Annotated in this window: 23 protein-coding genes and 4 pseudogenes; 9 read left to right on the top strand and 18 right to left on the bottom strand. The window is 72.1% G+C overall.

Annotated elements, in window-relative coordinates; translation table 11 throughout:
* Both ACZ52R_RS38605 and ACZ52R_RS38600 read left to right on the top strand, forming a co-directional pair.
* Positions 1-169, top strand: a pseudogene (locus ACZ52R_RS38605) (NF041680 family putative transposase); the annotation flags it as partial.
* A gap of 143 nt (positions 170-312) precedes the next feature.
* Positions 313-1,074 carry a Ku protein gene (locus tag ACZ52R_RS38600; RefSeq protein ID WP_465626325.1) on the top strand — a complete coding sequence of 254 codons (762 nt, stop codon included), beginning with the start codon at positions 313-315 and terminating at the stop codon, positions 1,072-1,074.
* A gap of 47 nt (positions 1,075-1,121) precedes the next feature.
* Here the strand turns inward: ACZ52R_RS38600 and ACZ52R_RS38595 are convergent, their stop codons facing one another.
* Positions 1,122-1,316 (bottom strand): MiAMP1 family antimicrobial peptide, encoded by a 195-nt coding sequence (locus tag ACZ52R_RS38595; protein ID WP_465665750.1) that lies wholly within the window; start codon positions 1,314-1,316, stop codon positions 1,122-1,124.
* A gap of 726 nt (positions 1,317-2,042) precedes the next feature.
* A pseudogene (locus ACZ52R_RS38590) lies at positions 2,043-2,989 on the bottom strand (SDR family NAD(P)-dependent oxidoreductase).
* Between the two features lie 108 nt (positions 2,990-3,097).
* On the opposite strand from ACZ52R_RS38590, the gene ACZ52R_RS38585 reads away from it, so the two are divergent.
* Positions 3,098-3,763 (top strand): TetR/AcrR family transcriptional regulator, encoded by a 666-nt coding sequence (locus tag ACZ52R_RS38585; RefSeq protein WP_465626327.1) that lies wholly within the window; start codon positions 3,098-3,100, stop codon positions 3,761-3,763.
* Positions 3,764-3,840: 77 nt separating this feature from the next.
* Here ACZ52R_RS38585 and ACZ52R_RS38580 read toward each other — a convergent pair whose 3' ends face one another.
* The 8 genes and pseudogenes from ACZ52R_RS38580 to ACZ52R_RS38545 form a co-directional block, all read right to left on the bottom strand.
* Entirely contained in the window at positions 3,841-4,239 is a 399-nt protein-coding gene (locus ACZ52R_RS38580; RefSeq protein WP_465665752.1) for a hypothetical protein, read from the bottom strand.
* A gap of 74 nt (positions 4,240-4,313) precedes the next feature.
* Positions 4,314-4,622, bottom strand: coding sequence for a hypothetical protein (locus ACZ52R_RS38575; RefSeq protein WP_465665754.1), 309 nt, complete (start codon positions 4,620-4,622; stop codon positions 4,314-4,316).
* A 441-nt stretch (positions 4,623-5,063) separates the two neighbouring features.
* Positions 5,064-6,629, bottom strand: coding sequence for a M48 family metallopeptidase (locus ACZ52R_RS38570; protein ID WP_465665756.1), 1,566 nt, complete (start codon positions 6,627-6,629; stop codon positions 5,064-5,066).
* Between the two features lie 1,760 nt (positions 6,630-8,389).
* Positions 8,390-9,319: a hypothetical protein gene (locus ACZ52R_RS38565; protein ID WP_465665758.1), complete on the bottom strand. Its 930-nt coding sequence runs from the start codon at positions 9,317-9,319 to the stop codon at positions 8,390-8,392.
* Complete coding sequence (locus ACZ52R_RS38560) at positions 9,316-9,666, bottom strand: PadR family transcriptional regulator (RefSeq protein WP_360510349.1); 351 nt, start codon at positions 9,664-9,666, stop codon at positions 9,316-9,318. Before ACZ52R_RS38560 ends, ACZ52R_RS38565 begins: the two co-directional genes overlap by 4 nt.
* Positions 9,667-10,031: 365 nt before the next feature.
* A complete protein-coding gene (locus ACZ52R_RS38555) occupies positions 10,032-11,060 on the bottom strand; it encodes a phosphotransferase (RefSeq protein ID WP_465665759.1) in 1,029 nt (342 codons plus the stop codon).
* A 228-nt stretch (positions 11,061-11,288) separates the two neighbouring features.
* A pseudogene (locus ACZ52R_RS38550) lies at positions 11,289-11,660 on the bottom strand (transposase); the annotation flags it as partial.
* Positions 11,661-12,610: 950 nt separating this feature from the next.
* Complete coding sequence (locus ACZ52R_RS38545; RefSeq protein ID WP_360509920.1) at positions 12,611-13,057, bottom strand: hypothetical protein; 447 nt, start codon at positions 13,055-13,057, stop codon at positions 12,611-12,613.
* Between the two features lie 641 nt (positions 13,058-13,698).
* Between ACZ52R_RS38545 and ACZ52R_RS38540 the strand changes: the two genes are divergently transcribed.
* A complete protein-coding gene (locus tag ACZ52R_RS38540; RefSeq protein ID WP_360509921.1) occupies positions 13,699-14,130 on the top strand; it encodes an ester cyclase in 432 nt (143 codons plus the stop codon).
* A gap of 10 nt (positions 14,131-14,140) precedes the next feature.
* Positions 14,141-15,211: a helix-turn-helix transcriptional regulator gene (locus ACZ52R_RS38535; protein ID WP_465755066.1), complete on the top strand. Its 1,071-nt coding sequence runs from the start codon at positions 14,141-14,143 to the stop codon at positions 15,209-15,211.
* 350 nt (positions 15,212-15,561) lie between these two features.
* Here ACZ52R_RS38535 and ACZ52R_RS38530 read toward each other — a convergent pair whose 3' ends face one another.
* Positions 15,562-15,858 carry a hypothetical protein gene (locus tag ACZ52R_RS38530; RefSeq protein WP_465626313.1) on the bottom strand — a complete coding sequence of 99 codons (297 nt, stop codon included), beginning with the start codon at positions 15,856-15,858 and terminating at the stop codon, positions 15,562-15,564.
* Between the two features lie 1,094 nt (positions 15,859-16,952).
* Between ACZ52R_RS38530 and ACZ52R_RS38525 the strand changes: the two genes are divergently transcribed.
* Entirely contained in the window at positions 16,953-17,825 is an 873-nt protein-coding gene (locus tag ACZ52R_RS38525; RefSeq protein WP_465755065.1) for a peptidoglycan-binding domain-containing protein, read from the top strand.
* Positions 17,826-18,554: 729 nt separating this feature from the next.
* On the opposite strand, the gene ACZ52R_RS38520 is transcribed toward ACZ52R_RS38525, so the two are convergent.
* The 5 genes from ACZ52R_RS38520 to ACZ52R_RS38500 all read right to left on the bottom strand — a co-directional run bounded on the left by ACZ52R_RS38520 (position 18,555) and on the right by ACZ52R_RS38500 (position 47,343).
* Entirely contained in the window at positions 18,555-19,337 is a 783-nt protein-coding gene (locus ACZ52R_RS38520; RefSeq protein WP_465755064.1) for a type IV toxin-antitoxin system AbiEi family antitoxin domain-containing protein, read from the bottom strand.
* A gap of 181 nt (positions 19,338-19,518) precedes the next feature.
* Positions 19,519-20,037 carry a DUF7919 family protein gene (locus ACZ52R_RS38515; RefSeq protein WP_465626319.1) on the bottom strand — a complete coding sequence of 173 codons (519 nt, stop codon included), beginning with the start codon at positions 20,035-20,037 and terminating at the stop codon, positions 19,519-19,521.
* 347 nt (positions 20,038-20,384) lie between these two features.
* Positions 20,385-21,548 carry a macrolide family glycosyltransferase gene (locus ACZ52R_RS38510; RefSeq protein ID WP_465755063.1) on the bottom strand — a complete coding sequence of 388 codons (1,164 nt, stop codon included), beginning with the start codon at positions 21,546-21,548 and terminating at the stop codon, positions 20,385-20,387.
* Positions 21,548-23,800 (bottom strand): cytochrome P450, encoded by a 2,253-nt coding sequence (locus ACZ52R_RS38505; protein WP_465665603.1) that lies wholly within the window; start codon positions 23,798-23,800, stop codon positions 21,548-21,550. Before ACZ52R_RS38505 ends, ACZ52R_RS38510 begins: the two co-directional genes overlap by 1 nt.
* Positions 23,797-47,343, bottom strand: coding sequence for an SDR family NAD(P)-dependent oxidoreductase (locus ACZ52R_RS38500; protein ID WP_465755062.1), 23,547 nt, complete (start codon positions 47,341-47,343; stop codon positions 23,797-23,799). Before ACZ52R_RS38500 ends, ACZ52R_RS38505 begins: the two co-directional genes overlap by 4 nt.
* 838 nt (positions 47,344-48,181) lie before the next feature.
* Here ACZ52R_RS38500 and ACZ52R_RS38495 point away from each other — a divergent pair.
* Both ACZ52R_RS38495 and ACZ52R_RS38490 read left to right on the top strand, forming a co-directional pair.
* Positions 48,182-49,351, top strand: coding sequence for a cytochrome P450 (locus tag ACZ52R_RS38495; protein ID WP_465755061.1), 1,170 nt, complete (start codon positions 48,182-48,184; stop codon positions 49,349-49,351).
* Positions 49,352-49,655: 304 nt separating this feature from the next.
* A pseudogene (locus tag ACZ52R_RS38490) lies at positions 49,656-50,099 on the top strand (transposase); the annotation flags it as partial.
* Positions 50,100-50,258: 159 nt separating this feature from the next.
* On the opposite strand, the gene ACZ52R_RS38485 reads toward ACZ52R_RS38490, so the two are convergent.
* Entirely contained in the window at positions 50,259-50,768 is a 510-nt protein-coding gene (locus ACZ52R_RS38485) for a hypothetical protein (RefSeq protein ID WP_465755060.1), read from the bottom strand.
* A gap of 938 nt (positions 50,769-51,706) precedes the next feature.
* Between ACZ52R_RS38485 and ACZ52R_RS38480 the strand changes: the two genes are divergently transcribed.
* Positions 51,707-55,612: a wHTH domain-containing protein gene (locus ACZ52R_RS38480; protein WP_465755059.1), complete on the top strand. Its 3,906-nt coding sequence runs from the start codon at positions 51,707-51,709 to the stop codon at positions 55,610-55,612.
* A gap of 466 nt (positions 55,613-56,078) precedes the next feature.
* Here the strand turns inward: ACZ52R_RS38480 and ACZ52R_RS38475 are convergent, their stop codons facing one another.
* A complete protein-coding gene (locus ACZ52R_RS38475) occupies positions 56,079-56,624 on the bottom strand; it encodes an NUDIX hydrolase (protein WP_465626581.1) in 546 nt (181 codons plus the stop codon).
* Positions 56,625-56,924 lie beyond the last annotated feature (300 nt).

Genomic DNA, 56,924 nt, shown 5'->3' with positions numbered 1-56,924 from the left:
CACCCCCGCCCGGGTCCGGCGCGGGTTCCGCAACATCCGCACGACCCTGCCCTGCCCAGCCGCTGTTGCGAGACCCTCCCGACCCGGACCCGGGCCCCCACCCGGGCAAACCAACCGCCACCGAGCACCCGACCACAACATCGGACTCGCCCTGGTCACCAACCAGTAGCGAACAGGCAAGCGAGGATCCGAACGCGACAGAAGAACATCACCGGAGGTAAAACAACAAGCTAAGGTCATCGACACCTGCGCTGAGCTGCATAAAGTCGGCCCGACTGGCCTCGCGCCACACTTCTCCCCCAGAGAACGAAGATCTACGCGCTCCTCCAGCGCGCCCTCGAACGCTCCAACCGCGCCGGCCTCGCCCTGTTCTCCATGCGCGGCAAGGAGTATCTGACCGCGATCAAGGCCGAGCGCGGAATCCTGACCGCCCACACCATGCACTTCGCCGACGAGGTCCGCGACCCCCGCCGCGAGGTCGGCAACCTCCCCGACGAGGACCTCCCGCTCCCGGAGCGGGAGCTGTCCACGGCCGAGCAGCTCATCGAGATGCTGGCGATCGACTGGGACCCGGCCCAGTGGCACGACACCTACAGCGAGAAGGTCCGCGACCTCGTCCAGGCCAAGGCCGAGGGCCGCCAGATCGCGGTCAGCCAAGGCCCGCCCGCCGAAGCCACCAACGTCGTCGACCTCATGGCGATCCTCGAACGCAGCCTGGAACAGGCCCGCCACCCCGCGGGCGAGCCCGCCGACGCCAAGCCGGAGAGCCGGCAGCGCAGGAGCACCGCGAGCAGCCGAGGCCCGGCTGCCACCGCGCCCAGGACGCCGAAGGCCGCCAGCGGCACGAAGAGCACCTCCGCCCGCCGACAGGGCGCCACTGCCCCGGCCGCCCGCAAGAGCGCCAGCAAGACGCGGACCGCGAAGGAAGACCTGGACGCGCTCACCAAGGCGCAGCTGTACCAGCGCGCGGCCGACCTCGACATCCCGCACCGCTCCACGATGACCCGTGACCAGCTCCAGGACGCCCTCGAACACGCCCCCGTCAAGCGGGGCCGGCAGCTGCGAAGCGCCTGACGAAAGCCGCGCGTCACAAGCGCCGAGCCGGGCTGAGTGCCAGGTGCTCAGCAGACGATGTACATGCTCTGCCAGCCGAAGGGCGTGGACTGCTCTGCGTCCCGGTTGCTGCGAAGCACGGTGTGGACCGGGTTCCGGCCGTCAGCCGCGTTGTGCATCCGGCCGTCCTGCCCGCGCGGGATCCACCTGTAGGAGCCGTGGAAGGGGATCTGGTGGGATCCGCAGCCGTTGGTCCAGATCAACGACGAGGCATGGGAGTGGGTACGCGGGAAACACCATCTGCGGGCCCAACCGATGCGTTCGAGCTGCACTTCATGGTGCCGACAGGGACCCCTCGCCAGCTTCTCCGCGCCCGTCAGCGTCCAGCTCGGCGCGCTGGGCGCCCAGGCGCTCGCACAGTTCGATCTCCTGCTGGTGAGCGGTTCGCCGGGACGGCGGATGCGTAGTCGGTGTGCCTCTGAGACATATCGCAGTCTGGAGAACGACGGGGTCCGTGCGGCCGCGTGGCGTGGGGACGGTGATGTCCAGCTCTGGTCGCGGCGGGGCAACCCGCTGTCCGACCGCTACCCAGAGCTGCTTCCCGCGCTGCGGGCCGCCCTGAAGCCGGGCTGCGGGCCTTCTTCTTCTGGGAACGCCGGTTCTGCGGCATCGCAAATCCTTCGACACTGCCGCCCCTGACGATCCCCTCGAAGGCCTCGGCTACATGGCGTGGACGTGTTCTACGCGCTCAGCATGTCTCATGAGACATGCCGGTTAGGCCGCTTCTCACCGATCATCCGATGCAGATGTTCTTTGAGCAGGTTCCCGAGGGCCAGGCCGCCACGTACTGCCCACTTGGACGTATGCGCCGCAAGCGGCCTGCACGGCGACGAGCGGATGGTCGCCCTCGACGCGGAGTGCGTGCGCCCCGTCGGTCTTGGCGTCATCCGCTCGCGCCGCGACGGGTCGGCGCTTGCTACCAGCGCGGGCTACATGGTGGTGGCCGATCCGGAGGGAAACGGGCTCTGCTTGGACTCAGCGATGGGGAACTGCACCCCGGTGAGGACTTCGGAGACGGCCCACAGCCGCTGCTGGACCACTGCCTCGTACGACTGCGGGCTGGAGGTGACCAGTCGGGGGTGACCCTTGACCTCGTTGCGTCCGCCGGGGCCGTAGTACTGGCCGCCGAGCGCGGCGGGGTCGGTGGCGGCGCGCAGGGTCGGCAGCGCGCCCATCGCCGGCGTCTGGGTGATCAGCGGCGCGAGCCAGGTGAGCGGAAGCCGGAGGGTCGCGGGGCTGTTACGGGCGAGCTCGGTGCTGGACAGGCCGGGGTGTGCGGCCACCGCGACGGTGGTGCCGTGCGTGGCGAGCCGGCGCTGCAGCTCGTAGGTGAACATGAGGTTGGCCAGTTTGGACTGACCATAGGCGGCTGCCCGGCTGTACGACCGCTCCCATTGCAGGTCGTCGAAGTGGATCGCGGCTCGGATGCGGTGGCCGGTGCTGCTGACCGTCACCACGCGCGATCCGGGCACCGGCAGCATCAGGTCCAGCAGCAGCCCAGTGAGCGCGAAGTGGCCGAGGTGGTTGGTGCCGAACTGCATCTCGAAGCCGTCCCGGGTGGTCTGCTTCGGGGTGTACATCACGCCGGCGTTGTTGATCAGCAGGTCGAGCCGGTCGAGCCGGGACCGCAGCGCCGCCGCCGCGGTCCGGACGGAGTCGAGCGAGGTCAGGTCCAGCGCTTGTACGGTCACGTCGCCGTCATGCGGGCCGCGGCCTGCTCGCCCTTCTCGACGTTGCGCACGGCGAGCACGACGGAGGCCCCGCGCTCGGCGAGCGCCTTGGCGGTCTCGTACCCCAGGCCGGTATTGGCCCCGGTCACCACGGCCACCCGCCCGCGCTGGTCCGGAATATTTGCCGTCGTCCACTTCTCACTCATGCCGGACTCCCACCTAGTTACGTACCGAAGGTATCTTGCGTCTGCGACGATAAAGTACTCCCGGTACATTGTCAACGTACCGCAGGTACCTAAGCTAGGCTGGTGATCGTGACTTTCCAGCGGGCGCGAACCGAAGAGCAGCGGGAGATCCGCCGACGGGCGATCCTCGACATGGCGTCGGCGATGCTCGATGAGATGCCCGTGGCCGCGGTCACCCTGAACGAGCTCAGCCGCCGGGTAGGGCTGGCGAAGCCGAACGTGCTGCGCTACTTCGAGTCTCGCGAGGCGGTGCTGCTGGAACTGCTGGACCGCTTCCTGCAGGAGTGGCTGACGGAACTGGCAGGCGAGTTGGCCGCCGGCATCGACGAGAATCTGCCCATGGCCGAGCGAGCGGCAGCCGTGGCCGAGATTCTCAGCCGCTCGCTCTCCGGCCGAGTGGTGTTGTGCGACCTCTTCGGTGCACAGAGCAGCGTCCTGGAACACAACGTCTCCGTCGAGGTCGTCGCACGCTACAAGCGCGCCTCCCTGGACCGCCTGACAACCATGACCGCCCTGCTCCTGAAGTACCTGCCGGAGCTGGGCGAGAACGCGACGCTGTTCAGCCTGCAAACCATGCTCATGGCCGGCGCGCTGCCGGCGTACAGCACACCCCCACCCAGCCTGCAGGCGGCCTACCAGGCCGAGCCCGACCTCGCCCGCTTCCACTTGGAGCTGAAGGACTACTTGAAGCTGGCCCTGACCGCAACCCTCCTGGGCGCGCTACCCCGCCGCTGACCTGCGTCGCACTGGAACAGGCAAAAATCCTCTGCTCTTCTCGCACGCTCGGAGGGTGGAGGCCGGGGTGCCCGAACTCAGCGAGCCGTGCATGTGACCTGTTGCTTATAGCGGGGGCCGCGAGGGCGGAAAGGCGTGACGGTGGTTGTGGCGTCTTTGGCGAGTTGCTGCCGTAGGGCCTCGTTGTCATGGAAGAGGGCGGCGATCGCCGTCTGGGCGGCCTTCGGCTTCTTCTCCCGGAGCGTGCACTCCTGGGCCTTCGCGGTCAGGCGCTTCTTGAGGTCGGCGATGGCGGCATCGCGTTTCGCCTCACCGGGGGTGGCCTTGCCATGGGCCGCAATGTGGGCGTCCCACTCGGCTAGAACGGCCCGAGCCCGGCTCATGGTCGCGCGGCTGACCTGGGCTTCTTCGTAGAGATTCTCCTTGGTGAGGCGACCATCGGTCCGCTGCGGCCGTCCCTCGAAGAGGCGAGTCATCGCGGCTCGCAGGGCCGCGGCGGTCTTGGGCTGACCGTGTCCTCTGGAGCGTCGGTGGGTCGGGTCACCGGGGATCACCGGCCATCTTGACGACGTTGCAGGTCATGTCGAGTTCGCGTTCGGCGAGGTCGCGGCGGCAGGCGGGTGTGGAGGGGGTGTTGATGAGCTCGAGTTGGCGTGGTCTCGTCGAGCAGCGCCGTCGACAGGTACTTGCCGTACTCACACAGCGGTGGCACCGGCATCTGCGTCTCCTCGTCGAGGAACATCGGCGTCCCGTCAAGCAAGCCGCGCCGCTTCAGTAGTGCAGCGACCTCCGCGGCTGAGATGACGTCAGCCTCCAGGAACTGCTCCAGCAGCCCGGACCGCACAAAGGCAAGATCCACTCTCGTCCCTCCCTGCAGGCAGACAGGGCGCTCCCGTCAGCTCACCCGCCCCACCACCACAACGGAGCGAAACTGAACCACAGATCTCATGAGACAGAACTGAACAGCAGAAAGAAGACCTGGTGCATCTCCTCCAAACCCGATGCCCCGCCCGCCACCGTACAGGCTGCCCAGGTGCGGGCCCTGTCTGATGCGTAAGGCCTCGACGCCGCCCCCCGCTCCCGCCTGGTCCAAGCCGTCCTCGACCGCCAGCTGCGCAACGCCCGTGGTGGCGAAGCCACCTCGCGCTCCCGTCCCGGCGCGTCGCCGATGATGAGACTCCCTGGATTTCCCCACCTCACGCTCGGGTGTTCCTCAGACCTGCTCGCGCGATTCCCCACCCTGTGGTCCGTTGACTTGCGGACGGATGCCGTTCGGGAGAGGCCGCCGTATCCGCTGAAGTCACCGGCACCGTCGTACGGAGGGCACGGGGGCGTGCGAGGCGAGCAGGACTCGCAGGGGTGTGGTGTCGGGCGTGTCGGCGGTGGCGGCGTCGAGGGCGTCGTCCATGCCTTCCTCCCACGCGTCGGGCAGCGCGAGCCCGGGCCGCCCCGCCCACGCGATGTCCGCCGTGGCCTGCCCGACGGCGACCAGACGGAGGTGGACCAGGCCCGCGAGCGCGTCGAAGACCCTGGGCCGGACGAAGTTGCGGGCCGACCGCCCGGTCAGCCGCGCCGCCTGGGGCGGCTTCGGCATCCGGTCGGCGACCTCCGGCCACAGCAGACCACGGTCGAAGGCGTCGAGTATCTCCTCCAGCCCGGGCAGTTCTCCGTCCGGCTCCGAGGAGCGCAGCGTCCTGGCCACCGCGAGGCGCAGGGGGCGGGACCATCCGTCGGCATCGACGACCGCTCGGGCCAGGACCAGTTCGTCCCAGCTCATCCGCCGCATCGCCGAAGCCTCCGGTGGCAGAGCGCGCGCCTCCAGCACCGCGAACAGATGGTCCGGCTCGCGCAGCAAGCTCAGCGCGTCCGGCCCGTCCTGCCGGTCGCCACCGCCAGGTGGCAGCGCCTCGATCAGGGCGATCCGCTCCGCGGTCGGCGGGTGGGAGTCGTACGGGTGCGGGCGCGGTGGGCGGCTGCCGGTGGCGAGCTGGGCGAGTTGCTCTGCCGTCCGGGCGGCGAGCAGCCGGCGGAAGCCGCCGCCCACCTCGCCCACCGGCGGAAGCGCCGCCAGCGGCTCACCCAGGGCGGCGTACGTCGCCAGGTAGTGGCGGTATGCGGCCTCGAGCACCCAGGTGGCGTGCAGCGCGGCGGCCACCGCCTCGCGGCCGGCGTGCCGGGCGGCCACCTGGTCAGCCACGAGCTCCTGCTGACGGGCGACCGACTGCGAAGTCCTTAGGAACATCCGGGCGTACGCAGCGTAGAGGCGGCCCACCGGGTGGTGCAGCCAGGTGCCGCCGGCCTCGAACGCCCGGACGGTGTGCACGACCGCCGCCCGGCCGCGCATCGTGAGGCCGCCGAGCCGGGTGTCCCCGTGGCCGAAGTGGCCGAACTCGTGCGCGAGGACGGCGCGCAGTTGCGGGACGGTCAGCCCGGCCAGCAGCGGCAGTCCCAGGGACATCCGGCGCCATCCGGGCAACAGCCCCAGCAGATGGCTCTGTTCGGCGACGCCCGCGTTGACCTCTCCGATCAGGAACAGCTCCTCCGGCGGACGTTCCCCCGCCGCCCGGGCGGCGGCGCGGACCTCCTCCCACAGCTCCGGCTGCTCCTGCGGCGTGACCGCCACGGCCCCCGGCACCGGGCCGAGCCGTCCGGCGCGCAGCGAGGCGACCGTGCCCCGGATGATCGCCACCGCCAGGAACACGGTGACGGCCAGCACGGTTCCCTCGAACCAGGCCGCCCGCTCGGTGAGCAGGTGCGTCACCAGCAGCCAGTCGAGTACGGCCATCGCCGCCAGCAGGCCCGCACCCATCAGGTGGAAGCCGACCAGCAGCACCACCGCCCGGAGGGCACGCAATCGGAACGTCATCGGAGAACCCCCGCACAGCTCGGCCGGCCCGCGCGGGCCGACGATGATCGCGCGGAGCCTACCGCCCAGCTCAGAGGCCCTCACCAGCAGCCCCTACCCACCTCGCGGCGGGCCGCTGCGATCCGCGCCGACTACAGCCCGGGCGGGACACGGCATCGAGAAGGAACCAGGGGCCAGAACCTCGGCGCTCACTGAGACTCCCCACTCAGTTGAACACCGGAATGAGTGGGGAAGCGTGAGTAGTCCTGGCCGTTTTCCGAGATCCTCATCAGGGAGAGCGGCACCCCCATGCCACAGGCCCCACAGACACACAGGACACCAGGGACGGGCCTACGGCCCGAGACCGCCGGCCGACAAGGGCACGGCTGTCACACCCCGCCTGTCGCGCCCCGCCACACACAGGGATTCCCGGGTCCCCGCCCACGTCACACCACACGACAGGCCACGCGACAGCCCAGCGCGACACCCCAGCGCGACAGCCGGGACGGCCGCCCGGCGGCCAGGACGGCGGCGGCCCAGCCGCGGGGATGGCAGCCCGGCGACGGCCAGGACGAGGACCGAGCGGCGGGCCTCAGGCCGACACCGGCTAGGACGGCGGCGACCCGGCACGCCGACGACGGGGCGGGCGGTGGACCGCGGCGACACGGGGACCCCGTCGGTCGGCGCACCCGGTGATCGCCCGGCAAACGGCCCCGGCCGAACACGACCCGGACCATCCCGGGCCCGGCACCGCGGCCCGGGCACCGGGCCTGCGGCACCGGCTTGGCGGGTGGGGCAGTGCTGACGAGCCGTCCTCCAGGCCCTTGTTCCCCGGACGCCGGTTAGGCCGTAACCACCCCCGTGCAGACCGGGAGGTCTGCCGTTTTGTCTCCAGTGCTGGACACTCCGACACCGGCCCCACCCACGACTGCACCATAGAAGCCCCCACCGACACACCCGTGCGCAGCAGACGGCCCCGGCAGCAGACAGCCCCGAACCAGAGCCCGCAGACCGACCAGGACCGGCAACCCGCACAGGAACCCAAGGCGCAGCGGGGAGGCAGCGGCCGAAAGCTCGATCACTTGCCGAGCCGCGTGCAGGCCACTCGGCTACGGAAGGGCTTGCGTGATGAGGCCGTTCAGATGGCACTCCAACGCGGCGAGGTTGAAACACGTGGTGATCGGCAGGGTGGGGTGCCGTCTGCAGCTGGCCCTGAGGGAGTCGGACAGGCCGTCGAAGGTGAGGACTCTTTCATGAGCGACCCGGTAGAGCACGTACTCGGAGCCGTCGATCTCCTCGATGGGAAGGTCGCCCTCCCAGGCGTCCTCGTACCACCTGCGGAGACACGGCTGATGAAGAGGAGCGCGCGTTGGCCCACGGCGAGTGACCGCTGGCCCCAGTGAGTCGGTTTGCCAACGAAGCGGATCTCCGATCCCACCTTGCCCGCGAAGACCCGTGCCAAGTACACCTCTTCGACGATCGCGGTGAACTGCTGCGGGGCAGGCGAACCAGTGATCACTGCCCTGATCAGATCGTTCCGCTCCACCTTCTCCTGCAGAAAGCTCATGGGCCGATTGTCCTCCTTGCCAATGGCCGGCGAAAGACCAGCCAAGGCCGGCGGACCGGCCCAGGCCGGTGCAACACGCCCGCCCCGGCTGGGACAGCCCTACCAGGCAACCCCGAGGCCCTGCGTTCCTGCCGTGACCGCCGCTGGATCCGGAAGCGGCGCGCCGCCACTGGTGAGGGGGGTGGTTGAGGGGCCGGTCGTGGGGGGCGTGCGGTCAGTGGTGCAGGTGGTCGGGCCGTTTGGCGATCCGGGCCGTGATCCGCACCACGGGGAAGGCGATCGTGTACCCGGCGGTGAACAGCACCACCGGCAGCAGGATGAGTGCGCGGTGGTTGAGTCCCATGTCCAGGAGCAGGGGGGAGAGCAGTGGCGGGCCGGCCAGGACGGCTGTGGTCAGGGCGGCGTGCCCGACGGAGCGTGCCGTGCAGGCGACGGCGATGCCGGTGACCACCGGGGCGACGAAGTAGAACCCCATGCCGGTCGCCCGTGCCCCGAAATGGCTCCCGGCCAGGGGCAGGGCGACCTCCCCGGCCGTGATCGAGAGGGCAACCGTCCACGGGATGACGCGGCTCAGGTTCGAGACGGGGTCCGGTGGGGCGACCAGCAGGACGAGAGCGTTGAACGCGAGCAGTACGACCTGGTAGTCGCACAGGATCGGGCGAAAGAGCGCGTGGAGCAGGGGCGTGGCCAGGACGGTCACCAGGGCCATGGTCCTTGCCGCCGTTCGGTGTCCGGCCAGTACCGCCGCCGCCATCAGTACGGCCGGGGCGAGCATCAGCACGGTGACGGTGCCGACGCGGGTGCCGGAGAACGCGTACGTGTCGAACCCGGAGGCGCGGGCGATCTGGACGAGGAACCACAGGTGCCAGGCCGCGAACGTGCCGGCGAGCATCGCGGCGAGCGGAGCGGCGGTGGCCAGCGCCCGGCCCGCCGGCCGGTGGGAGAGCAGGCCCAGCCGTACCCGGGTGCCGTGCCCGGCCACGTCGGCGACCTCCCGTAGCCCGGCGAGCCGGCCGGCCCCGGCGATGTGGTGTTCGGCGTGGTCGGCGATCTCGGCCCGTGCGCCGGCTCCGTAGGAGGCCGGGTAGAGCGCGAGTGCCCACCGGAGCAGCCGGGCGTTCGTCGAGGGCCGGTCCGTGGTCATGCCGCACCTCCCGCGAGCCGGGGCCGGGAGACGGCCAGGCGCCGGTCGGCCTCACGCAGGGCTGCGCGCATCCGCTCGCTCTCCTCCGTGAGTGCCGTGGTGCCGGCCGAGGTGAGGGCGAATACGCGGCGGGGGCGCCCGTCGACCGTCTCCTCCCGTTCGACCCGGATCAGCCCTTCCGCCAGCAGCCGGTCCAGGGTGCCGTAGAGGGAGCCGGCTCCGAGCCGCACCCGGCCGTCGGAGATCGCGGCCACCTCGTCACCGAGCGCGTAGCCGTGCCGGGGCCGGTCCGCGAGGGCTGTCAGCAGGAGGAAGGTGGGCTCCTGCATGGAGCGTTTCTTCGTCATGCCCACCACCATAGTACGGTCACCGTAATGTCTGGCAAGAGCGAAGCGATCGGCAGTCATCTCGGTTGCTAGTGCTGTGAGCGCATACGTTCGCCGGATTGGTGGGTGTTCAGGCCGCTGGCGCGGTGCGGCTGGTGGAGGCGGAGATCGCCGGGCAGCTGAACCTTCGCGGTGCAAAGCTGTCAGGCATGGACACTGACAGGCGCTCGCTGTCAGGCGAAGAGCTGAAGTCCGGATCTGCTCTGCTCGATGTGGGCTTCACGGCGGTCGGCACTGCGGTGCTCGACCGGGCTCATATGAGGAATTGTCAAGACCTGTGGTTCGGGGGTTCGTGCCGTTGGCCGGGGTGCCGGGCGGAGTGTCTTTTATGGCCGTTGCGAGGGCAGCGGCTGAAGCTCGGGCCAGCGGGTGAGCATGCTCTCGCGCATGGCCGCGGCGAGCCGTCCGAAATCCTTCAGCTCGCTGCACCCGGTGGCCATCTGGCTGACGGCCCGGAGACGGTGTGCCAGCCGCTGGCGGGCGGTCGCGGTGCCCCACTTCCAGTCGCGATTCGGGACTTTGCCCAGGTGGTCGATGGTCCCGCGCTGGGCCCGCTGGACCAATGCGTCGCCCCGTAGCAGCCAGCCGGCGCATGCGTCTGTGAGATCGTCTTGGACCTCGCTGCCGGTCGCGCTGCGCCATGCCGTCCGGTAGGCGGTCTCTGCCACGTCGAGCAGTACCCGAGGCGGAGCGGTGGCACACCAGCAGGTCGGGAAGCCGATGCGTAGGTAGGCGAGTTCCACGAGCCCGTTGCCCAGTGAGGCCTGTTCGAAGTCGATGAACCTCACGCCGCTGGCGGTGTGCATGTCGTTGCCGGGACAGGGATCACCGTGCAGCAGGGCATGGCCCGTCATCCAGGTCAGGCGGTTCACCAGGCCGTCCAGCTCGGTTCGCGCGCCGGACGGCACCACCACGCCGAGCGTCTGGGCAAGCCTGAGGAAGGAGTCGGCGTCATCCTGAGTCGGGCCCGACCAGGTCGGAAGACTGTCCGTAGCGTCGGCGCGGGTGGCCGCATGGAGCCGGGCCAGCGCTGACGCGTAGTCCACGATCCAGTCCTCGCGCGGCTCCTGGTGGTCCAAATGTTCCAGGACCAGCACCCGTTCGCCCGGATCGGTGGCGAGGAGCATTGGCACCACGGGCGGGTCGACCTTGGACGCGAGTTGCAGGGCCGTGACCTCGCGGGCATACCTCTCTGCTGCTTCCGGGCCGTCGATGAGCTGCTTGACTACCACGGGTGTGCCCGACAGCTCGGCCCGCCATACCCGCGATCGCGGGCTGCTGCCCAGCCTGCGGGCCCGTTGGGGCGAACCCAGCTCAGCCCTGAGCTTCTCCCCGAAGGGCAGTCGTGACCACATGCCCTCATCCTTCCACACGTGAATACAGTTGCCGGCAGAGCGAGTTGGAGGATCGGCCAGTTCACCCTGCAGCTGGGGCAGGCGCTCGGTAGATCTTGTTCATGCGGCGGTGAGGGCTTCGGGGCGCTCGATGAGCCGGCCACGTTCGAAGCGGGCTCCGGCACGGACGAGTGGAACGAAGTGGGCGCCGTTGACCGAGCGCCACCGGGCCTGGGCGGACTCGACGAGCTTGAAGACCGGGACGAAGTCTCCCGAGGAGAGGCCGTGCAGGTAGAGCAGTGGCAGCACCTCGGCGATCTTCGGGGACTTGCGGCACCAGGGCGGCAGGATCGCCGAGGAGAACCGCTTGCGCTCGCCGGTGGCGTCGTCGACGCGCTTGTCGTTCACCCGCGGGGCCTTGACCTCGATCACACCCGCGGCGGTGGTGACCTTCCTCGGCTGGTGGTAGCCGTTGCGGACAACCAGGCGGCGCCCGCTCTCGTCCTTCTCGTGGGCCAACTCGGCGATGTAGGCGTTGACCTCGGCTTCCAGTGCGGCGGCCAGCATCCGCCTGGCGCCCTCGCGGACGATCTCGTCCAGCGGGCCTCGGTAAAGGGCGATCTCGAAGGCGTCGACGGCCCGCTAGGTCAAGCGGCATGGTGCAGCTCAGCGCCTGTGCCGCTGAGGCTAGTCCGTGCAACACGTGTGGCGCTATCGCTGGATCGAGTGACCCCGGCTCCACCTCGACCCCGCAGAGCTATGCCGATAGTCCTGAGGGAAATACCGGCACCCGAAGAAGCAGCTACCAGTGGTGGTCCCTGAACGACAGCTCGACGCCACTGAGGCCTTGACAGGTGCAGCCGTGACGGGATTCCGGAGGAAAGCCGACCGCCAAATCATCCCGGGCCGCGTTCGGAGGCGCACCGATATCCTCAAATTCCAATAAGATGAGCGCGCTTGGGATTTGGAATCCTGGGGTGGGCCCACCATCGCCTAAAGTATCGGCGGGGCGCAGCCGGGCGCCGGATTCGCTCGCACGTGCGATTCCCTGGCGTGGGCAGAGCGCAGAAGACCTTCGAGTACACCGATGACCTGATCGCGGCGCAGCGGGCGCTGGTGGCCGTGCAGGCCGAGCGCCGCGCGTTCGACCCGGGGCGGCGACCTGGAGGCCGTCCGGCAGGGGCGGAGCGAGGAGCAGCTGGCCGAGTCCGCCCGCCTGGAGGAAGCGGAGCGGCGAGCCTCCCATGCGGTGTGGGCTGACGAGTACTGGGCCGCTCTGTCCGGCGAGGACCGGGTCACCGCCCGCAGCCGGCTCCAGCACATCGACAACGAGCCGACCGCGGCAGCGGCAGCGTAGCGAAGGCCCGCGCCGCTCTGCGGCCGGGGGCTAACCGCAGACGGAGGTTGACGTTCGCGTCCACGCTGTGGCCGACGGGTCGGGGGCGGCGCATCAGGCAGGGGCGGCCACGGGCGCTCGGAGGCTTGCCATCGCGGGTGCGGCAGACGAGTAGTGGTGCCCGGCCTTCGTCGGCCGGGCACCACCGTAGCGGGCCGCTCTACGGCCTTCGGCCCTATTCCGCGTCGATCGGGCGGATGTACTCCAGAGTCCAGGTCTGCTGGAATTCAGGCTTGGGTTCGGTGAGTTCGATCTGCTGACCGCGGTAGCCGGCGGCGCAGGCGAGGCCGCGCTCGGAGATGATCTTGACTCCGCCCAGGACGCTCTCGAAGGTGAACTTCGTCCACTCGCCGCGAGGAACGCTGTTGACCCAGAGCTTGTCCTCGGGGGTCACGATCCCGGCATTCTCCTGGAGGGCCAGGTGGATCACATAGGGCGCCCCCGGCATCGGCTCGATGGGCTCGATGGCCCACTCCTGCTCGATCGGCAGCGGGTTGGCGCGGTCAGCGATGACGGGCGCGCCGTACTTGACTGCGTGCTCGGTCGCGGTCAGCTGGGTGCCCGGGCCGATGATGTGAGCGTGGACCCTGTAGATACCGGGCTTGACTGGGATGGGAGGCATGGAACCCTCTTTCGCTGCCTTGGATGTGACTTGAGGTGGCCATGTGGCACCTCAACTCCACCATGAGCATGGCGCCGAATACGTGAGGCCCGCCAAATCGACTATGGCCTGGGAAATATTCGACTTCATCTGCGATCCCAATGTCCCGCTTGAATGATGCAGATGTTCGATTGTGCTTTGATATTTCGATGTTCTGCTGGTGGTCCCGTTCAGCGTCGCGGGCACCGTCTTCAACGCCGGTAACGCGGACGGGCGTGCGGATGGACGGAGCTGTAGGCGGCGGGCGGGAGCGGCAGGGTGGTCTCCGGCCCGGTCGGTCAGTCCAGGTCGGCGGATGCCAGGGCCACCGCGAGCACCAGGTACGGGACGGCTTCCAGGCACTGCTCGGCCATCATGCTCGGGTCGGACGCCGTGCCCGCGTCGGCCAGCGCCAGCAGCCCGGCACCGATGGCCGCGTCGACCGCCGCGTACAGGACCTCGGCCGCGGTGAACTCCCCGGAGGTGCACGTCCGTCGACAGAAGGGTCGAGGAGGTTTCGTGGTCGCGTGCCGAGCAGGAGGCCGCGCCGGTTCGGACCTCGGACGAGCGGACCCCAGAAAAGTGGGGTTCCGATTCTGTACCCGCAGGCCGAGGCTGGCCGTATGAACACCATCGAACAGAACAAGCAGACAGTGACCGCATTCATCGACGCGCTGTTCACCCGGGGCGACCTGTCAGCCGTCGACGCCTACCTCACGGAGGACTTCGTCAACCACGACCCGCCCATCGGCGTCGGCACCGACCGGGAGGGCATGCGCGCCGCAGGGGCGATCTTCCGGCAGGCGTGCCCTGACTGGCACTCCGACCTTGGGCGCCTGGTCGGCGAGGGCGACGTGGTGGTGGAACTCTTCACCGCTTCTGGCACCCAGCACGGTGAGGTGATGGGCGTCCCCGGTGACGGCCGCACGCTGGTGCTCAAGGGCATCAACGTCTTCCGGCTGCGGGACGGCCGGATCGCCGAACGCTGGGGCCGGCTGGACGAGCTGGGTCTGCTGAGCCAGCTCGGGCTCGTGCCGGACCGGGCGGCGGCGTAGCGTGAGTGCCATGGTCGCCGCCTTGCGGGAGCGACACGTCGAGCGGCTGATCGACAGCTGCTACGCCGACCTGGACAAGCCCGCCCTGACCACCGAGGTGCTGCGCCGCCTACCGGGCATCCTGCCGGTGGAGGCCGCGTTCTTCGCCTCGGTGGACCCGGCGACCCTGCTCTTCACCTCGGCTGTCGCCCAGGATCCGCTGCCCGGTGCCACCCCGCTCTTCCTGGACAACGAGTTCGGCCGCGCGGACGTCAACAAGTTCGCCGCGCTGGCCCGGGGCCCGGAGCCGGTGATGTCGCTGGACCGGGCGACCCGGGGCGAGCGCTCCGTCAGCGCCCGCTACCGCGAGATCATGGCCGGCCTGGGGCTCGGCGACGAGCTCCGGGCCGCCCTGGTCGTTGGGCACGAGTGCTGGGGCGTGCTCTGCCTGCACCGGGCGGACGCGGAAGCCGGCTTTTCCGGCACCGACCTGGACGTCGTGCGCAGGCTCGCCCCGCACTTGGCCGAAGGCCTTCGCCGTGACGTCGTGCACCAGGCGCTGAGCGGCGACGGGGCCGGAACTGCGGGCGGCCCCGGCGTGATCGTGCTCGATCAGGGGCTCTCGCTGGTCTCGATCAGCCCGGACGCCGAACAGTGGCTCGCCCGGCTTGAGGGGCCCGAGATCCAAGGCCTGCCGATGCCGATCTACTCGGTGGCCGTCCAACTGGCCCGGGCGCCCGACGCGTCGCCGGAGGCCGCGCATCGGCCTGGCTCGGTCAGGCTGCGCACCGCCGACGGGCAGTGGCTGACCCTGCATGCCACCCGTCTGCGGGGGCGGGCGGGGGAGCAGATCGGGGTGGTGGTCGAGCCGGCGCCCGCCGCCGAACTCGGCTCCCTACTGCTGGCTGCCCACGGCCTCACCCCGGCCCAGAGCCGGGTCACCGCCCTGGTACTGCAAGGGTGCTCCACCCGGGAGATCGTGGCCCGGCTGCACGTCTCCGGGTACACCGTGCAGGAGCACCTGACGGCGGTGTTCGCCCGGTTCGGTGTGAGCAGCCGCCGGGAACTGATCGCCGCGGTGCTCGCCCCGAGGGGACGCTGAACCGACCGGCGGCACCGCGTTCGCTGGCCCTCGCCCCACGGCTCGCCGTGACCGGGCACGGCAGCGGTGAGGACGTGCTCCGCGATGTTCTCCACCAAGGCAAGTGTTTTCCGGCTGCCACGCCGGTCCAGACCGGCGCGGGCATGCGGCGAACGGCCGCCCGGACCCGGCGCCCACCGGACAGCGATCGCTGGCTCGGCCGATGAAGCCCTGACGGCGCCCGCACCGGCCGAACAGCAGGCGGGCAGCCAGGGCCAAGCGGAGCCGGGACGGGGGCGAGGCGCAGCCGGGCGGCGGGCCGGCGCGTCGGGCGGGACCGGTGGGCCGGCCGGCGGCGGGGCCCGGAGGGGTCAGTTGCCGCGCGGTTCCTTCTCCCAGGCGTCTCGGCCGCCGTCGGTCAGCTGAGCCCACCGCTCGTACTCCTGGCGCACATACGGCCGCGCCGACGCTTCCCAGGTGGGCGAGCCAGGCCCGGCCGGGCCCGGGACGAACTGCCTGTCGGGGTAGATGCACACGATCTTGTCCCGGACCTGCGCGACGTCCGCGCCGGCGCCCGGGGCGGCCTGGGCCGGCGAAACACCCCCGAACGCCGCCACCAAAGCCACGGCCATGCCGGCGAGCCTCGTACGGACACGCATGCTGCCCATGAACGGATCCCTTCGACGAGTCTTGACCGGCAGACCCACAGTGCTGGGACCGGACCGGCGCTGCCCCGGTACCTCGCGATGCCGCACCCCTCGCCGGCACGCCGACCGTCCGCACACGCCCCTCGCGAAGGGGCGGTCCAACCGCACCAGTCCCCATGCGGCCAGCCGCCAGGAATCACGCGAACGAGCTGCACAGCAGCCCGGGCAACGAGATGACGGCCCACCGCTTCACCGTGCCGTCCCGGGGGCGGCGCCAAGCGAGGAGCAGCTCGCGGCGTTGGTCGGCTGGAGGAAGTCGAGCGGCGGCCTCGCACGCCAGATGGGCCACCCCTTGCTGGGCGAGCTTGCCCGCGGAGGGCCGGGGGCCGCCGCCACAGCGAGCTCAAGCAGGTCGACGACGAACCGGCCAAGACGGGGGCGTAGCGCGCCAGGCGCCGCCCGACGTGTGACGGCGCCGGTCACCAGCAGGTGATCGGCGGCTTCGTGCCCGACGTCAGCGGCGCAGCGGCAGATCACGAGCGCCAGCGCCCCATGTCGCATATCTATGCGAACCATGGCAAACTGGGCGTAAGTGATAGCGCTCTACAGAGGAAAATCACCCATGACTCATGGAGCCCACCCCCACGCTCCTACCATCCGCGCGAACATCGACCGGGCCCGCGACTGCGACGAATGCCGCAGCTGGGGCACCGTGATCACACCCGAGGGCCGCCACGAGCTGTGCCCCAGGTGTCAGCACCCCGACTAAGCACCCGACCTCCGATCCCTGGCCGGCGACCTCCAGGCCGCCTCCAACGAATTCGGCCAGTAGCCAGCCCACCCCCGCACACCCCGGCCCAGAAACCCCCGTACAAGCCCCCTGAGCCGGAAGCGGATCACACTAGGCGCTTCCAGACGGGGTAGAACTTCGCAGCGCACTGGGCTTCCCCCTGTTCAAGCTGCGCGAGGACCCCGGCGGCGCAACGCGCTACCGGGACTCCTGCCACGCCCGCGGCGAGATCGCGCCGCTGGCCGACCGCCGGGAGCAGACCCTGGAACTGCGGGTCCAGGAACCCGAGCGGGACCCGGACCCGCTCCGCTCGCCTTGGGAGGGCATGTCGGGAGCGGCGGTGTGGGCGCACGGCCGGATCGTCGGGGTGGTCACCATGCACCGCCGCGGGGAAGGCCTCGGCACGCTGACCGTCAGTCGCGCCGACGGGTGGGCGACGGCGGCCGACGAGGCCGGCCGTGAGGCGCTGCGACGAGCCGGGGTAGCGACCATGCTGCGGCCGGCGGCGCCCTGGTGGCGCGACCGGCGGCTGGTCCTCGGGACGAGTGCCGGGACGCTTGCCGTCGTCCTGACGGTCTGGCTCGGTGCGACCCGGCTCACCGAACAGCCGCCGTTGCGCTTCCGGGTCCTCGGCACGTGCAGCCACGTCGGTCAGCAACTGGGCAACGACTCGGCCGGTTTCACGCCCGGTGGCCGCTACACCAACGAGATCCTCGCGCCCGACGGGCAGGTTCTTCCGCTCGCGGCGTCCGGTGAGAGCGGCACCGTGGCGAAAGACGGCTCACTGCACTGGAGCTGGCCCTGCGCGAGCACTGACGCCACGGGCACGTACCGGGCCCGGGTCACCGACGAAGCGACCCACCGGCGCACAGGCTGGGCGACCTTTGAAGTCGGACACCTGACGCCGTACACCTGCGTGTTCCAGCAGGAGAACGGCCTGTGGTACGCCGGAATCAGCCGAACCGTGACCGCCGTGCTGGCGCCCGGGGCGACCGGCGCGGACGATGTCGCCGAGGCACAGTGCCTGCTCCAGCGCCTGGGCTTCCCCCTCGGGGCGCGGGAGATCGACGGCTGGTACGGCAGCTACACCCAGCAGGCCATCAGTTCGCTCCAGCAGCAGGGCGGGATCACGGCGGACGGAATTGTCGGGCCGTCCACCTGGTGGCTGCTGCGCACCCGTGAACCGCAGGGCGGTTGACAGGCGCCGTCCGGTGCCGCGCTGCTCTCGACCCGGGTGACGACGCTGCCTGTATCAAGACGGCCCTGGCTGCCCACGATCCCGCCTCCGGTCCTATCACTGTGCACCCGATCCCGGGCACCACTTGGGGGGCCGGCCGCGAGGTAGGCGTCGGTCACCTCAGCCAGGTGCCGGGCGAACGCGTCCGCCCGCGCCCGGTTCACCGCCCGGTCGAAGTCGGGCCGTCCGCGGAATGTGCGCGGGCCCGGGAGCTGACCGAGCGGCTGCGCACGGCGATCGAGGACGTCCGGGCCGCCGTCCTGGTCCTGGCCCGCCGGGTCCGCGCAGCACAACAACGGCCGGGAGGTGGCGAGGCGCGGGTGGCGGGACCAGCCGGGTCGGCAGTCTGGCGCAGGCCGGTGCGGCACCGCAGGTGCAATACGCCTGGGTGAAGACCGCGTAATCGCCTGTGGCCGGCTCCACCACATCGACGACCCCGTCGAGGAGCAGCCGGCCGTCTGAGCCCGGCCGGTCACGGGTCCGCCCCCGGCGATGTCCCGGGGCGGCGGTAGGCTGCCGAGGCCCCGAGAAGGCACAGGAGGCCGCCACCCACACGTGGCGGCCTTCCGGCATCTCGGACAGGGACGGCGACGACACGACAGTCCGGGTGCCGCACCCGGCGACGTCACTCGACCGGCCCGCGGTGAAATGGGACAGGTCCGCGAACCGGCCGCCGGTTGGGCCCGCGGGTCAGCCGTCCAGTTTCGCGTACAGGCCACGACCCGGGCGCTGCGCCCGGCCGGCCTTGGCCAGGCGTTCCAGCATGGTGCGCACCGCGTTCACGTTGTCCGCCGACTCCTCGATCCCCAGCCGGGCGATCACCTCCCTGGCCCGCAGCGGCCCCTGAGCACCGGCCAGCACGCCCAGCACGCTCTCGGAGGTGGCCCCGGTCGCTCGCCGCCCGGACGCGGGCGCAGCCGTGTCGCTCCTCTCGGTGGCCGGCTCGGCGCCGGTGCGCACCGGCCCGGTGTTCCGGGTCGCGGCCGTCTTCTTCGCCGCGGTGCGCGGCCGCGCGCTGCCGGAAGTCTTCTCCGCCGCGGCTTTCTTCGCGGATGCCGCCGGCTTCGCTGTGGCCTTCTTCGCGGGTGCCGCCTTCTTCGCTGTGGACTTCTTCGCGGGGGCAGCCTTCTTGGCGGCAGTCTTCTTCGCCGTCTTCGTGACCGTGCCCGTGCGTGCGGTGGCCTTCTCAGCCGGCTCCCCGCCCCGGTCCGGCGCCGCCCCGGCTTCGGCCGCGAGCTGCCGCGGCCGGACCCCGGCGATGGCGTCCGCCTCTGCCCGAATGGTGCCCACCGCAGTGGTGCCCTGCGAGGCCGGCAGCCCGGCCAGGGCCTGCAGGCTCTGGATGGCGCCGCGTACGGCGTTCTCACGCGCCACGGCGGCGGTCAGCTCGTCCTCCAGACGCCGCCGCCGGGCCTCGATGCCGGGAAGCTCCGCCTCCAACTGGGCGATGGTCTCACTGAAACGGCTTTCCACCACGGTTCCTCGTCTCCTCCGCCCACGTGCATATCGCAGGACCTGTGCGATCTTTACCCCGCTACCGCGTCCGCCAACAAGAAACCGCGCCGATCCGCACCGGGCGCAGGATCGGGCCAAGGGTAAAACGGACCCCCGCCCAAGAACTCGTAACACGATCACGGTCATCGAGTGTTGCCGCCTACGCCACGTGGGACCTGTAGTCGCGGCTCGTCGCATTGGTGGGCACGCCGGGCGCGTCCGGTCCGGACATCCATCCCTCGGGGCAGAGCAGCACGGATTTGATGAACGACGGCGGCGGAAGGTAGCTGTGGCTGGCGACGTAGTGGGCTATGAGCGTCGGCGCCGCGAAGACCTCCCCGGCGGCACCAGGGACGCGGATCTCACCGTTCCCCAGGTAGAGCAAGTCGCCCTTGTGCTCGACGGTCAGCAAGCCCATCTGCCTCTCGCCGGGTGGGCACAGCCCGCAGACGTGGAAGCCCCGCGTCTTGTTCACGTCCTGCCAGCGAAGGATGTCGAAGAGTCGGGCTGGGAAGTCCTCCGGGACCGGCCCCGCCGTGTATTCGCGCCGTCCGTCGAGCCAACCCACATTGATCCGTTGGTAGGAGGGGGCGAATGAAGCGCTGTAAGGCCCATCGGCAGCGGCTACGACGTCCTCGGCCAAATAGCTGTAGGGACTCAGATCACAGAAGAAGGTCACGACGCTGTCTAGCATGCTGTGCCGATGAGCGTCATCACGGCGGATCCATCCGCTTCAGGAGGTGCCGCCAGCAGATGAGTGCGCAGGCGAGTGAGACGAATGCGTCGTGGAGGTTGAGGCGTCGTTCCCAGCGGATGGCGAGGCGCTTGAACTGGTGCAGTTGGGCGAAGGCCTGCTCGACGACGTAGCGGAGCTTGCCGAGGCCGATGATGTCGGGCGTGCCCCTGCGGGAGATGATCGGCCGAAATGTGGTATCTCGGGCTGGATGTCGGCAAGGGCGATCACCACGCGGGAACGGGCTCCACCGGGCGGGGTGCGGGTGCGGACTGCCCGGTGGAGTCCGGCCGCTACCGCGTCAGCAGCTTCTCCAAGACGTCCGCCCCCTGTGACGCGCCGCCCGCCCCGCGCACGATCCGGCTCAGGGCCGCCGCCCTGGGGCGGCAGGACCGGACGTCCTGGACGGCGTCGCAGAGGCCCTGCACGGTCGGCTCGGCGAGCGTCCGGCCGACCTGCAGCTCCTCCGCCCGCCGGGCGATCGCCCGCTGTTCCGGAATCTGCGGCACCGCCACGAAGGGCACCCCGTGGTAGAGAGACTCCATCGCCGAGTTCATCCCGGCGTGGCTCAGGAACACCTCGGTGTGTCGCAGCACCGCCACCTGCGGCACGTGTGCGTGCACTTCGACGTTCGCCGGGATCGGGCCCAGCGACTCCTGGTCCAGCCCGCCCACCGCCATGACGACCTGCCAGTCGCTGTCCCCGAACGCCTCGATGCAGGTCCGGTAGAACTCGGGCCGGTCGTTGAAGACGGTTCCCAGCGATATCAGCAGTACCGGGGCCTGCGACCGGGGGCTCCACTCCTCAGCGCTCTGCCGGCTGCTCAGCGACGGCCCCACGAAGTGGAAGCGCTCGTCGAAGCTATCCCCCGACATCTGGAACTCGCGGGGGATGAACACCAGGCTCGTCGGGGCCACGTAGCCGAACATCAGGTTCGGGTCCTCGAGGAAGGTGTGGCCCTGCGCGAACTTCCCCATGTCCTGAATCGCGGCCACCAGCCGGGGGTTGGTGTGGTCGAAGTCGGCCGGTAAGTACACCTGCGCCGCCGAGAAGGACTCGTTCTCCGCGAAGGTCGGCACCAGGGAGATCTCCCGCACCTCGAGCAGGTTCGCCAGCATCCTCCCGGTGAAGGTCACCGAGTCGTAGCACACCGCGTCCGGCGGGTCGGCCGAGAAGTGCTCGGCCAGGACGGGGAAAGAGGCACGCGCGTCGTCGAGGTAGTACTCCATCGTCACGGCGAGCTGTTCCGCCGTGAACTCGCCCCGCGCCGCCATGTCGGGCGGCAGCTGCGAGGGCAGGGTCACCGGCGACGCCCCGGCGGCAAAGGCGGCGTCCATGGTGGCCGGTCCCGTGGCGTAGCTGACCCGGTGACCGCGCCGGACCAGCTCTTCGACCAGCGGCAGGGTCGGGTTCACATGCCCGGACGCGGGCGCGCTCACGAAGGCGAAATGGGCCATCAGTTCTCCTCCAGGATGACCGGCAGAGTCTTGTGTCCGTTGGTGAAGAAGGAACCCAGCGGCTCGAGTTCGGACGACGGGACGGCCAGCCGCAGCCGGGGGAACCGGGAGAACAGCGCGGACAGCGCCGTCGTCGCCTCCAGCTTCGCCAGGGGGCTGCCGAGGCAGTAGTGCACGCCGTGCCCGAAGGTGAGGTGGTCGGCCCGCGACGGCCGGGTGACGGAGAAGTCCTCCGCGTCGGCCCCGTGCTGCGCCGGGTCGCGGCCGGCCGCGCCGTAGGACAGCAGGATCGCCTCGCCCTTGCGGATCTGCACGCCGTCCGCGGAGATGTCCTCCACGGCGTACCGCAGCGGCAGGTTCGGCACCGGCGCCTGCCAGCGCAGGGTCTCGTCCACCACGTCCTCCCACGTGCTGGCCCCGGACCGGACCAGGGCGAGCTGAGACGGGTGCGTGACCAGCGCGTGGACGGCGTGGTCGAGCAGGTTGACTGTCGTCTCGAAGCCGGCGGAGATGGTCAGCAGCAGGGTGTCCAGCAGTTCCCGTTCGGACAGTCGTGTGCCGTCCGCCTCCTGCGCGGCGATCAGGTCGCTGGTCATGTCGTCGCCGGGGTCGCGCCGTTTGGCGGCCACGAGTTCCTTGAGCAGCATGTACAGCTCACCAGAGGCGGCCTGCACGCCCGCCGGGTCCGCGTCGAGGCTGAACACCGCGTCCACCAGCCGCCGCAGGTCCGCGCCCGTCTGCGCGGTCACCCCGAACAATCCGGTGATGACCTGGATCGGCAGCGGGAACGCGAACCGTGCGCGCAGGTCGACCGTCTGCCCCGGCGGCACCGCGGCCAGGTCGGCGATCAGGCCGGCCGTGATCTCCTCGACGCGCGGCCGCATCGCTTCGATACGGCGCGGGGTGAACGCCTTGGCCACCAGGCTGCGCAGCCTGGTGTGGTCGGCCCCGTGGGCGGTGAACATGTTCTGCATCGCGACCCACATGATCAGCGGCCAGTCCGGCGGGATGTCGCCGTCGCGCCACATGGGCCAGTGCTTGTTCGCGTCCTTGGAGACCTTCGGGTCGAGCAGCAGCTTCTTCGCCAGGTCGTGCCCGGTGACGGCCCAGGCCGACACGCCACCGGGCAGTTCGACGGGCGTGGCCGGGCCGCGCTCGCGCAAGGCAGCGGCCTCGCCGAAGATGTCGCCGCCCGAGGGGTCGATGACATACGCGTCGGCGGGCGGGGCCTGCGCGCGCACCGGCTCGGTGAGGATGGTGGTCGTACGGGGCTTGGGCGGCTCGGTGACCTCCAGCAGGGTCGCGGTGAACCGCGAACCCATGCCGAGGCCGATCGACATGATGGTGTCGCCGGGCTTGAGGGTCTCGTCGTGCAGCAGGTGGTCCATGCCGAGCAGTTGGTCGCACGGCCCGACGTGGCCGAGCTCGCGCAGCATCGGCCAGGTGGTGCGGCCGAGGTCGATGCCGAGCGGCTCCAGCACGACGACCTCCAGTTGGGCCAGGCCCAGACCGGTGACGACGAACCTGGTGATGTCGGCGATGCTGACGCCGCCCTCCTTGGCGGCCTGCTCGACCGCGGTGACCAGTGCCCCGCTCATCAGCGTCAGATACGGGGCCAGGCCGGTGACCTCGATCGGCGTACGGTTCCGGTGGCCCTCGGGGTCCGGGATCGTCGGGGTGGCGAGGACCTCCATCTGGGTCGCGGAGCTGTTGGCGGTCGCGACCAGCCGCGCCCGGCCGCCCTCGCGGTTCAGCACGGCCGCGACCGCACCGTCGGCCAGGAAGATCCCGACGGTGGGCTGCCACCGTTCCCACCGCGGCGGCAGGAACCGGGCGGTAGCCGTGACCAGGGTCGCGGTCGCGGCCGGGTCGGCCACCAGGTGCGCGGCGGCGGACTGCAGCGCGGCCGAGCCGCCGTTGCTGGTCGCCTCGACCTCGTAGACGAGGGCGTGGCCGAGGCCGAGCACGCGCTGCAGGTGGCAGGAGGACGCCATGTGGTCCTGGTGGTCCATCTGGGCGTAGGCGGCCATGGAGATGTCGGCGCCGCTGAGGCCGGACTCGCGCAGGGCTCCGATCGCCGCGTGCACGGCCATCGCGTGCTCGGTGACGTCGTCGGAGCGGGTGAACGACACGAAGTCCGACAGCGCGAGCAGCCGCCGCATGGTCTCGGTGTCCGGCACTGCCTGCGTCGCGGGCGTGCGGGGCGGCAGGTACCGCCCCGTTCCGCCGATGTAGACGTTGTCCCAGATCATGCTTGGTCCTTTCCCCTGAGTGCGGACAGCCCCGCCCCGTATCCGTCGAAGTCGAGGAGCCATGTACTGATGGCCAGCGCCGTGGCCGCGGAGTGCTCCTCCAGTACGGTGAAGTGGTCGCCCGGGACGGTGAGCACCTCCTGGACGGTGCTGGACAGCCGGGGCCACGAGCGCTCCCCGGTGCCCACCAGCAGCACCGGCGCGGTGACGGGCTCCGGGGCGCCGGCCAGATCGAGGTATCGGCCCATGGCCACCAGCCGGTCGTCGTCGACCGGCTGGACCTGGTGGCCGGCGTCGAGCATGCCGGTGAGCACACCCGGCAGGTCGTCGGGGTAGCCGTCGATGAGCACCACGGCGCTGGGCCGGGCCCCCCGCCGTTCCAGTTCCCTGGCGGTCGCCAGCGCCAGCCACGCGCCCACCGAACGGCCGACCAGCACCGGCGCGGCGACGGCCGACGCGGCCTCGGCAAGTGCCTGGACCAGGACGTCGGAGTCCGCGGGCAGCGGGTCGCCGGCGAAGCCCGGCAGGGTGACCGCCGTGACATCGCGGGCGGCCTCCAGCGCCGCGGCGAACCGCCCGTACTCCTCGATGCCGCTGGACGCCAGCGCGGACGGCAGGCAGACCAGCGACGGCTGGAGGAAGCCGGTCGCGAGGGCGACCACCTCGGTTTTGGGTGCGTCGGTGGCCTGGCTCAGCCGGGACACCGTGGCCAGCAGATCGAGGCCGTCCTGCGCGCGGCCGACGTCGACGGCCTTGCGCAGCAGGCGCTCCATCGGCCCGGCGACCCGGTTCTCCGGCGAGCACAGCTGCCCGTAGAGGTGGTTGACGAGCTGTTCGGGCGTCGGGAAGTCGAAGACGAGGGTCGCCGGGAGCTGGAGCCCGGTGGCCGCGTTGAGCTGGTTGCGCAGCTCGATGGCGGTCAGCGAGTCGACGCCGTGGTCGCGGAACAGCTGACGCGGGTCGTCGATCCCGCCGGGGGCCATCCCGAGGATGCTCGCGCTGCGCGTGACGACCAGGTCGAGCAGCAGGGCGCGCTGCTCGGGCTCGGGCAGGGCTTCGAGCCCGGCCCGCAGGTCGCCGGGGCCGGCCGCCGGGGCCGGCGCGCGCCGCGGCCGGGCGAGTCCGCGCAGCAGCGCGGGCGGGGTGTCGATCGCCGCGAGGTCGAGGCGGACCGGCACCAGCGCCGGGCGTTCGCCGGCCAGGGCGGTGTCGAACAGGTCGAGGGCCTGCTCGGTGGCCAGCGGCAGCATCCCGGTCCTCGCCAGCCGGCGGTGGTCGGCCTCGGTCAGGTTCCCGGTGATTCCGCTGGACTCGGCCCACTGGCCCCAGGCCAGGGAGGTGGCCGGCAGACCGCGCGCGTGCCGGTGCTCGGCGAGCGCGTCGAGGAACGCGTTCGCGGCGGCGTAGTTGGCCTGCCCGGGGGCGCCGAACACCCCGGACGCCGAGGAGAACAGCACGAACGCCCGCAGGTCCAGGTGTTCGGTGGCCTCGTGCAGGTGCCATGCGGCATCGGCCTTCGAGCGCAGCACCGTGTCGATCTGCTCCGGTGTCATCGATCCCACCACGGCGTCGTCGACGGCCCCGGCGGCGTGCACGACGACCCGCAGGTCGGGGATCGAGGCGACGAGATCCCTCAGTGCCCCGCGGTCACCGGCGTCGCAGGCGACCACGGTGAGGGCGGCGCCCAGCTCCTGCCGGAGCCCGGGCGGCTCGACGCCGCGGCGGCCGGCGAGCACCACGTGCGGGGCACCGTGCCGCGCGACCAGGTGCCGGGCGACCAGGACGCCGAGGGTGCCGGTGCCGCCGGTGATCAGCACGGTGCCTTCCAGGGGCACGCCGTCCAGGGGCCCGGCCGGGGCGGCCTTCACCAGCCTCGGCACGAGGGCGGTTCCGTCGCGCAACTGGATCTCGGGCTCGCTGTCGCTCACGGCGGCGCGCACCGCGGCGGGGATCGCCCGCCGTGAGGCGGCCGTGCCGTCGTGGCGGACGGTCAGGATCCGCCCAGGGTTCTCGCTGTGCGCGCTGCGCAGGAAGCCGCGGGCGGCGGCCGAGGCCAGGTCGTCGCCGGTGAGGACCACGAGCCGGGCGGGCGTGTCGGTGGCCAGGAACTCCCGGACCCTGCCGAGTAGTTCCCGGGTCACCGCGTGGGCGGCCGCGACCGGTCCGCCCTCGCCGACGACCTCGTGGAGGACCGTCTCGGTGTACGGGCCGTCCGGTGCCGCCATCGGGGTCCAGTCAACGGCGAACAGCGTGTTCGGCCGGCGCCCGGACCCGTGACCCGCCGCTTCGACGGGCCGCAGGACGATCTCGTCGATGCTCACGACCGGCATCCCGGCGGTGTCGGTGATCCGCACCGCGTAGGTGTCCGGCCCGGTCGGGTGCAGCACCACGCGGACCGTCGCGGCCGACCCGGTGACCGACACACCGGAGAACGAGAAGGGCATCCGCGCCGGGCTGCCGCCGGCGCCACCGTCCTCGGCCGCGAGGCCGGCGAGCAGGGTCAGCGGCTGTATGGCGGCGTCCAGGAGCGCGGGGTGGACGCGGTAACCGGTGAGCTGCGCGGGGTCCGCCGGGAAGCTCACCTCGGCGTGCAGGTCCTCGCCGTGCCGCCGGATGCCGGTGAGCCCCTGGAAGGTCGGCCCGTAGTCGTAGCCGGCTTCGGTGAGCCGGTCGTAGAGCGAGCCGATGTCGATCGGCGCGGCCTCGCTGTCGTCCGCCCCGGGCACAGCCGTCCGGTCGGCCCCTGTCGCCCGGTCCGCCGGCGGACTGAGCACGCCGGTCGCGTGGCGGGTCCACTCGTCGGGCTCGGCGGAGGTGCGGGAGTGGACGGTGACGAGCCGGCGTCCGGTGTCGTCGGGTGCGCCGACGGTGACCTGCACGTGCACACCGTCGCGCTCGGACAGCACGAGCGGCGCCTCCAGGACCAGCTCGGACAGTACGGGGCTGGCCGTGTGCTCGCCGGCGTGGACGGCCATGTCCACGAACGCCATCGCGGGCAGCAGCGTCGAACCGAGCACGGTGTGCTCGGCCAGCCACGGGTGAACGGACGCGGAGAGCTTCCCGGTCAGCACCACGCCCTGCCCGTCGGGGAGCTTCACCAGGGACCGCAGCAGCGGGTGGTCGGGCGTGTCGAGGCCCTCCGACGGGGTGGTGGGCTGGAGCCAGTAGTGCTGGTGCTGGAAAGCGTACGAAGGCACACGCACGCCCGACGTCCCCGCCGTCGTGGCCGCGGGCGGCGTCCAGCGCACGGAACCATCCACCCACAACCGCCCCAGCCCCGCGAACAACCGCTCCGGAGAATCACCACCACGCCGCATCAACCCGTTCCCCACCAGCAACGGATGCGGACCCACCTCCACGAACCCCCTCACACCCTGACCCGCCAGCCACTCCACGGCATCAGCGAACCGGACCGCCTCCCGCACCTGCCGCACCCAATACCCGGGCTCCCCCATATCCACCGGATGCCCGGCCACCGTGGAGACCACCGGGATCACCGGCTCACCGAACGACAAACCCGCCGCCACCCGGCCCAGTTCCTCCAGCACCGGATCCATCCACGCCGAATGGAACGCGTGACTGACCGCCAACCGCCGCACCCGGCGCCCACGCCCGCGCCACACCTCACCCACCTCTTCCACCGCGGCCTCGTCCCCCGACACCACCACCACATCCACCCCGTTGACCGCCGCCACCTCAACACCCGGCACCAGCGACCCCTCCACCTCCCCCACCGACGCCTGGAGCGACACCATCGCCCCACCACCGGCCAACCCCTGCATCAACCGACCCCGCGCCCCCACCAGCACACACGCGTCCTCCAGGCCCAACACCCCCGCCACATGAGCCGCCGCCACCTCACCCACCGAGTGCCCCACCACGAAATCCGGCCGCACACCCAACGACTCCACCAGCCGGAACAGCGCCACCTCCAGCGCGAACACCCCGCCCTGCGTGAACAGCGTCTCCCCCAACACCCCCTCCCCGTCCTCGAACAACACCCCCACCGGCAACCCCAACAACCCACACACCTCGTCCAACACCCGCGCAAACACCGGGAACACCCGGTACAAACCCCGCCCCATCCCCGCCCACTGACCACCCTGACCAGAGAACACAAACGCCGACCTACCCGGGGAGGCAGTGCCCGTGACGATTCCGGGTTCTCCGCCGATCAGCGCGTCCAGCCCGGCCGGGTCCGTCAGCACAGCGCGGTGCGGAAACCGGGCCCGCGCGGCCAGGTCCGCGGCCACCTCGGCCGGTGTGACCTCGGGGTGCTCGGCGAGGAACCCGCGCAGCCTACGGGCCTGGTCGCGCAGGGCCGCGTCCGACTTCGCCGACAGCAGCCACGGCACCGGCACCGCGGGCGTGGGCGTGGGCGCGGAAGCGGCAGGGGACCCGGGATCCGAAACGGGATCGTGGGCGGGGGACTCGGGCGACGTCTTCTCGGCCGGGTCCGGGGCCGGTGCCTCCAGGATCACGTGGGCGTTGGTGCCGCTGATGCCGAACGCCGAGATGCCCGCGCGACGCAGGTGGCCGTTGTCGGGCCAGGGCCGGGCCTCGGTGAGCAGCCGGATGTTTCCGGACTCCCAGTCGACGTGGGAAGTCGGCGCGTCGACATGCAGCGTCGGCGGCAACTGCCCGTGCCGCATCGCCATCACCATCTTGATCACACCAGCCACGCCGGCCGCCGCCTGCGTGTGCCCGATGTTCGACTTCACCGACCCCAGCCACAACGGCTCCACCCGGTCCCGGCCGTACGCCGCCAGCAGCGCCTGCGCCTCGATGGGATCACCGAGCGTCGTCCCCGTACCGTGCGCCTCCACCACGTCCACCTCGGACGCCTCCAACCCGGCGTTCGCCAACGCCTGCCGGATCACCCGCTCCTGCGACGGACCATTCGGCGCGGTCAACCCATTGGACGCCCCGTCCTGATTCACCGCCGAACCCCGCACCACCGCCAGCACCTGATGGCCATGGCGACGGGCGTCCGACAACCGCTCCAGCAGCACCAACCCCGCGCCCTCACCCCACGCCGTACCATCGGCAGCCTCGGCAAACGCCTTCACCCTGCCGTCGGCCGCAAGCCCCCGCTGGCGGGAGAACTCGACGAACCCCGCCGGTGTCGCCATGACCGTCACACCACCGGCCAGGGCCAGTGAGCACTCCCCCGAGCGCAGCGCCTGCGCCGCCAGATGGATCGCCACCAGCGACGACGAACACGCCGTGTCCACCGACAACGCCGGACCCTCCAGCCCCAGCAGATACGACACCCGCCCCGAGGTCACACTCGTCGCCGTGCCCGTCGAGAGGTAGCCCTCCAGGTCGGGCGGCTGTGCCCCGGCTCCATAGCCCGAGGACCAGATGCCGGTGAAGACGCCCGTCTGACTGCCCCGCAACGACGTCGGATCGATCCCCGCGTCCTCGAACGTCTCCCACACCGTCTCCAGCAGCACCCGCTGCTGCGGATCCATCGCCAACGCCTCACGCGGCGAAATCCCGAAGAACGCGGCATCGAAGCCACCCGCATCCCCCAGAAAACCACCCGACCGCGTGTACGACGTCCCCGGACCACCGGCCGGATCATAGATGCGACCCACATCCCACCCACGATCCGATGGGAACTCCCCCACCGCGTCCACCCCACCCGCCACCAAATCCCACAACTCCCGCGCCGACCCCACGCCACCCGGATAACGGGCCCCCAACCCCACCACCACCACCGGATCATCCGACACCGGAACACCGACCGGCACGGGTGAGGCAGGGGCCTGGCGCCGGGCGCCGACCAGGACGTCCCGCAGGTGGCCGGCCAGCGCGTCGGGGGTCGGGTAGTCGAAGACCATCGTCGCGCGCAGCCGTACCCCGGCGGCCGCGGACAGGCGGTTGCGCAGTTCCACCGCGGTGAGCGAGTCGAAGCCCAGGTCCTTGAAGGCCCGCTCGGCGCTGACGGCCGAGGTGTCGGTGTGGCCGAGGACCACGGCCGTCTGGCCGGTGACCAGTTCCAGGACGCGGCTGTGCTGCTCGGCCTCGGGCAGGGCCGCCAGTTCCCTGCCCAGGGTCGGCCGGTCCGTGCGCCGGGCGGGCCTGGTACGGGTGAGGCGGCTGAGCAGGGGGCGGGTGGACGCCGCCGACAGGTCGAGGTGTGCGGGGACCAGCACGGGATCGGCGGCGCCCAGGGCCAGGTCGAACAGTGCCAGCGCCTGGTCCGTGGGCATCGGCAGCACGCCGGTGCGGGCGAGGCGCTTGAGGTCGGTGTCGGTGAGGTGTTCGGTCAGCCCGCTGGCCTCGGCCCACTGTCCCCAGGCCAGCGACACGCCCCGCAGACCCAGGGCACGCCGGTGCACGGCGAGGGCGTCCAGGAAGGCGTTCGCGGCGGCATAGTTCGCCTGGCCCGGGCCGCCCAGCACACCGGCGGCGGACGAGAAGAGCACGAACGCGCTCAGGCCGAGGTCCTTCGTCAGCTCGTGCAGGTGCCAGGCGGCGTCGGCCTTGGGCCGCAGTACCTGGTCGATCCGGCCGGGCGTGAGGGATTCGACGACGCCGTCGTCGAGCACGCCGGCCGCGTGCACGACCGCGGTCAGCGGGTGCGCGGCCGGGATCGAGTCCAGTACGGCCGCCAGCGCGTCCCGGTCGGCCGCGTCGCAGGCCACCACCTCGGCGTCGAAGTCCACCTCCGCCGCGGTCCTGCTGAGCAGGAGCAGGTGCCGGATGCCGTGCCGGTCGCGCAGGTGCCGGGCGACGAGGCGGCCCAGTGTTCCGGTGCCTCCGGTGATCAGCACGGTACCGTTCGGGTCGAGCGGGCCGGGTGCCGGGGCCGCTTCGGCCCGTACCAGGCGGGCGGCGTGGGCGGCGCCGTCGCGGACGACGAGCTGCGGTTCGTCCCCCGCGACGAGGACGCGGTCGTCGGTGTCGACGAGCACGAAGCGGTCGGGGTGTTCCGCCTGGGCCGCGCGGACCAGGCCCCAGACGACGCTGGACGGCAGGTCGACGGGGTCCGGCCCGACCGCCCCACGGGTCACGACGGCCAGCCGGCCGTCCCCGTCGCGCAGGAAGTCCTGGAGCACGCCCAGCGTCTCGGCGGCGACGGTGTGCGCGGCGGCCACGGGGTCTCCCGCCGGGGGCGTCACGTGGTGGACGGCCGGGGGTTCGCCGGTGCTCTCGACGGGCACCCAGTCGAGGCGGAAGAGCTGGTTGGCCCCGGCGCCCGGTATGCCCGGCGGCCGGTGGCGCACGGTCAGCGCGTCGATCACCGCCAGCGGCCCGGATTCGTCGGCGAGCGCGACCCGGAAGGTGTCGGGGCCGGTGGGTGTGAGGCGGACCCGGGCCGTGGAGCCGGCTTTCCGCATCGACACCCCGGCGAAGGAGAACGGCAGGCGGCCGGCCGCCAGCAGGGTCAGCGGCTGGAGTGCGGCGTCGAGCAGCGCGGGGTGGAGACCGAAGCGGTCACGGGTGTCGGTGGGCAGCGCCACCTCGGCATAGAGCTCGTCGCCCTGCCGCCGGATCTCGCGTACGCCCGCGAACACCGGCCCGTACTCGTAGCCCTGGGCGGCGAGGGTGTCGTAGAAGTCGGTCAGGTCGACGGGCTCACCGGCCGGCTGCCAGGGCTCGCCGGTGTCGTACGGGTGGGGGCGGTCGCCGGTCGCCAGCATGCCGGTCGCGTGCCGCAGCCAGGTGCCGCCCGTCCGGGAGTGCACGGTGACGGGACGTCGGCCCGTCTCGTCCGGTGCGCCGACGACGACCTGGACCGGCACGGAACCGTCGTCCGGCAGGATCATGGGAGCTTCCAGCACCAGTTCGTCCAGGACGTCGCAGCCGGCCTGGCGTCCGGCGTGCATGGCGAGTTCGACGAACACGGTGCCGGGCAGAAGCACGGAGCCCAGGACGACGTGGTCGGCCAGCCATGGCCGGGTGGCCGTCGAGAGCCGCCCCGTGAGCAGGACGCTCTGGTCCCCGGCCAGTTCGACGACGGCCCCGAGCAGCGGGTGCCCGGCCGAGTCCAGCCCCGCCGCCGACACGTCGCCCTTCGCGGCGACGGGGGTCAACCAGTACGGCCGGTGCTGGAAAGCGTACGTCGGCAGTGGGACGTGGTGGGGCTCGCCGGGGAAGACCGGAGTCCAGTCGACGGCCATGCCTTGCGTGTGCAGGCGCGCCAGGGCGAGGTGGAATTCCTGCCTGCCGCTGCCGCGGCGCAGCGTGCCGGTCACAACGCCGTCCATCACCGGCACCAGTACGGGGTGCGGGCTGACCTCCACGAACACGCCGTGCCGGTCCTGCGTAAGGGTCTCGACGGCGAGGTCGAAGCGTACGGGTTCGCGGAGGTTGCGGTACCAGTAGTCGGCGTCGAGGGCGGAGGTGTCGATCTCCTCGCCGGTCACCGTCGAGTAGAACGGGATCACCGCCGGGCGCGGTGTGATGCCGGCGAGGTCGGTGAGCAGTTGCTCGCGGATCGCCTCGACCTGGACGGAGTGGGCGGCGTAGTTGACGGGCAGGCGACGGGCGCGGATGCCGTCGGCCTCACAGGCCGCCGGCAACTCGTCCAGCGCGTCCGGATCACCCGACACGACGACCGAACCGGGGGCATTGACCACCGCCACCGTCAGCCGGCCGTCCCAGCGGGCCACGAACTCGGCGGCCTGCTCATGCCCGAGGCCGACCGACACCATCCCACCCTGGTCCGCCAGAGCGACCAGGGCCTTGCTCCGTAACGCCACCACCTTGGCGGCGTCGTCCAACGACAACGCCCCCACCACATACGCCGCCGCGATCTCCCCTTGCGAATGCCCGACAACGGCATCAGGCTCCACACCATGAGCACGCCACAGCTCGGCCAGCGCCACCATCACCGCGAACAGAGCCGGCTGCACCACATCCACCCGCTCCAACGAGCCACCGCCGACCAGCACCTCCACCAACGACCAATCCGTGTACGGCGCCAACGCCACATCACACGCATCGATCGCCTCCCGGAACACCGCCTCCGAGCCGTACAACTCCCCACCCATACCCACCCACTGCGCACCCTGCCCCGGAAACACGAACACCGAACGACCCAGCGAACCGGCCACACCCGTGATGACGCGGGGGTCTCCGTCGGCGAGGGCGGCCAGTTCCGCCATCAGGTCGGTCCGGGTGCTGCCCACCAGGGCCGCCCGGTGGGCGAGCATGGTGCGGGTGGTGGCGAGGGCCCGGCCGATCGCGGCCGGCCGGAGTCCGGGGTGAGCGGTGATGTGGTCCGCGAGCCGTCGGGCCTGGGCGCGGAGGGCATCGTCCGTCTTGCCGGACAGCAGCCACACCGTGGGCTCCACGGAGTCGTCCGCGACGGGTTGTCCGGGGGTTTCCTCCGGGAACTGTTCGATGACGACGTGGGCGTTGGTGCCGCTGGCCCCGAACGCCGAGATGCCCGCGCGGCGGGGACGCCCCGTCTCCGGCCACGGCCGGGCCTCGGTCAGCAGCCGGATGTCACCGGTGTCCCACTCGACATGCGGCGTGGGCTCCTGGACGTGCAGCGTCGGCGGCAGTTCGGCGTGCCGCATCGCCATGACCATCTTGATCACACCAGCCACGCCGGCCGCCGCCTGGGTGTGCCCGATGTTCGACTTCACCGACCCCAGCCACAACGGCTCCACCCGGTCCCGGCCGTAGGTCGCCAGCAGCGCCTGCGCCTCGATGGGATCACCGAGCGTCGTCCCCGTACCGTGCGCCTCCACCACGTCCACCTCGGACGCCTCCAACCCGGCATTCGCCAACGCCTGACGGATGACGCGTTCCTGGGAGTGGCCGTTGGGCGCGGTCAGCCCATTGGACGCCCCGTCCTGATTGACCGCCGAACCCCGCACCACCGCCAGCACCTGATGGCCGTTGCGACGGGCGTCCGACAACCGCTCCAGCAGCACCAACCCCGCGCCCTCACCCCACGCCGTACCGTCAGCCGTCGACGAGAAGGGCTTGCACCGGCCGTCAGGGGCCAGGGCACGCTGGCGGGAGAACTCCGTGAACTGCAGGGGGGTCACGCTCACGGTCACCCCGCCGGCCAGGGCGAGTGTGCACTCCCCCGAGCGCAGTGCCTGCGCGGCGAGGTGGATCGCCATCAGTGACGAGGAGCAGGCGGAGTCGACGGACACGGCCTGGCCCTGGAGGCCCAGCAGGTAGGAGACCCGGCCGGAGGTGATGCTCGGCGAGATGCCGGTGGCGAGGTAGCCCTCGGTGTCGGGCGGTGCCTGGTCGGGGCTGCCGACGTAGCCGGAGGACCAGACGCCGGTGAACACGCCCGTCTGGCTGCCCCGCAACGACGTCGGATCGATCCCCGCATCCTCGAACGTCTCCCACGCGGTCTCCAGCAACACCCGCTGCTGCGGGTCCATCGCCAGCGCCTCACGCGGCGAAATCCCGAAGAAATCGGCATCGAACCCCGCCGCGTCCGCGAGAAAACCACCAGACCGCGTATACGACGTCCCGGGATGATCCGCATCCGGATGGAACAACCCCTCAACGTCCCACCCGCGATCACCCGGAAACGCCCCGACCGCATCCACCCCACCCGACACCAGGCCCCACAGCTCCTCCGGCGACCCCACCCCACCCGGCAACCGGCACCCCATACCCACGATCACCACCGGATCAGCCCCATCACCCACCGACACCACCGGCACCACCGACACCGGCACCACATCCGCACCGGAGAGTTCGGCCGTGAGGTGGTCGGCGAGGTCGGCGGGGGTGGGGTGGTCGAAGACGAGGGTCGCGGGCAGCCGCAGGCCGGTGGCGCCGGCGAGGCGGTTGCGCAGTTCGACGGAGGTCAGGGAATCGAAGCCGAGGTCGCGGAAGGCGAGTCCGGGGGTGATCGCGGCGGCGTCGGAGTGGCCGAGGACGGTGGCGGTGTGGGCGGCGACCAGGGACAGCAGGTCCGACGCGGGGGCCTTTGACGTCGGCAGGGTCTGCGGCATCGAGATGTCGGCCGTGGTCAGCGCGGGACGTCCGGCAGCCAGCGCGGTGTCGAACATGGCCAGGGCGCGTTCGACGCTGATGGGGCGGATGCCCTTGCGGGCGAGGCGTTGGCGGTCGGCCGCGGTGAGGTGGGCGGTCATGCCGCTCTCCTGCTCCCAGTAGCCCCAGGCCATCGACACGGCGGGCAGTCCGAGGGTCTGCCGGTGTGCGGCGAACGCGTCGAGGTAGGAGTTCGCGGCCGCGTAGCCGGCCTGGCCGGCGTTGCCGAGTACACCCGCGGCCGCGGAGAACAGCACGAAGGCGGCGAGGTCGTGCTCGCGGGTCAGCTCGTGCAGGTGCCAGGCGCCGTCGACCTTGGGACGCAGCACCCGGTCGAGCTGCTCTGCGGTCAGCCGTTCCACAACGGTGTCGTCGAGCACGCCGGCCGCGTGGACGACGGCGGTGAGCGGATGCTCGGCCGGGATCGAGTCCAGTACGGCCGCCAGCGCGTCCCGGTCCGCGACGTCACAGGCCACGACCCGCACGTCGACGTCCCCTTGAGCCTCCAGGTGCGGCACCGCGCCGCCGCCGCGGCTGACGAGCAGCAGGTGCCGTACCCCGTAGCGGGACACCAGGTGCCGGGCGACGGCCTGGCCGAGGGTGCCGGTGCCGCCGGTGATCAGCACGGTGCCGTCAGGGTCGATCGGCTGGGGGACGGTGAGGACGATCTTGCCGGTGTGGCGGGCCTGGCTCATCAGCCGGAAGGAGTCGACGGCCTGGCGGAGGTCCGCGGCGGTGACCGGCAGCGGCTCCAGCGTCCCGTCGGCGACCATCGCCACGACCCTGGAGAGGATGTCGCCCTGCCGCGCGGGGTCGACGTCGTTGAGGTCGAAGGCCCGGTAGGTCAGGCCCTCGGGTGAGCGGACGTCCGTCTTGCCCAGCTCGACGAACCGTCCGCCGTCGGCCAGCAACCGCAGTGAGGCGTCGGTGAGTTCTCCCGCGAGCGAGTTGAGGACGACGTCCATGGCCGGGAACCGGTCGGCGAACCGGGTGTCGCGGGACGAACCGATGTGGTCGTCCGGCAGTCCGAGGCGCCGCAGGGTGTCCCACTTGGCGGGGCTCGCGGTGGCGAAGACCTCCGCGCCGCTGTTCAGGGCCAACCGGATGGCGGCCATGCCCACACCGCCCGCGCCGGAGTGGACCAGGACCCGGTCGCCGGGGCGCAGTTCGCCGAGGTCGAACAGCCCGTACCAGGCGGTGGTGAACGCGACGGGCACCGACGCCGCCTCGGCGGAGCTCCAGCCGTCGGGGATCGCCGTCAGGAGCCGGTGGTCGGCGACCGCGCGCGACCCGAAGGCGCCGGGCATCATTCCCATGACGCGGTCGCCGGGCCGCCAGGCCGTGACGCCGGGGCCGACCTCGAGGACGGTGCCGGCCCCTTCGCCGCCCAACGGGGGCCGGTCCGGGTACATGCCGAGGGCGATGAGCACGTCGCGGAAGTTCAGGCCGGCCGCGTGTACGGCGACCCGGACCTGTCCGGGTTCCAGCGCGGCCTCTTGCCAGGGCAGCAGGGCCAGGTCGTCCAGTTGCCCGGTGCCGGACTCGCTCAGCCGGTACGCGCCGTCGGGGGCGGTCGGTTCCGGCGCGTACCTGGCCTGCCGTGGCACGAGGACGCCTTCCCGGCGCAGGGCCAGTTCGGGTTCGTCGCCGGCTGTCATGGCGGCCCGGACCGCGTCCTCCTCGGACGCGTCGCCCATGTCGACCAGGACGAACCGGCCGGGGTGCTCGGCGGCGGCGCTGCGGACCAGGCCGCGTACGGCCGCGCCGGCCACGCCGCGGGTCAGGACGGCCAGGCGTGCGGCCGCCCGCTCCGGCTGCTCGGCCAGGAAGTCCTGGACGAGCGCGCGGGCCCGCTGGACGAGGCCGTGCACGGAGTCCGCGTCGGCTTCCGCGGTGAGTACCGGGCTCGGCACCACCTCGGTCGGTGTGCTCGCGGTGAGGGGCACCCACTGGGTGTGCAGCACCGCGGCCCGGGCCTCGGCGGCCGGCCGGACGGTCAGCGCGGTGATGTCCGCGACCGGGTTGCCGGACAGGTCGGTCAGTGTCGCGCGGTAGGTGTCGGTGCCCGTGCGGGCCAGGTGGACCCGGGCGGACGACACACCGGTGGTGTGCACGGCGACGCCGGAGAAGGAGAACGGCAGCCGGACCCGGGTGTCGGGGCTGAGCAGGATCAGCGGCTGGAGTGCGGCGTCCAGGAGCGCGGGGTGGATGCCGAAGCCGGCGCCGTCGGGGACGGACACCTCGGCGTACAGTTCGTCCTCGCCCTGCCACAACTCCCGCACGCCCCGGAACGCGGGTCCGTACTGGTATCCGAGTCCGGCGAGGAAGTCGTAGAACCCTTCAGGGTCCACGGGTTCGGCGTTCCTCGTGGGCCAGTCGAGGCGTCCGGCCGTCACCTGGCCGCCGAGAGTTCCGGACGCGTGGCGGACCCAGCCGTCGCCGCCCTTGGAGTGCACGGTGACCGGGCTGCGGCCGGCGTCGTCCGGGGCGCCGACCGAGACCTGGATGTCCGTGGGTGTGTCCGAGAGCGCGAGGGGCAGGTGCAGGACGAGGTCGTCAAGGGTCCCGCCGGCCAGGGTTGCGAGTTCGAGGAAGGCGGTGCCCGGCAGCAGGACCGTGCCGTCGACGGCGTGGTCGGCCAGCCAGGGGTGGGTGCGGGTGGAGACGCGGCCGCTGTGCACGGTGCTCCCGTCGGGCAATTCGACCGTGGTGCCCGCCAGCGGGTGCCGGGTGCCGTGGTCGCCGGCCGCGGGGGTGAGCCAGTAGGTGCTGCGCTGGAAGGCGTAGCGCGGCAGCCTGACGCCGTGCGGGCGGTCGTGCGGCCAGGTCACGGCGACGCCCTGGACGTGGAGGCGGGCCAGGGCGGTGTGGAATTCCCCGATGGCGCCGTGGTCGCGGCGCAGGGTGCCGGTCGCCACGCCGTCCAGGTCCTGCACCAGCACCGGGTGCGGGCTGACTTCCACGAACACCTCGTGGCCGTCGGCGGTGAGCCGGGCGGTGGCCAGGTCGAACCGTACGGGTTCGCGGAGGTTGCGGTACCAGTAATCGGCGTCGAGGGCGGAGGTGTCGACCGGTTCCGCGGTGACCGTGGAGTAGAAGGGAATCGCCGCAGGCCGGGGCCGGATGTCCGCGAGGTCGGTCAGAAGCCGCTCGCGGATCGCCTCGACCTGCGCCGAGTGCGCCGCGTAGTCGACGGGGATGGCGCGGGCGCGTATGCCGTCCCTGGCGCAGGCTGCCAGCAGTTCGTCCAGGGCCCCGGGTTCGCCGGACACGACGACGGTCGAGGCGGAGTTGACCACCGCGACGGTGATCCGGTCGCCCCAGGGGCTCAGGTAGCCGGCGGCGTCGTCCGCGCACAGCGCGACCGAGACCATGCCGCCGTGTCCGGCCAAGGCGACCAGGGCCTTGCTGCGCAGGGCGACCACCTTGGCGGCGTCGTCCAACGACAACGCCCCCACCACATACGCCGCCGCGATCTCCCCCTGCGAATGCCCGACCACGGCATCAGGCTCCACACCATGAGCACGCCACAGCTCGGCCAGCGCCACCATCACCGCGAACAGGGCCGGCTGCACCACATCCACCCGCTCCAACGAGCCACCCCCGACCAGCACCTCCACCAACGACCAATCCGTGTACGGCGCCAACGCCACATCACACGCATCGATCGCCTCCCGGAACACCGCCTCCGAGCCGTACAACTCCCCACCCATACCCACCCACTGCGCACCCTGCCCCGGAAACACGAACACCGAACGACCCAGCGAACGGGCGGTCCCGGTGACCAGACCCGGCGCCGACCGCCCCTCCGCCAGGGCGTCCAGGGCCGCGGCAGCGCCCACCACCACGGCCCGGTGCTCGAACACGGTGCGGGCAGCCAGAGCGCCCCCGACCGCCGCCGGGCCCACCTCGGGACGTACCGCGGTGAAGGCACCCAGCCGGCGCGCCTGCTCCCGCAACGCCGCCTCGGACCTGGCCGACAGCGGCCAGAGGACCTGGTCGTCCGCGCGGCCCCGGGGAGAGGGTGCGGCGGAGTCGGCCTCGGCGGGCTGTTCGAGGATGCTCTGCTCGATAATGACGTGGGCGTTGGTGCCGCTGATGCCGAAGGCGGAGACGGCGGCTCGCCGTGGCCGCCCGGTCCCGGGCCAGGCGACCGGTTCGGTGAGCAGGCGGACCTGGCCGCAGGCCCAGTCGACGTGCGGGGTGGGCGCGTCCACGTGAAGGGTTCGCGGCAGTTCGCCGTGCCGCATCGCCATGACCATCTTGATCAGGCCCGCGACGCCGGCCGCCGCCTGGGTGTGGCCGATGTTCGACTTGACCGACCCCAGCCACAACGGCTCGTCCCGGTCCCGGCCGTAGGTCGCCAGGAGTGCCTGAGCCTCGATGGGATCGCCGAGAGTGGTGCCGGTGCCGTGGGCCTCGACCGCGTCCACCTCGGACGCCTCCAACCCGGCATTCGCCAACGCCTGACGGATCACCCGCTCCTGCGACGGACCATTCGGCGCGGTCAACCCATTGGACGCGCCGTCCTGGTTGGTGGCCGAGCCTCGGACGACCGCCAGCACCTCGTGGCCGTTGCGGCGGGCATCGGACAGGCGTTCCAGCAGCAGCAGGCCGGCGCCCTCGGCCCAGCCCGCCCCGTCGGCCGCGGCGGCGAAGGACTTGCTGCGGCCGTCGGGCGCGCTCGCCCCCTGCCGGGACATCTCGGTGAACAGCGTGGGTGCCGCGTTGACGGTGACGCCGCCGGCCAGGGCGAAGGAGCATTCTCCCGAGCGCAGGGCCTGCGCGGCCAGGTGCAGGGCCACCAGGGACGACGAGCAGCCGGTGTCCAGGGACAGTGCCGGGCCGAGCAGGCCCAGCTGGTACGCCAGCCGGCCGGACCCCACGCTCGACGCGGTGCCGGTGACCTGGTAGCCCTCCAGGTCGTCGGGGACCGGCCCGGCGGCGTAGCCGGTGGACCAGATGCCGGTGAACACGCCGGTGGGTGTGCCCTCCAGCGTGGTCGGGTCGATGCCGGCGTACTCGATGGTCTCCCACGCGGTCTCCAGCAGGATGCGCTGCTGCGGGTCCATGGCGAGCGCCTCGCGGGGCGATATCCCGAAGAACGCCGCGTCGAAGTCGCCGGCGGCGTCGAGGAAGCCGCCCTGGGACGTGCTCGACGTGCGGGGCCGGCTTCCCGTCGGGTCGTACAGGCGGTCGATGTCCCATCCCCGGTCGGCGGGGAAGTCGCCGACCGCGTCCACGCCGTCCGCGACCAGCCGCCACAGGTCCTCCGGGGTGCCGACGCCTCCGGGGTAGCGGCAGCCCATGCCGATGACTGCGATCGGCTCGTCCGTCGCGGCCGGGGCGTGCGGCGCGTCCTGCTGGCCGGACTCGCCGGACAGGTGGGCGGCCAGCCGTGCCGGGGTGGGGTGGTCGAAGACGAGGGTGGCGGGCAGTTTCACCCCGAGCGCGGCGGTCAGGCGATTGCGCAGTTCCACCGCGGTCAGTGAATCGAAGCCCAGGTCCTTGAACGCCTGCCGGGGGTCGAGCCGCTCGGGGGTGGCGTGTCCCAGCACCCCGGCGACGTGGGTGGTGATCAGCTCCAGCAGGTCGGTGCCGCCGGCGGGGGGCGCGGGTCGGGGGGCCTGCGGCCGGCTGTGGGCCTCGGGCAGGTCCCGCAGCAGCCGGCTCGGCCGCGCGTGGGTGTAGGCGCGGGCGAACTGTGCCCAGTCGGCCGAGGTCACGACCGCGAGGGCCTCGTCGTGGTCGAGGACGTCCTGCAGCGCGTCGAGTGCCCGGCCCGGGTCCAGTTCGCCGAGGCCGAGCAGGGTGCGCTGGCGCTGCACGGACTCCAGGGCCGCCATGCCGCCTTCGGCCCAGATGCCCCACGCGACGGAGGTCGTGGCGCGGCCTTGGGCGCGGTGCTGTGCGGCCAGGGCGTCGAGGAAGGCGTTGCCGGCGGCGTAGGCCGCGCCGTGGCCGTCGCCCCACACGCCTGCGGTGGAGGAGAACAGGACGAAGGCGTCGAGGTCCGGCAGGAGTTCCGCCAGGTTCGCCGCCCCGGCGACCTTGGCCATGATGACCTCGGCGAACTCCGCCGGTGTCGTGTCGGCCAGCCTGGTCGCCCTGATCACGCCGGCGGTGTGGAAGACCGCGCGGATGTCGCCGACGCGCTCGACGAGGTCCCGCAGGGCGTCCCGGTCGGCCACGTCGCACGCCGCCACGGTCACCCGCGCCCCGGCTGCCTCCAGTTCGTCGCGCAGGCCGGCCGCGCCGGGTGCGTCGGGGCCGCGGCGGGCGGCCAGCACGATGTGCTCCGCGCCCTGCCGCGCGAGGCGGCGGGCCACATGTCCGCCGAGCGCGCCGGTGCCGCCGGTGACCAGCACCGTGCCCCGCGGCCGCCAGGGCCGCGCGGCCGGGCCCGATGAGGCCTTGCGGCGCAGCCGCTTGGCGAAGCGCCGGGTGCCGCGGATCGCCACCTGGTCCTCGCCCGTGCCGGCGAGCACGACGAGCAGCGCGTTCACGCTCTCCTCGTCGGGCACGGCGGGAAGGTCGACCAGGCCGCCCCAGCCGTGCGGGAACTCCAGCGCCGCGGACGCGCCGGTGCCCCACGCCAGGGCCTGGGCCGGGCTGGTGACCGGGTCGGTGCCCGAGGTGCTCACGGCGCCGCTGGTCGCGCACCACAGCGGGACGGCCGGTGTCCGCGCCGGGTCCAGGGGGCGGACCAGATCCAGGGTGCGGACCAGGCCCGCCGGGAGCACCGGGTGGTCGGGGTGCGGCTCGTCGTCCAGCGCCAGCAGCGACAGCACACCGTCCGGCCCGGGCCGGGCGTCCCCGGTGTCGGCCACGTCCCAGGTGTCGGCCACCGCGAAGCCCCGTTCGCGCAGGGCCTCGGCCCACGGGTGCCCGGTCGTGGCCAGGACGAGCCAGCGAGCCGGGTCCACCGGGGCCGCGGTTCCGCTCGTCGGCGCCCATGCCACCTCGTACCGCCAGTCGTCACGGGGCACCGGCGGGGTCGCGGTCACCCAGTAGGGCTCGCGCTGGAAGGCGTACGTGGGCAGGTCCGCCCTGGGTGCGGTGCGGGGCAGGACCGGAATCCAGTCGACGTCGGCTCCGGCGGCGTAGAGGCGTCCCGCCGCGGCGAGGAACTCGGTGAGGCCGCCGTGATCGCGGCGCAGTGTTCCGGTGGCGGCGACGTCCAGCGCGGGCACCAGCACCGGGTGCGGGCTGACCTCCAGGAACAGGTCGTGGTCGTCGGCGGTGAGCCGGGCGGTGGCCAGGTCGAACCGTACGGGTTCGCGGAGGTTGCGGTACCAGTAGCCGGCGTCGAGGGCAGAGGTGTCGAGCGGCTCGCCGGTGACCGTGGAGTAGAACGGGATCGCCGCCGAGTGGGGGGTGATGTCGGCCAGTTCGGTGAGCAGTTGCTCGCGGATCGCCTCGACCTGCGCGGAGTGGGCGGCGTAGTCGACGGGCAGGCGGCGGGCGCGGATGCCGTCGGCCTCGCAGGCCGTCAGCAGTTCGTCCAGCACGTCGAGGCCGCCGGACACCACGACCGCCGCAGGTCCGTTCACCACGGCGGTCGTCAGCCGCTCGCCCCAGCGGGCCAGGTAGCCGGCAGCCTGTTCGACGGACAGCGCGAGGGACACCATGCCGCCCCGGTCGGCGATGACGGCCAGTGCCCTGGACCGTAGCGCCACGACCTTGGCGGCGTCCCGCAGCGACAGCGCGCCGGCGACGTACGCGGCGGCGATCTCCGCCTGGGAGTGGCCGACCACGGCGTCCGGCTGCACGCCGTAGGACCGCCACAGGTCGGCCAGCGCCACCATGACGGCGAACAGGGCCGGCTGCACCACGTCGACGCGGTCCAGCGAGCCGTGGCGCAGTTCGTCGACCAGCGACCAGTCGGTGTACGGGGCCAGGGCGGCGGCGCAGGCGTCGATGCCGGCGCGGAAGACCTCGGACTGCTCGTACAGGTCATGGCCCATGCCCGCCCACTGCGCCCCCTGTCCGGGGAAGACGAACACGGTCCCGCCGGTACGGGCCTGCAGGCCCGGCAGTCCCGGCAGTCCCGGCGGGAGCGCGGCCAGGCCGGACAGCAGGTCGTCCCGCTCGGCGCCGACCACCGCGGCCCGGTGCTCGAACCGGGTGCGGGCGGCCAGTGCGCGGCTGATCGCGGCGGCCGGGACGTCGGGGTGGGCGGTCGCGTACGCGTGCAGCCGCTCGGCCTGGGCGCGCAGCGCGGCATCGGTCTTCGCGGACAGCAGCCAGGCGGTGGGGGCGGCCCGGCCGGCGGGTTCGGGAAGGTGGCCGGGGTCCGGGTCGGAGGACTGCTCGATGATCAGGTGGGCGTTGGTGCCGCTGATGCCGAAGGCCGAGATGCCGGCGCGGCGCGGGTGCTCGTGCTCCGGCCACGGCCGGGCCTCGGTGAGCAGCCGGACGCCGCCGGAGGCCCAGTCGACGTGCGGGGAGGGGGCGTCTATGTGCAGGGTTCGCGGCAGTTCGCCGTGCCGCATCGCCATGACCATCTTGATCAGGCCCGCGATGCCGGCGGCGGCCTGGGTGTGGCCGATGTTCGACTTCACCGACCCCAGCCACAACGGCTCGTCCCGGTCCCGGCCGTAGGCGGCCAGCAGGGCGTGGGCCTCGATGGGATCGCCGAGAGTGGTGCCGGTACCGTGCGCCTCGACCGCGTCCACCTCGGACGCCTCCAACCCGGCGTTCGCCAACGCCTGACGGATGACGCGTTCCTGGGAGGGGCCGTTGGGCGCGGTCAGGCCGTTGGACGCGCCGTCCTGGTTCACCGCGCTTCCCGCGACGACCGCCAGCACCCGGTGGCCGTTGCGGCGGGCGTCCGACAGACGTTCCAGCAGCACCAAGCCGGCGCCCTCGGCCCAGCTGGTGCCGTCGGCCGCGGCGGCGAAGGGCTTGCTGCGGCCGTCCGCCGCGAGGCCGTGCTGGCGGGAGAACTCGGTGAAGCCCAGCGGTGTCGCCATGATCGTGACACCGCCGGCGAGCGCCAGCGAGCACTCGCCCGCGCGCAGGGCCTGGGCGGCCAGGTGGACGGCGACCAGGGACGACGAGCAGGCGGTGTCCACGGACAGCGCCGGACCGCGCAGCCCGAGGTGGTAGGCGACCCGGCCGGACGTGACGCTGGTCGCAACGCCGGTGAACAGGTAACCCTCCAGGTCCTCCGGCAGGCCCGGCCCGGTCGCGTAGCCGGACGACCAGACGCCGGTGAACACGCCGGTGTGGCTGCCGCGCAGCGAGGCCGGGTCGATCCCGGCGTGCTCGAAGGTCTCCCAGGCCGTCTCCAGCACGAGCCGCTGCTGCGGGTCCATGGCGAGCGCCTCGCGGGGCGAGATGCCGAAGAACGGAGCGTCGAAGCCGGCCACCGCCTCCAGGAACCCGCCCCGGGTGATGTACGTGGTGCCCGCGCCGCGCAGTTCCGGGTCGTACAGGCCGCCCAGGTCCCAGCCGCGGTCGTCCGGGAAGTCGCCGATCGCGTCCACGCCCTCCGCGACGAGCCGCCACAGGTCGTCCGGCGAGGCCACCCCGCCGGGGAAGCGGCAGCCCATCCCCACGATGACGACCGGGTCGTCGTGGGCGGCCTGGGCGGCGGGGGCCAGCCGGTCGCCGGGGCCGGTGCGCAGCCAGTCGATCAGCTCCGCGGGCGTCGGGTGGTCGAAGACGAGACCGGAGGGGAGTTGCCGATCCAGGGCGCCGGCCAGGCGGTTGCGCAGTTCGAGCCCGGTGACCGAGTCAAAGCCGAGGTCCTTGAAGGTGAGCGCGGGATCGATGTCTGCGGGGTTCTCGTGGCCCAGCACGAGCGCGATCTGCGCGGTGACCACGGCGGCCGCGTCGACCGTGTCGCCCGACTCGGGGCCGCCCGTGTCCGTACCGCCCGCCCCGGTGTCCCCGGTCTCCGGGCCGCCGTCCGGCCGGCCGGGCGCGGCGGTCTCCGCTGCGTGCGTCCCCGGGCCGGCCGGGGTCCGTCCGCTCTGCCCGGCTGTCGCTTCGGGCAGCCAGTACGAACGACGTTGGAAGGCGTACGTGGGCAGGTCGACCGGTGCGGCCTCGGCGACGGCCGGGGACCAGTCCACCGGCACGCCGGCCACGAACAGCCGGGACAGCGCGGTCAGGAAGACGTCCGGCCCGCCCCGGTCACGGCCCAGCGTGCCGGTGGCGACGCCGGGCACGCCGGTCCGCTCGCGGGCCTGTTCCAGGATCTGTTCGATGGCGGGCAGCAGCACCGGGTGCGGGCTGACCTCGACCACGACGTCGTGCCCGTCCGCCAGCAGTGCGGCGGTGGCCAGGTCGAAGCGGACCGGCTCGCGCAAGTTGCGGTACCAGTAGCCGGCGTCGAGCTCCGTGGTGTCGTCGAGGACGCCGCCGGTGACCGCGGAGTAGTACGCAATGGTGCCCTGCCGCGGCCGCACACCGTCCAGTTCGGTGTGCAGCCGCTCACGGATCGCCTCGACGTGCGCGGAATGGGAGGCGTAGTCCACCGGGACGACGCGTGCGCGGACACCGTCCGCCGCGCAGGACTCGACCAGTTCGGACAGGGCCCGCGTGTCGCCGGACACCACGACCGAGCCGGTGGCATTGACCACGGCGACCGTCAGCGCGCCGCCCCAGCGCGACACGTAGTCCTCGGCCCGCTCGGCGGACAGGGCCACGGACACCATGCCGCCCCGGCCGGTCAGCGCCACCAGCGCGCGGCTGCGCAGTGCCACGATCCGGGCCGCGTCGGACAGCGACAGCGCGCCCGCGACGTATGCCGCGGCGATCTCGCCCTGCGAGTGCCCGACCACCGCGTCGGGCTCGACACCGAAGGAGCGCCACAGTTCCGCCAGGGACACCATCACCGCGAACAGGGCGGGCTGCACGATGTCCACGCGGTCGAGCGGGGCGCCGTCCAGGACATCGGCCAGGGACCAGTCGGTGTACGGGGCCAGGGCCTGGGCGCACTCGTCCATGGCGGCCCGGAAGACGGGGTACGCGGCGTACAGCTCCCGGCCCATGCCGACCCACTGCGCGCCCTGGCCGGGGAACACGAAGACGGTACGGCCATGGGTTCTGGCCCGATCGGCGGCGACCTGGGCGGAGTCGAGCAGGACCGCGCGGTGCGCGAAGCGGGTTCTGGTGGTGGCCAGCGCGTGCGCGACCTCGGCGCCGGTCAGGTCCGGGTGGCTGCGCACGTGTTCGCGCAGGCGCTCGATCTGCGCTCGTAGCGCCTGCTTGGTCCGCGCCGTGACGATCCACGGCGCCGGCCGGGCCTCGGGAGCGGGCCGCCGGGCCGGCGGCGCGGCCGCATCGGGCGCCTGCTCGACGATCACGTGCGCGTTGGTGCCGCCCATGCCGAACGACGACACGCCGACGAGCAGGGGCGCGTCCGGCCGCGGCCAGGGGGTCAGAGCGGTCTGGACCCGCAGCGCCAGTGCGTTGAGAGGGATGCCGGGGTTGGGGGTTTCGTAGTTCAGGCTCGGCGGCAGTGCGCGGTGGTACACGCTGAGGACAGCCTTGAGCAGACCGACGATGCCCGCGGCGCCTTCCAGGTGGCCGACGTTCGTCTTGGCGGATCCGACCCGCAGGGCGCTGTCGGCGTCGCCGGACTCGGCCGGGTCGCGGTAGGCCGCCGCGAGGGCGGCGGCCTCGATGGGGTCGCCGACAGCGGTGCCGGTGCCGTGCAGCTCCACGTACTGCACATCCGCGGGACGCACGCCGGCGCGGGCCAGTGCTTCGCGGATGACCTGTTCCTGGGCCTGCGCGCTGGGCACGGTCAGGCTCTGTGTGGCGCCGTCGTTGTTGACCGCGCTGCCCCGGATGACACCGTAGACGCGGTCCCCGTCGGCCAGGGCCCGGTCCAGCGGTTTCAGGACGAGGAAGGCGCCGCCCTCGCCGCGGACGAAGCCGTTGGCCCGGGCGTCGAAGGTGAAGCAGCGGTCGTCCGGGGACAGGCCGCCGAACTCCGCTGCTCCCTCCTCGCGGGCGGCGGTCAGGTTGAGGTTCACCCCGCCGGCCAGGGCGAGCGCCGACTCGCCGCGGCGCAGGCTCTCGACCGCCAGATGCACCGCGACCAGCGCCGACGACTGGGCCGTGTCGACCGTCATGCTCGGTCCGCGCACACCGAGGAAGTGCGAGACACGGTTGGCGATGACGCCCCGGTTGGTGCCGGTCAGCGTGTGCGGCGTGATGTGACCGGGGTAGGCCAGGGACGTGTAGTCCTCCCACATCGAGCCGACGAACACCCCCGTCGGGCCGCCCGTCAGCGTGCTCGGCACGATCCGGGCGTCCTCCAGGGCCTCCCAGGCGAGTTCGAGCATGAGCCGCTGCTGCGGGTCCATGCCGACGGCCTCACGGGGGGACACACCGAAGAACGCCGCGTCGAAGCCGTCCACCCGGTCCAGGTAGCCGCCGTGCCGTACGCCCTGCCGGCCCACGGGCGGCGCGGTGATCGCGTCGGCCCCGTCGCACAGCAGTCGCCAGAACGCCTCCGGATCCGGGGCTTTCGGCAACCTGCCCGCCATTCCGATGACAGCGACACGATCAGCGTCCGAATCCAGGGGGAAGCGCATCACATCGACACCTCGTGAGCCGGGGGGATGAAGGAAGGCGGGGTGTTTCCGTAGCAGTCCCGATGGTGCGGCTCCGGCCGCGCAAGCGGCCGGAGCATCGAGCGCGCGGGCAGCCCGGCGACCCGGTGGTATCGGAACCCGGACTCGCCCGCGCTTCGGGCCTCTGGATCAGTGGAGCGGTCCTCGAAAGCGACAGCATTGGCGACACGCTTCGAGGAGGATGCACTGGTGAGCTGAGCGTAGGGGTCGAGGCGATGATCGTTCCGCCGCGCAGATGAGCATGGCAGCAACATCACGCCCTCGCCACAGGTCAGGCGAAGGCTGTCTCAAAGGAGGCACATCACAACGTCATATGCCTGCACGAAAGAGGCACCGTGGCAGGATCCGTCCCGTGCCCCATGAAACGCGTCGTTCATACGGGCGGCCCGTCGCAGTGTCCGCCGGCGGACCTGCCGGTGAACCCGCCGGTGCGGTCACGGAAGTGCGTCCACGCCCTGCACCGCCACGACCGGGCCGGGTTCATGGGCACCGTCGACGCCGCCGGTGACAACGCCCTAGAATCCCGTTCGCACTCGCGCAGAAGAACGTCCTCGCCCGTCATCCGGCCACCCGGGAGAACTCCGCACGGCGATCACCACCCGGATCGAGCGAACCGCCCACCGGCGCCGCCGACAGCTCCGGCTGAACCGTTCGACCCCCATCCACTTCGAGACGATCGCGAAGCGCCACCGCCCCCGGCGGCACACAACCCAGCTGTCACCGATCCGCGCATCGGTCCCGGCCGTTCGCGCCCGGCACCCGGCGCCCGGGCCTGGTGACATCCAGTCAGGAGGCAGCGATGCAAGCCACGTTTCCCTTCACCACACCACACCACCTCGACAACGAGCCCGAAGCCGAGGCTCTGCTCGCGCGGGCTCCGGTCGTCCTCGCGACGATGGGTACGGCAGACGTCTGGCTCGCCCTTTCCCACAAGTCGGTACGCCAGGTTCTGAGCGACAGCCGGTTCAGCCGGGAGGCGGCCACACTTCCGGGCGGCCCGCTGAAACTGTCCGTCGCCGCCGACCCGTTACTGGTCTCCAGCCTGGACGGCGAGCGCCACGCCCGCCTGCGCAAGCTGATGTCGCAGGCGTTCAGCCCACGCATGGTCGATCAGCTCGAGCCACGCGTGCAGTCCACTGTGGACTCCTTGCTCGACTCCCTCGATCCGACCGCGGATCTTGTGGCAGGTCTCTGCGCTCCACTGCCGTTGATGGTCATCTGCGAGCTGCTCGGCGTGCCCTACTCCGAGGCGGAGGCCATCCGCAGGTGGACCAGGCGACTGTTCGTCACGGACATCACTTCGGACGAACTGCGGGCCGCACAGAGCGAGATGCAGGACTGGCTCGCCGATCTGGTGCGCCAGAAGCGGGCGCAGCCGGACAACGGGTTGATCTCGGCGATGGTCGCCGCCAACGACGAGGGCGACCACCTCACCGAACCCGAGCTGCTGGCCAACCTCGAGGGCCTGCTGATCGCCGGCCACGAGACGACCGTCAACCAGCTGGGCAACTCGTTGCTGACCCTGCTGCGCCACCCGGACCAACTCGCGCTGCTGCGGTCGTCACCGGACCTGATCGGACCGGCGGTCGACGAACTGCTGCGCTACAGCAGGCTTTTCACCTCGGCCGAGGTCCGGGTCACGACCGAGCCCGTCGATCTGGAGGGCGTCGAACTGGGGGCGGGCGAACCGGTGTTACCGGTCATCGTCGCGGCCAACCGCGACCCCGGTGTGTACCCGGATCCCGGCCGCTTCGACATCACGCGCGAAGGACCGGCAGCGCACCTCGCCTTCGGGCACGGGCCGCACTTCTGCCTCGGCGCGATACTGGCCCGCCGGGAGATGCGGGTGGCGATCGGGTCCGTGGTGAAACGGTATCCGGGACTGCGCCTCGCCGTTGACGAGTCCGAGCTCACCTACGTGCCGGAACTGGTCTTCCGCGGCCTGCAGGCGTTGCCGGTCACTTGGTGATCCGTGGTCTCTCATACCGCAGGCGCGGGAATTGGGCCGGATCGACCGGTCGGGGACGACACGACCGATGGCCCTTCCACCACCTTCGACCTGCGGTACGACCGGCACGGCGAACTCGTCGGCGTCCATGCGGTCTACGGGGCCGCCGAGCGGTTGACGGCCCAGGCCGGGCGCCGGCCCGGCCGGACAGGACGGCGGTCGCGGCGGCGTAGGCGTCGACGGGATCGGACTTGCCGTGTGCGCGGCGGGCCTTGCGGTCGGGCCGGTCGACATCGACCACGGTGATCCGCTCGGCTCGCAGGAAGCGGACGAGTTCGGCCACGCCATCGTCGACCGGGCCCTGTACCTGACGAAGGACTGGGCCGCCGACGACGAGCGCCGCGACCTGACCGGTGTCCCGGACGAGCTGGCCTTCACCACCAAGCCCCAGCTCGCCGCCGCCATGTTGAAGGGCGCCCGCGACGCCGGGCTCCCGGCCCGGTGGGCCGCCGCCGACGAGGTCTACGGCGGGCGTGAACTCCGAGAGCGGATACGCGAGCTGGGCTACGACTACACGGTCGCCGTCCCCGCGGGCCACCGCGTCACCACCCCGGCCGGTCGCTTCACCGCCACCGCCCTGCTGGCCAAGCTGCCCCGGCGGGCCTGGCAACGGCTGCGGACCGGGCACGGCACCAAGGGCGACCGCCACTACGACTGGGCGATGATCAGCATCAACCCGGACGACACCCCACCCGGCCACGACGGCGGGGCACAGCTGGCTGACCCCCGCGGGTGCGGGGAGGACTGCCCGAGGAGGACGGCATCAGCTCGCCGGTCTGCGCGACCGGCATCCCCATGTCCCCTATGAGCTGAGCTGCCGGGACCGTCGACAGGTTCGTGGTTCAGGCGAGCTTCCGGAGCGGCAAGATCAGCCTCGGTCGCCGGGAACGGGGATGAGGCGGCCGAGCATCGCCATCACGGTGATCCGCCCGTCCTGGTCGTTCGTCACCGCGCAATGGGCGTCGACGCCTCGCTCGTCCGGTTCCTGGTCCGGGTCGGTCAGGCCCACCCGGACCAGGTCGACGGCGTACTCGTGGTAGCGGGAGTAGTCCGCTGCGGCGCTCACGGCTTCGACGTGGTCGATGCGGCCGGGGTCCGCGGCGCGCAGCAGTGCCGGGGTGGGCGGCGGGCCCAACTCCCGCCCGATCCACTCCGAGACGGCGTCCCGGTGGCAGCCCGGTTCGAGCTTCGAAGCGGTCGCCGCCGTGAGTGCCAGGTGGATGAGGAGCGTCCCGAACCAGGTCGCGGCCTCGGCCGGTGGTGTGTCCGTCCCTGTCGGCGGCATCACGGCCCGGTACAGCGCGGCCACGTCATCGGCGTGCGCGGCGGTGGCAACTGCCCTCACCGCGCGGCCGAGGGCGGCCTGGTCGATGGTCATGTCGACGGTTCTCCCCACAGTCGGCAGCCGCCAACGTAGCGCTCCGGTGCGGTGAGTGGCCGGCGAAGCACGGATTCTCCACAACACGCGCGGCAGTGGCAGTCGACGGCGATCCCCGAAAGCGGTCTCCGGTGCGGGGCCGGACAGGGCTGCTCGTGGTCGTTCCCCAGGCGGTTGACGGGTTCGACTGCGGGGGCCATCGCATCCCCGGGGCAACCCCAGGCAACACTCGCCCGCCAGCCTTGACCGGGTGACGGCTGGCCTCGCGGGTGCGGGGAGGACGCCCGCCCGGCCGTGACGAAAGGAGGTCTCCGCGCCACCGCCTGGGATACGGCGCGGTGACGGGACACAGTCCCAGCCGTCCGTACCTTCCCGCCGACCTGCTGCCCACAACGCCAGCCGAGAGGTCATCAGCAGCAGCGCCGACACCGTGCGGCTCTGGGCCCTGTGCACACGGGAAGTCATCGCGTCGTCCCCGTCGACGCACCGCACGCTGCCGCGATCGCCGCCACTGGCGACCTCGCTTCCGGCTTCCGGCTTCCACGACGACATCGCCCGCCACCGCCGTCAGCCCCCACGACCACGCCTCGTACATCTGGCCGAGCACCGCAGCCCTGCAGCCCGCACAGCTCGCGTGAACGACTGCCGGATCCTCCCGCCACCGCAGGCGAAGAGCGGATCCGGAGCGAGCACCCGACCGCTCTCGCCGCCAGCGACGGGGTCCCGCAACGGGCCGGGCGCTCACCTCCGGCCGGGGCCGGTCTTCGGGGCCTCGCGACCGTCGCCTCCGGCGGCGTTCACCCGCACGACGGCCCGCCGCCCCGTCCACCTAAGCTGTCCCCCACGCGGTGACCGGGGGAGGACAACGGGTGGATCGGTACAACGTCACGAACACCATCGGCGGGGGGAACCAGAAAACCGTCATCCAGGTGGGCTCGATGACGCTCCAGACGACCCCCGCTCCGGCCGATCCCGCCCCGCCCAGCGAGCCGTGGGTCCGCGCCGTACTGGAGTCGGGCGTCTGGGCCCACGCCGCACCGCGCGACGCCGAGCCCCACCGGCAGCACGCCGCCCGGCTGGCCGAGCGGCTCGCCGCCGTCCGGGACCGCGCCGAGCAGAGGACCGCCGGGGACCCGTGGGCCGACCCCGGGTTCGCGACGCGGTTCGCGGACCGGGTGGAATGGCTGCTCGGCGAGCCCGACGGCGCGCTCGACCTCTACCCGGCCGAGGCCGGGCTGCTCGTCCTGCTGCCCTACCTCTACCAGACCCACCAACTCCTGCTCCTGGCCTCCCGGCTGGAGGCCGACCCCACCGACCTGCGCCCCCGGCGCGCGGCGACGGGCCGGCGAGCCGGCTACCAGTCCTTCCTGGCCGGCCACGACCTGCTGGTGAACCGGGCCCGGCTGCGCCCGCAGGCCGCGCCGGCGACCGGGTGGTGGCTGTACCGGCGCTGGCTCGCCGAGGAGGACAAGGGGGCGGACCGCCTCGCCGGACTCGAAGCCGAACTGGCGCCAGATCTCGTGCCAGATCTCGTGCCAGATCTCGTGCCAGATCTCGTGCCAGATCTCGCGTCCACGCTCGCGCCCGAACTCACCGCCGGGAGCGGCCCGCTGACCGAGGCGCTGAACGTCCGGCGCCTGGCCCGGATCCTCGCCGGCCTGCGGATCGGCGCCGACATCTGCAACCCCGAGCACCTCGGCCAGCTCGAGGCCGACGAACTCCTGCCCGGGCCCGGACGCCAGCGCATCCGCGAACGCCGGGCCGGCCTGCTGCTCGCCGTCGCGTACGGCGCCGCGATCGAACCCGCCGTCCTCCCGGACACGGTGGTCGAGCACATCGGGGTCCCGAACCCCGTCGACCTCGACGGGCTGCGCCGCACCCTGGCCAGGTCGACGTGGAGCGGATCCCCGGAGCTGCCCGTCCTCAAGGCGGTCTGCGAGCACGAGGCCGTCGTGGAGGCCCTGCGCGAGCACGCGCAGCGGCTGGACGGACTGCTCCTCGCGGTCGGGCGCGCCCTGTCCGACCGGATCGCCCTGCCCGACCGCATCGCCCGGCCCCTGCCGCCGCTGCCCGCTCGGATCTCCGCCGACGGCGTCGTCCCCGCGCCGGGGACCTTCACCAGCAGCGCGCGCTTCCGGCTCGACGACCGCCGTGTGCGCGGCCTGCTGACCGGCACCCAGCTCTACAAGGACCACGGCCTCGCGGTGCGCGAGCTGTACCAGAACGCCCTCGACGCGTGCCGCTACCGCCGCGCCAGGACCCAGTACCTGGAGCGCTCCGGCCGGCCCTTCCACCCGTACGAGGGCAGGATCGACCTCGTCCAGGGCGTCGACGAGGACGGCCGCGAGTACCTGGAGTGCGCCGACGACGGCATCGGCATGGGCGAGGCGGAGCTGCGCGGCGTGTTCTCCAACGCCGGCGCCCGCTTCGCCGAGCAGCCCGACTTCCTGCTGGAACAGGCGCAGTGGGAGCGGGTGGAGCCCCCGGTGCGGCTGCACCCCAACAGCCGGTTCGGGATCGGGGTCCTGTCCTACTTCATGCTCGCGGACGAGATCCGGGTGACGTCCTGCCGCATGGGACTCGACGGCATGCCGGGACCGCTGGTGGAGGCCCACATCCTCGGGCCCAACCACCTGTTCCGGATCGTCGAGAAGGAGGAGCGGGGCACCCGGCCCGGGACCACGGTGCGGCTCTACCTGCGGGACCGGCGCCGCTCCTGGTCCGGCCTGGACGCGCTCGCGGCGGTGCTGCACATCGCCGAGTTCCCGACGACGGCGCGGCACGGCGGGCGCAGGACGGAGTGGGAGCCCGGGGTCCTCCGGGGGCCGGGCAGGGTACAGACGGGCGGCCCGGACCTCAGCAGTCTGGTGGAATGGACGGACGGCCCACCGGGCGCCCAGGTCATCTGGCGCGAGGACGGCGGCCTGCTGCTGGTGGACGGCCTCACGATCGAGCCGGGACAGCGGGTCGGGGTGCTCACCGGCCTCCACGGCGTCGTGGTGAACCTCTCCGGGGACCACGCCCCGCGCCGGCTCAGTTCCGACCGCCTCACCGTCCTGGACGACATCTCGCCCCGGGTCGAGGCACTCCTGGCCGCGGCGGCCGGCGCCCTGGTGACGAGCGGCGCGGGGTTCCTCACCCTGGAGTGGATGGAGAAGGTCGCCGAGAGCAGCCCGCGCATCGCGGACCTGGTGGCCGAAGCCGCGTTCGAAGCGGGCGCGGCGTTCCGTATTCGCGGCCGGGCAGCCGTACCCGCCACGGCCGGCTGCTTCCCGCTGGACCGCAAGCTCCTCGACGGCCTGCTGACGAACCGGCGCGCGGAACGGTCGTCGGACGCCGTGTACCTCTCGATACCGGACCACATCCTGCTGTGGCGCGTCCTCGCCCACCCCGAGAGCGATCTGGCCCGCGAGCTGACGGAGCTCGTACCGGAACTCGCCGAGCCCCGCCGGACGGTCCGAGCCCGCCCGTCGGACCCGGAGCTGTTCACCGGCAAGCGCGGCGTGTTCGGGCTCACCCGGCCCTCGGACGCCTTCGGCGTCGCCCGGCGGCTCGGCTGCGACCCGGCCGCCACGGCGCAGCGGCGACGGCTCTTCGGCGTCAGCGACCTGGTGGTGCCCGCCTCCCCCGACACGCAGGAGTGGGCGGACACCTCGGACATGACCTGGCTCGACCAGCCGTACGATCGCCGCCGTTCGCACGCGACGATCGGCGATCTGCTGGAGGTCGGAGAGGGACTCGGCGTGAGCGTAGCGCAGGCCGCGGCCGCCATGCGGGCCCACGGAATCACCGTCCTACCGGACGCTACAGCGGCGGGCATGCCCGACGAGACGGACCTGCGACTGCTCCACCAGGACTGCGAGGTCGTCGAATACCGCGGCATCTCGGACACCGGCCCCGTGCCGCCCGGCCACGTGGCCCAGGCCGCCCTGAAAACGGGACTGAGCCCGGCGCAGGTGCGGCACCGGCTGGAACGCTACGGCCTCGAGGTGGAGCCCTTCGACTTCCCCGAACGGCCGGACGAGGACTATGTGCGGTGGCTCAGCCGGGACCACACCGGCGCATGGCCATGGGTCAGCGCCACCGGCCCGCTCCCGCCGTGGCAGCTGGTGGCCGCCCAGGACTGGTTGGAACTGCCCGCCCACGAGGTACGGGCCGAGTACGCACGCCTCGGCTTCACCCTCCCGCCGCCCGCGCAGTGCCGGGAATCCCCAGACGACTTCGGCCTGCTGGCCGGTGACTGGGAGGTCGAGTGGTCGCCCTTCCGGACGGACCGCGCGCCGAGCTTCCACCAACTCATCGAGGTGTCCCAGGAACTGGGCCTCAGCCTGCGGAAGCTGACCAGCCGACTCGCCGCCTATCGGGTGCGGGTCGGCATGGTCCTGCCGCAGCGGCCCGGCGAACTCGACCGCGAGCTCTTCCGCCACGACGACCTGCTGCAGATCGACGTGGACAACTACGACCGGCCGGACACCCCCTGGTGGTTCCGGCTCAGCCCCGACGACGAGATCCCGTTCTTCCTCCTGGCCCTGGCCGCCCGGGACCTCGACCGTCGCCCCAGGGAACTAGCCACCCGGCTGCGCTCCTACGGCCTTCGGGTCTCCCACGACGACCTCCCCCCGGACCTGACCCAACGCGAGGCCCTGCGCCTGCTCACCGCCGACGAACATGCGATGCCGCAGCCCATGGACCCGCCCATGCCGCTCGCCCAACTCGTCCGCATCGCCCACCGCGTCGACCTGCCCATCGCCCAGACCGCCCGCCACCTGCGCGACCTCGGCGTCCACGTCGGCGACCTGGCGGCCACGGTGCGCGCGGCCCTGGCGCGGGTGCCGCTCGCGTGACCGTCCGGACGCCTCGCCACGGTAAACGCCCGGCAGGCCCCGCGGACGCGGGGAGGACCTCAACGCCGGCGGCGACGTCATCAACAACGGCTGACCCCCGCGGGTGCGGGGAGGACGATGGCCCCACGCTCGCGAGGGTGACCCGTGGCCCTGTTTCGCCGGAACGTTGCGTCTGCGATCGCGGGCAGCATAACGCCCCCGCCCGGGAGGGGGCGTTGTCGTGTCAGGCCTCGGGGAACCCGTGGTACTTGGTCACGGTCTTGCGGCCGTGGCGGGCCATGAGGAGGACGGGGGCCACAGGCCGGCGGTGCAGATCACCATGAAGGTGTGGTCTGCGAGGGCGAAGGGGCCCCATCTTGCGGCGGGTGACGGTCTTGGGCACGGGTCCTCCTGTGGCTGGTGGGCACGAACCTACCGGCGCCGAGGGCTTGACCGTGGTGCCGTGGCTGACCAGTGACCAGACCGATCAGCCACGCCGGGACAGCCGGTGCGGGCCAAGGTAGTACGACAGTGCGGTGTGAGACGGGCCGTCCGGGACCTCGCCGCTCACCAAGAGTTTGACTACCTCGGCCTCCGGCACCCACTCCACCCGGGCCGCCTCGGAGACGTCCTCCGGCTCGCTCACGCGAGTGCATCCGGTGACGTGGTAGCAGCGGAAGTGCGCGTCGCTGATGCCGGCCATTGCGTCGTACTCGGTCAGCAGATCGACGCGGCCGGGGCGCCAACCGGTTTCCTCCTCGACCTCGCGGGCGATCGCGGCGGCCGGGTCCTCGCCGGGCTCGGCCCAGCCGGCGGGTACTTCCCAGCCCCACCGACCGGTAATGAACCGGTGCCGGTAGAGAAGGAGGAACTCGCTGCGGTCGTTGGTGACGACGGAGGTGGTCGATGCCCGGGGGTAGCGGACGACGTGGTGGTCGATCCGGCCGAGCCCGGGCACCTCAACGTCGTCCAGCCAGACCTCGACCCACGGGCTGCCGTAGACCTTGCGGCGTCCGAACGTCTCCCACTCCATGGTTAGCCTCCCTAGGCGCGAACCAGTTGCGCTTCCGACTCTTTCACGCACGCGGTCAGCTCCAGCACGGGCCTCTCTCGAGCCCACGGGGCGAGGGCCTTCTCAAGGGCCTTGGCCCGCAGGACGAGCGGCTTGACCATAGTGGTGCTCGCCAGGTCGAGGGCGGCGCGCGCGGTGGCGCACGCCTCGTCGAGGTCTCCTTGGCTAAGGGCGTCCGCCAGTAGGTCATCGGATGCGGGGGCTTCGAGGCCGGGTATCCCAGCGGTAGAGGGTCCAAGCCCGTCTGATTAGGCAGCGGAC

The sequence above is a fragment of the Kitasatospora sp. NPDC034023 genome (genome assembly GCF_055575795.1).
Note: the sequence above shows the minus strand (reverse complement) of the source record. Positions and strands in the feature narration are given on the sequence as shown.

Excerpts from the sequence above, each read along its gene's own strand:
- ACZ52R_RS38555 (WP_465665759.1), bottom strand. The coding sequence starts at position 11,060 with ATGTGGTCACGACTGCCCTTCGGGGAGAAGCTCAGGGCTGAGCTGGGT.
- ACZ52R_RS38540 (WP_360509921.1), top strand. The coding sequence starts at position 13,699 with ATGAACACCATCGAACAGAACAAGCAGACAGTGACCGCATTCATCGAC.
- ACZ52R_RS38485 (WP_465755060.1), bottom strand. The coding sequence starts at position 50,768 with ATGACCATCGACCAGGCCGCCCTCGGCCGCGCGGTGAGGGCAGTTGCC.
- ACZ52R_RS38500 (WP_465755062.1), bottom strand. The coding sequence starts at position 47,343 with ATGCGCTTCCCCCTGGATTCGGACGCTGATCGTGTCGCTGTCATCGGA.
- ACZ52R_RS38530 (WP_465626313.1), bottom strand. The coding sequence starts at position 15,858 with ATGGGCAGCATGCGTGTCCGTACGAGGCTCGCCGGCATGGCCGTGGCT.
- ACZ52R_RS38525 (WP_465755065.1), top strand. The coding sequence starts at position 16,953 with ATGTCGGGAGCGGCGGTGTGGGCGCACGGCCGGATCGTCGGGGTGGTC.
- ACZ52R_RS38510 (WP_465755063.1), bottom strand. The coding sequence starts at position 21,548 with ATGGCCCATTTCGCCTTCGTGAGCGCGCCCGCGTCCGGGCATGTGAAC.
- ACZ52R_RS38570 (WP_465665756.1), bottom strand. The coding sequence starts at position 6,629 with ATGACGTTCCGATTGCGTGCCCTCCGGGCGGTGGTGCTGCTGGTCGGC.
- ACZ52R_RS38480 (WP_465755059.1), top strand. The coding sequence starts at position 51,707 with ATGACGCTCCAGACGACCCCCGCTCCGGCCGATCCCGCCCCGCCCAGC.
- ACZ52R_RS38495 (WP_465755061.1), top strand. The coding sequence starts at position 48,182 with ATGCAAGCCACGTTTCCCTTCACCACACCACACCACCTCGACAACGAG.
- ACZ52R_RS38545 (WP_360509920.1), bottom strand. The coding sequence starts at position 13,057 with ATGCCTCCCATCCCAGTCAAGCCCGGTATCTACAGGGTCCACGCTCAC.
- ACZ52R_RS38505 (WP_465665603.1), bottom strand. The coding sequence starts at position 23,800 with ATGATCTGGGACAACGTCTACATCGGCGGAACGGGGCGGTACCTGCCG.
- ACZ52R_RS38475 (WP_465626581.1), bottom strand. The coding sequence starts at position 56,624 with ATGGAGTGGGAGACGTTCGGACGCCGCAAGGTCTACGGCAGCCCGTGG.
- ACZ52R_RS38535 (WP_465755066.1), top strand. The coding sequence starts at position 14,141 with ATGGTCGCCGCCTTGCGGGAGCGACACGTCGAGCGGCTGATCGACAGC.
- ACZ52R_RS38560 (WP_360510349.1), bottom strand. The coding sequence starts at position 9,666 with ATGACGAAGAAACGCTCCATGCAGGAGCCCACCTTCCTCCTGCTGACA.
- ACZ52R_RS38580 (WP_465665752.1), bottom strand. The coding sequence starts at position 4,239 with ATGACTCGCCTCTTCGAGGGACGGCCGCAGCGGACCGATGGTCGCCTC.
- ACZ52R_RS38565 (WP_465665758.1), bottom strand. The coding sequence starts at position 9,319 with ATGACCACGGACCGGCCCTCGACGAACGCCCGGCTGCTCCGGTGGGCA.